The organism is Nocardia camponoti, from assembly GCF_014646135.1.
Classification (GTDB): Bacteria; Actinomycetota; Actinomycetes; order Mycobacteriales; family Mycobacteriaceae; genus Nocardia; species Nocardia camponoti.
Genome location: NZ_BMMW01000004.1, coordinates 458,206 through 515,876 on the forward strand (window position 1 = coordinate 458,206; position 57,671 = coordinate 515,876).

Genomic DNA, 57,671 nt, shown 5'->3' on the forward strand with positions numbered 1-57,671 from the left:
TGATCGCGTTGATGTCCCAGAGGTTGATGGCCTGCGGGTTACCGGTCGACTCGCGCATCACGTTGCGGTAGATGCCGTCGTAGGAGCCGGGGATGCCCTTTTCCTTCATGATGTCGAGGGCCTGACGGATCCAGCCATCGAGGTTGTCGGCGTAGGCGGGGGCAGGGGCGGCTTCCGGAGCCGGTGCGGGCGCGGCTTCGGGGGCGGGCGCCGGCGCGGCCTCAGCCTTGGGTGCGGCCTGGACGGCGGCGGGGATGTTCTGGGCCTGCTCGACGACGGGGGCGGCGGCCTGAACGGCGGGCACGTTGTCGTCGGCAAAGGAGATAGCGGAGGAGGCGGCCACGGCAACCAGGCCGACAGCGGCTACGGCGACGGTGAAAGCTTCACGGCGCGAGCGGCGGCCGACAACGGAGTTGAGCTTGTTCTTGTTCAGCATTGCTTTTCTGTTCCTTCATCTCTGTCTGGGATCCGCGTGGCGGACTCGCTCAGCGCGCACGAGGGCGACACCGGTCAGGCGATGTGTTGTTTCTGTCTGTGTTTGGAGGTGCGACAATGGTTGAATGAGGACGCTGCATGTTTGCTGGCTGTCTCTCTTGTCGCACGGTGCTCCACAGCTGGCTGCGGGGAGACCACGCGCTGTCTGGTTCCGTGCGTCGAAGTTGGATTCCTTCGCGCTAACCAAACCGCAGGTCCGTTTGTGACCTGATGACAGAATGGTCACGCTAGGTTAACGCAGGGTGAACGAAACCTGAATGAAAAATGATAGCGATCTTGGTTTCCTGGCAATCAGGTTGCAGAATCGTTACGTACGCAGGGAGTTTGCTGGCTCGCGCGAAGTGGTCGCCGTCACAGAAAAAGTTTGGATATTTTCTGCTTGGGTAGGGCGTGAGCAGCGCTTTTGTGGCCGATGTGACGGCTGAGGTCGCGTCGGCGCGCTCTGATAACAGGCTTGTCACCGAACGGAAGGCGAGTACATGACATCAACCGTGACCGTAACGACGGCCCAAGAGCTGGCTAAGGCGCTCAGCGACGGCGCGCGTGACATCGAAGTGAGCGGCACGATCGCCGGATCGCCCGAGATCACGCTGGCGCCCGGAGTCTCGTTGCACGGCGGCACGCTGCGCTTCGGCGCGAAAGGCGTGCGCCTCACCACCGACAACACGCTTTCCGATATCACCATCGAAACCAACGACGTCGAACCGGCTGTTCTCAACGACACGACCGTCGACGACCTGGGCACGTTGACCTTGCGCGACGTCACTACGCGCGGCCAGATCGCCATCCTCGCCGAAGACAACGTGCGTGCCGGGCATGTGCATGCCGAGCGGGTGCACGTTAAGGCGGCGGATGTGCGCGGGCGTTTCCATCGACCGCACGGCTTTGGTGTCGACGCGTTGCAGGGTGGGTTCACGCTGTGGAACCGCCAGGCCGACCCCGCTGTCGTCCTTACTGCCGAACTGCTCGACATCTCGGCAGGGAGTAAGGACGAGCCGGTGCGCGGAAGTGGCGTGTTCGTCGGCGGCCACGGCGACTGGGCTGGCTTGGAAGATGGCGGCACGATTCGCGTCACCGAACTGCGCACCGGCGAAATCCACACCGACGGCGGCATCCCGACCGCGACCCCCGACCTCATCTCCGGCGCGGTCTTCGTGATTACCGGCGCGCACGTGGACCGCGTCGTGAACGTTGGGCCCGTGACGACGTACGGGCAAAACGACATGGTCCTCGACAACTGGGGCAAGGTCACGACGTGGACTGCCCAGGCAGCGGTCACCTCGCACGGGCCGAGCGGCATTGGTTTCGTCAACTTCGGCGACATCGACCTGCTCGACGTCACGGCACCGATCGTGACGACGGGCAAGGGCGCGCGCGGCTTCAACCTCTATGACGGTTCGTTGCGCGAGTCGAAGTTCAAGAGCATCGCGACCAGCGGCGACGGTTCGATCGGCATCCAGATCAGCAAGCCGCTCGGAGTCCTTTCGGTCGAGGGCGACGTCACGACCAGCGGCGGCGAGGGCTTGAGCTTGGTGCGCGGCGTGCAGTTGGTGTTGAAGGCCATCGCGTTCAGCGTGAAGGCGGGCGGGGTGGTCGACTCGGTGACGATCGGCGGCAAGCTCGCGACGAGCGGCGCTGACGTGACGACGCTGGAGGTGGCGGGCCGCATCGGTCACCTCGCTGTCGCGGGTGGGATCGAGGCGACGGGCGCTGGTTCGACCGCGGTCACCATTGATGGTGGTGAGGTCGACCTGACGGGCGTCGCCGTCAAGGAATAGCCGGGCGGCTGTCGCCGTACCGGTGGAGCCCGTTGGTCGGTGCCCTAGCGGAAGAGGGCACCCGCGCCAAAGCCGCTCATGCGGTGTGGACCGACACCACCCGGTAGAAGCGGGGATCGCGACCAGTGGCGAACTTACCGAGCTCGACTATCTCCCGTGCGACCTCCGGGTCCGCCAAGGCGGCCTGCAGATCAGCTTGGCTGCGCCATTGCGCGTAGTTCATGACGCGTTCGCCATCGACGCTGGCGTGGAGGTTGGCCGAGATGAATCCGGGACGGTGCCGCATCGTCTTCTCGGTGTGCTCGACCCAGGCTCGAACGAACTCGTCCTGCCGTTCCGGGTCGACGCTGAACGTGTTAACCAGGGTCGCAACCTCCTGGCCAACGCGAATCTCAGTGGTGCCGTTAGCTTTTGGGGTTTCGGACATACCTCAAAGTGTAGACGCGGTTGTTCGTAGATCTCAGCGATTACGCAGGTATTCCGGGTCAAACCGCCGAACCGGGGATTGATAAATGGCCTCGCCACCGCGAGCGCAGCGATGATGATGATGGGAGTACCGACGCGTAGTCCCATCAAAACGAAGAAGGCTCCTGACCGGAATGACCTGGTCAGGAGCCCTCTTGAGGTGCGCCATCAGGGACTTGAACCCCGAACCCGCTGATTAAGAGTCAGCTGCTCTGCCAATTGAGCTAATGGCGCATTCGCACTCGCTGTGTGCGTGGAAAACTTTAGCAGAGGTCCGTACGAAACAAGGAATCGTGTGGTAGGGGCCATTTTTTCTGCAAGCCGTAACGGCCGAACACGGTACATCGCATCCGCTACTAGGCGACCACGGGCTTGATTGCGTCAATGAAGTGCAGGTCGCGAACGAGCTGCGGCTTACGGCCCTGTGATTGCCGGGCTACGGCTGCATCGTGAACGCGACCGCGAATTTGACCTCGCCGGGGCCCTGCGCGGTACCAAACGCGCACATCGCGCGCCAGGTGTAGGGCGTGTTGAGGGCGAGATCCTTGACGGTCGAGTGCCATTTGTAGTCACCCGGAATGGACTGATGGTGGTCGTGATAGACGGGCAGCCCGTCGACTGATGCTGTACACGCCATCGTGTTGCCGGTCATGAGCACCTGGACGCTGGGGTCGATCGTGAGCGTCCAAAACATCCGGTTGCTGAATCCCGCGTCGGTCGCATAGACGACGTCGGCTTTGAAACTGCCGTGGTTGTTCTTGTAAGCGTAGCTCTGGCTGGCGGGCGTGAAAGTGGCGACGACCGGCACTTGCGCGGCCGACGGTCCGGTGAGCACCAGAGCGGCAGCTAGCGCGGCAAATGCTGTGAGAAGGGACGAACGTGTTCTGCGCGACATGAGAATGAGTCCTGAGGGGTTTCGTCGATCACGACGTCCACACGCAGGCCCTTGTGAATGTCGGCGTAGCGCAGGCCGTCAAGGTCTGTGACGTGAAACCACACATCACGACCCTCGTCAGTCCTGAGCACGCCAGTGCCCTTGGCCGGCTTCCAACGTGCAACGGTGGCGGCTTCCATGGCAACTCCCAATGATCGGTGTGGTCGGTCAATGATCGCGCGGATAAGCGAGATCGGCTAGCAACTATCCATAGGAGCGCGCGTCACCTCCCCGAGAGCTGCGCGACCCTGGTCGCTTCCGGTCCATCGCAGCGCCGCCTCGGTCACGCCCCACAAGCGCGGCGTCTCGTCCTCGCTACGCACGAGGCCCAACGCCGCGAGGTGTCGCAAGTCCGATGCGATGGAGGCGCGTTGGCGCTCAAGATCCTCGGCGAGCTGAGCGACAGTCAGATCGGCATCACGCAGTGCGCCGATGATCTGGGCGTGTGATCGGTCCATAGCGAACCCCTTGCGTGCGCTGATGATTTGGTTCGCCCCGCCGTCGAGGATGAAGGGCCGACTCGACGACGCGGCGTGAGAGAAGAGTGCGCGTCGCAGCGGGGCACAGCAGGTAGTCACGTCCCACCGCGCACGTCGGGGGAATCTCCCCACACTGGCGGTTCTCATATCCCCACGGGCGCAACGGATCTATGCTAGGAAGACCTCTTCGCGGAGGGCTTAACCCCCGGCCGACGGGCCGGGGTATCCGCGACGAAGGCAGGCCCCGCGACGAAGGCAGGCAGATATGCCGACCCCAGACGAGCTCGCCGCCAAGGCAATTGGCGAGCGCATCCAAACTATTCGCGAGCGCACCGGCAAGTCACGCGACGTCATCGCCGGTCTTGTTGGCAGGTCACCCGATTGGCTACGCGACGTCGAGCGCGGTCGCCTCAAAAACCCGCCGCCGCTCGACCTGCTGTTGCGCATCGGGCAAGCTCTCGGCGTGCGCGACCTGACCGAAATCACCGGCGATCACGAGCTGCTCGTCGGCGTCTCCCGTCATGCCGGACATCCTGTCGTCCCCGCGATCCGCGAGGCGATCGAGTCGGTGCACCTGACGCCGTCGCCGTCACCGATCGACCCTGCTGAGCTGCGCGCGCGAGTCGAGCGCGCCTGGCGATTGTGGCACACCTCGACTACCCCGCGCGCCGACGCCGGGGCGATGCTGCCCGCACTCATCCGCGACGGCCGCCGCGCGGTGCGAACCTTGGAAGGGAGCGAACGCCGCGCTGCCGCAGCCGCATTGAGCGGTGCCTATGCACTGAGCGAGCAGGTGCTCGCGTGGGTGGCTGACGCGCCGTTGCTGTGGCTCGCCGCCGACCGCTGCATGTCGGCGGCCGAGGACGCCGACGATCCGGTCACGCTCGCCGCCGCGAGCTGGGTCCTCGGCAATGTCTGGCGTGCGACAGGCCGCGAGGACGACGCCTACCAGCTCGCCGCCGACGCGGTCGCGCTGCTTAAGCCACGCCTCGACGGAGACCAAGACGCGCAAGCACTTTGGGGTGCGTGCCAGTTGCACGGCGCGATCACCGCCGCCAAGCTTGGCCGCGAGGGCGACGCGCTGCGCGGGATTGATCATGCGATGGGCATGGCTCGCGCGCTGCCCGCAGGATCGGCGCACCCGTGGACGCTGTTCGGGATCGCGAATACCGAAATCAGTGCGGTGTCGGTGCAGGTCGAGCTACGCAAGAGCGGTGGTGCGCTCGACGCGGCGAGCATCGTCGACCCGGACGCAGTGCCGAGCGTCGACCGGCGCGCGCGGCTGTGGCTCGAACTGGCGCGGGCGTACTCACAGCAGCGCGACTGGTTCGGCACGCTCGGCGCGCTGCGCACGGGCGCGTCCGTGTCCGAGGAGTCCATGCGGTGCCACCCGCTGGCGCGATCGCTCGCGGGCGAGCTCGTAACGCGCGGCGGCAAGATCATCTCAAGGGACTCGCGGGCGCTCGCCACGCAGCTCGGCGTCACTGCCTAGCCCGGATCGCCTTGTGGACGCCGTCCACAAACGCGGCTAATCGCGGCCCATATCACCCCAGCCAATCCCGAACTACCCCAAGGATTCCCAAGTTCGCGGGTCGTGAACAGGGTGCACGAGGCGGTTCAAGTACCCCTCGTGACACGGAAACCAGCAGCTTAGGGCGTAATCATTCGATTGCGCCCTACTTGCGTCCACATTGCGGTCCACAAACCAAGGAATCTGAGCGGATTCGCTTGGGTAGAGCGGGCCACGCCAGGCCCTGCCCCGCCTCAATGAAGTGCAGCTCGTGAACGAGCTGCGGCAAGCGCTCAACCGCGCGGTGTTCGAACGGTCCGGTCAGTTGCCTCAATGAAGTGCAGCTCGCGAACGAGCTGCGGCGTGACGAGCTGCGCCTCATGGATCGGGGTGTACTGCCGGGTACCTCAATGAAGTGCAGCTCGCGAACGAGCTGCGGCTCGAAACCGGTCCATTCCCGCCCTCTGACCATTGTCAGCCTCAATGAAGTACAGCTCGCGAACGAGCTGCGGCCGAGCGGCAACCTCGCCACCGCTGGTGGCGACATCCTGCCTCAATGAAGTGCAGCTCGCGAACGAGCTGCGGCGACGCGGGCGACCACACAGCCAACGTTGTTTTGGTGCCTCAATGAAGTGCAGCTCGCGAACGAGCTGCGGCCGCCGGTCACGGCCGCCAGCTTGGCCGAGCTCGGGCCTCAACGAAGTGCAGCTCGCGAACGAGCTGCGGCTCGGGATGGTGGGCAGGCAACGCCGTGCACATCCGAGCCTCAATGAAGTGCAGCTCGCGAACGAGCTGCGGCAGCACAGCGAAAACACAAGCCCGGCCCCTTCACCGACAGCCTCAATGAAGTGCAGCTCGCGAACGAGCTGCGGCCTCGAGGTGCAGGTCGTCGACGTGTCGGCGTCGCTGGCGCCTCAATGAAGTGCAGCTCGTGAACGAGCTGCGGCAGATCGTCGCCTTGCGTGCGACGTGGGTGTCGTCGTCGCCTCAATGAAGTGCAGCTCGCGAACGAGCTGCGGCGCCATCATCACCAACGCCGACGGGCACGCCGCCCTGGCCTCAATGAAGTGCAGCTCGCGAACGAGCTGCGGCCCGGGTCGAGCCACCCCTGCGGATGGAACTCGCCGTCGCCTCAATGAAGTGCAGCTCGCGAACGAGCTGCGGCCGTACCCGCCGCGTCACCGTGCCCGTGGTCGTCGAGCGCCTCAATGAAGTGCAGCTCGCGAACGAGCTGCGGCGTTGCCCCTGGTCAGGCGCAAAGGTGGTGGGGTTGGGGTGCCTCAATGAAGTGCAGCTCGTGAACGAGCTGCGGCGCTGATGCAACCCGACCTCCGGAACAACATGCCCGCCTCAATGAAGTGCAGCTCGTGAACGAGCTGCGGCCGGCGTCGAGCCAGGATGGCAGCGTGATGTTGGCGCCTCAATGAAGTGCAGCTCGTGAACGAGGTGCGGCTGCACGTCCCCCCCGAGGAGGCTGGCAATGACGAGTGGCCTCAATGAAGTGCAGCTCGTGAACGAGCTGCGGCGGTTGCCGACTGGCTCGCCGACGGCGGCCCGCGCTGGCTAGGCCTCAATGAAGTGCAGCTCGTGAACGAGCTGCGGCCGGACCGTCCCGGACCGGCAAGGAGGCCACCGATGAGCCTCAATGAAGTGCAGCTCGTGAACGAGCTGCGGCAGGTTCGACGTCGCCCGACTACTCCGGCGGGGTCGTGCCTCAATGAAGTGCAGCTCGTGAACGAGCTGCGGCCACGGTGACCAGCAGCAGCACCGACCGCAGAAAACCGCCTCAATGAAGTGCAGCTCGTGAACGAGCTGCGGCCGGGGCCGAGGACCAGCGAACCGGGGCCGAGCTTGCCTCAATGAAGTGCAGCTCGTGAACGAGCTGCGGCGCGAATCACGCATCATCGACGCCGACCGGCATCGCCTGCCTCAATGAAGTGCAGCTCGTGAACGAGCTGCGGCCCGACGCGGTGGTCGCTGCGGCGGCGGCCGCTGGGCCTCAATGAAGTGCAGCTCGTGAACGAGCTGCGGCGCAGGTCCCCGTCGTGGTGGGTCACCGCGTACGGGCCGCCTCAATGAAGTGCAGCTCGTGAACGAGCTGCGGCCGCAGCAGCCGAGTCGCGTTGCGTGCCGCCCGCCGGAAGCCTCAATGAAGTGCAGCTCGTGAACGAGCTGCGGCCTGAGCGCCTCGGCCAGCACGGCGGCGAGCTTGTCGGCCTCAATGAAGTGCAGCTCGTGAACGAGCTGCGGCGACTTCGATGGTCACGCCCTTGTTGGTGGTGTAGCTGGCCTCAATGAAGTGCAGCTCGTGAACGAGCTGCGGCAGGTTGTCTGCATTGCCCCGACGCGGCGGGTTTGCGGGGCGCCTCAATGAAGTGCAGCTCGTGAACGAGCTGCGGCCGACCCGTGACCTCACCCTGTTGAAGCATGTGAGTGCCTCAATGAAGTGCAGCTCGTGAACGAGCTGCGGCCGGATTCCTCTCGGGTGGTCGCAGGCCCTGAGGACGGGCCTCAATGAAGTGCAGCTCGTGAACGAGCTGCGGCCGAGACGGCCCTCGCGCGCGGCGAGATGGCGCTCGCCTCAATGAAGTGCAGCTCGTGAACGAGCTGCGGCGGCGACTCGGGCGGCTGGCTGCAACCGGGTGAAATGGGCCTCAATGAAGTGCAGCTCGTGAACGAGCTGCGGCCGCCGAACCTGCCCCCGGACCCGTGGGTGCGGCTGCTGCCTCAATGAAGTGCAGCTCGTGAACGAGCTGCGGCGCGATCCGCGCGCTCCAACACAACCCCGACTCACCGGTCCTGCCTCAATGAAGTGCAGCTCGTGAACGAGCTGCGGCCCCGCAGCTCAGGTAGCGTCAGCTACACCCGTAGGAGGCCTCAATGAAGTGCAGCTCGTGAACGAGCTGCGGCGGCGAGCACCAGCACGTCGGCAGCATCGAGATTGGCGCCTCAATGAAGTGCAGCTCGTGAACGAGCTGCGGCCACCGTTATCGCAGTCCCGCCGCCTGTCCGCGCGAAGCCTCAATGAAGTGCAGCTCGTGAACGAGCTGCGGCGCCAAAGTCACTCCGCCGCCAGGGTGACGATCGAGGCCTCAATGAAGTGCAGCTCGTGAACGAGCTGCGGCCGCGAGCTGGCCGACGTGCGCGAGTGCGCGCAAGGTGGGCCTCAATGAAGTGCAGCTCGTGAACGAGCTGCGGCAGGGGGATGATTTGTGCGCGAAAGGTTTGCATACCGGCCTCAATGAAGTGCAGCTCGTGAACGAGCTGCGGCAAAAGGCGTAATTAATTCCCCATTTTCGGGAATTAAGCCTCAATGAAGTGCAGCTCGTGAACGAGCTGCGGCTTAGATCGTGTTGCATGTGAAACACGTGTTCACCTCAGCCTCAATGAAGTGCAGCTCGTGAACGAGCTGCGGCGACATCGCGAACTATCAGGTGCCGGGGTCGTGGCCTCGGCCTCAATGAAGTGCAGCTCGTGAACGAGCTGCGGCGGTACTGCAGCGGGTGCCGTCGACTCGACTGCAGCCTCAATGAAGTGCAGCTCGTGAACGAGCTGCGGCGGAATCGTCAGGCTCACCGAATCACCGCCCGGTCACGCACGCCTCAATGAAGTGCAGCTCGTGAACGAGCTGCGGCGTCAGCAGGGCGGCGGGCAACTCATGCACGACAGTGAGTGCCTCAATGAAGTGCAGCTCGTGAACGAGCTGCGGCCTCGGCCGCGTACGCCCTGCTCAAGGGGCTCGACATGCCTCAATGAAGTGCAGCTCGTGAACGAGCTGCGGCCGGTGGCCGGCGCCTCGTGGTGGCGAGCCCGGCGGCCTCAATGAAGTGCAGCTCGTGAACGAGCTGCGGCGCGTAGATGAGTTGGTAATTGGGCGTTTGTCCGGCCATGGGCCTCAATGAAGTGCAGCTCGTGAACGAGCTGCGGCTTTCGTAGGCGTAGCTTTCGGCCATCGCGGCGAAGCCTCAATGAAGTGCAGCTCGTGAACGAGCTGCGGCCGCCGGGGATCGGTCGGAAGTGCACCGTCACGCCGCCTCAATGAAGTGCAGCTCGTGAACGAGCTGCGGCAGGGTCGATCATATGCACCCGCTGACCAGCGTCAGTGCGAGCCCTCGCGAGAGGTCCGACAGACACGCGCGACGAAACCCCAGTTTCTAGCGGGCTTGACGGCTAAGCATGCTGCTTAACCTGCGCAAACAGGACGCGAAGGCTCGCCGGAGAATCCGTGTTGATTGAGCCCTCGCGCCGCCAATTACCCCGACTACTCAAATAATGATCGGGCCAGAACCCGTCACATGACGCGAACGCCCTACAACGCGGTAGCGCGCTACATCGACCGAGCGCGCGACGCCAAGGTCGCAGTAAATCACCGAATCTTCCACTGCCACAATCAGACCCGCTATCTCATGCTGCAATCGAAGCATTCGTGCCGCGCTCACGTCGACGACGAAAACGCTGTACTGCACCCTATCTCCGTGTCGCAGAAGACATTTCGCTAGCCGATCCCGTCGGCGATCGTCCGCAACGTCGTAAGCGATGAGAAACCTATGCGCGTCGTCTCTACTCACCGGGTCACGATCCCCGCGTACTCCGACTGGGTTCCGTCGAGAAATCCCAGAATCATGCGTGCCTGCACTTCAATCGCGCGACGCCACGTGATTTTGTAGCCGAAGGTGGGGTGCGTGAATTCGGTCGAAATCCGCCTTTCGTAGGCCGCGATCAGCGCCTTGCGCCCGGAATCGCGCAACCTCGCCGAGCCAAGCGCAAGGCTGAAATCCGCTTTCTTGAGTTCCCCGTTGTTGATCGCGGCTACCACAACCGCATCCGCTAATGGCGCGCGAAATTCTTCCATGAGATCGAGCGCGAGGGCGGGCTTGTTTCTGTTGGAGCTGTGGATAAAGCCAGCATGTGGGTCAAGTCCGCACGCGGCGATGGCCCGGATCGTTTCGGCGACCAGGATGCCGTAGGTGTAGTTGAGCGCGACATTGAGGGGATCCGTCGCGTGCCGCCCCGAACGACCGCTCCATTGCGATGTGAACCATTCAGCACGCTCAGCTCGCAGCATTTTCGGAAACACCGCGAAATAGCGAGCTGCAGCCTCCCCTTCGACCCCGAAAATCATTTCGAGCGACGGTGCGACGACGGCTTCACACTGCAACACACGCAGGTACCGCGCGACATCGGGGTCGGCCCCGTTCCGGCGCAGCAACGTGGCCTGATTCGCGATTTTGCCCGCGATGAACTCCCGCGCCAGCGCGAGTCTGCCCTGTGCGGATGCTTCGTGTTGGCGCACCCGAGCCAAACCATTCGGGGTCTGCGCCGTACTGCTCCACCCCACGACGCGCCCCGTCCCCGAACACCACACGATCGCGAGTTTCCGCCAGAGAAGTTCACGAATCAGCGCACCGGACAGATCAATATTTCCGTGAACGACGAGGCCCTGCACTCGCTCAAGGGGCACGGACGCGATTTCTTCCCCACGATGCTGGACCCGCATTCGTCCACGCGTGACCGACGCACGACTGCCAGGAGTTGCGAGGTGGACGATATTCGCGTCGGGGTCGGCGACTTTGATACGTCTGACGACGGTTTGCTGTGCACGTTCATCGGGAAGGCAGACCCCTGCGTGCGAGCAGCGCATGCACTTCGGATCGTCTTCGAGCGGCTCCGGCGCGGAAGCACTCCCCACTGTTGCGCGAGTGGCCGCCAAGTATTCGCGCGCTCGACGAAGATCCTCGTCTCGCATTTCGACCGAAACGAACTTCTCGTGACTCGTGAAGTACACGCCACATTCGGAGATGTCGTGCCCCATGTCGGTGAGGCATTCGGACTGCAAGGCGAGTTGCACACGCATTGCTTCGGTAACCTCCGGCACTTTTCGCACCGGCGTGGCCTTGTATTCGACCAGCCGCAAGCCGCGGTCGCCGTCGTCAATGACATCAATCCGCCCAACCAATCCCAGCTCGCGATGGGCGACATCGAGCGCACGCTTCGCACCGAGTCGCGCGGTGGCAGGATTATCAACACCTTTGTGCGCGGCAACGCCGACAGCCATTTGGTATGTGTCGGTAGTTTCGCCAGCTGCTTCCAGCCACGCGCGGCGCGGACAAAACACCTGATGCGCAACGAGACTGATCGGAATCGCTTCCATTTCGACCTTCATCCTGTTCTTTCGACAACCTGCCCCGAACGTAGATGAAGGCACCGACAGAAATGTGAGCGCGATCACTTCACAGTGAAACCCTCATTCCGAGGGTTTCTGGGCGAGACACAGCGAACAGTGGCCCGATATGCAAGATCGGCAGCACACGGCGCGCCCCGGCAATGGCCTGTACTTCAGCGCAAGAACTTGTCAGTGCCTTGGTGCACAGTAGATCCCATGCGTAAGGGTGGCTCGACGGAAGCGCATAGCGCGCGAGGTGAGGGCGTGGTCAGACGTTCCTCAATGAAGGCCGCCGAGCCATCGTGAGGCTAGCAGCCGATGCCTTTTCGCCGTTCTGCATACACGTCAGACCAAGTGGGGATACCGTATGCACGGCACGATCACAACAAAAGAAAGAAGCAGGGGAAATGGTCCAAGCTCTCAAGCTCACAGACCTGATCGAAGCTGTCTCGGCGGGTGGAGCCAGCTGCCTCACATCAACGACGGAGCTGCGCCCAGCCGCAGGTGAGCACGCGTCGGTGGCACCCGCGAAGTACGCGGGTGCCACCAAACGCGGCACGTACGCGTACGAAGTCCGCTACGAGGATGGCGAGCCACGCGACGTTGTCCTTATTGACGCTAAGCAATCCCAACTCAATCGCATTGAGTCCGTTCTGCGTTCGGCGATGCGCGACGGGCACGAGACCCTGTCGCGGCTCCCTCACCTCACCGTCACTTATCAACAGGGAGACACCACGGTCGAGTTGACCGACTTGGAACTGCCGCACCGAGCATTCGACGGCCATTTCCGGGCGGGCACTATCGACGGCGAGCCTGCCACCAAGAATCAGCAGTATGTGAGCGTGCGAGATGCCCAGCCTGGGAACGCGCGCGCGTTGTTGGACGCGAGCCCAGTCAGCCTGATATTCGGCGCATGGGACTCCTCCCGGGCCGCTCGTCAGGGTCGGTGGCGCAGCATCCTGGTTGGCGAGATCATCGGTTTCTGCGCGGCACCTGGCGACAAGGAAATCCTCAAAGGCGGCGCGCGAATCGATCCACTCGGAGCGAAGATCGAACTGACAAGCCCTCAACTCAAAGCGCTTGCCGAGCGGCAAAAATCAGAACTCAGTGCCGCGACGTTCACGAATATCGCGAATGGCAAGCAAGCGTCAAGGGCTGGGCTGGGGGCGATTCCGCCCACGCTTGAGGCGCTTGCTGGTGTCGCCTGCCGACGAATCGTTCGCTCGCACGTTTTGAGCTTCGCCGCGCTGCGACAGATCCGGTTCGCCGCAGGCGCTGAGGGTGATGCGGCGTGCGGCGCACTCCTCGCCGCACTCGCGCTGAACGGACTTGCGAGGTCCGACGCCGAACTGACGCTGCGCGCGAACTGCGATCTGGCCGAGGCCGGCCCCACTACCGTGAGCATTCAGGGGCGTGGCGGCACGGTATCCGAGTACCAGTCATTGTCCATCGACGCAGCGGATCAATTGTTGGCCGAGGCACTCGCGCACGCAGAGAAGGTCGCGGACGTCAAATGGAGTGGCGAAGTGCTGCGCATCGTTGGCGACCCAGCGATCGCAAGTGTCGCCGGCGAGGACAGCGGGGCGGAATGACGTTCTCCATCGTCGCGAGCTACCCGCTCAGCACCTTTCGTGGCAGCCGTCCCGATGGCACGGTAGATCGGGTGCCGTCCGTCGCGCGATTGCATTCAGCGTTGCTCGCCGCCGCAGGCTTTGGTCCGCGCGCTATGGAGACCGAATTAGGTTGGGGCCCAAGCGAAGCCGACGAGGTAGCGCTTCGCTGGTTGGAAGACAATCCCCCGAACGCGGTCACCATTCCCCCGCTGCAGGTGACCATTGGCGACGCAATCGCCTATCGAGACGACGGAACGATCGGAAAGACTGGTAAAGCGAAAACAATTCGCAAACTCGGCAAGCAAGAGAGCGTCGTCGCGGTCGACGGCGAATTCGTGTGGACTTGGCGTCAGACGCCGCCACCTCAGGTGGCGGAATCACTGCGCGAACTCTGCCCTGATGTCCCGCACCTGGGCACTGCCGAGTCGCCCGTGATCATCCGGGTTGTCGACACTGACGTGCCGTCAACCCACGAATTTGACCCGACGGCCGACCTTTTCCACCAAGATCCGGGCTACGACTTGGATTTGCCCCTGCCGGGCAGGGCGGATGAGCTGATGTCAGCGCATACCGCGGAACGGACAGGCAAAGTAGGCAGCGACCGCGCGGGCACCGATGAGAGGTCGACCAGCCGGGCATTGCCTCGGGCCCACATTCGGTCGGGGCGATACCGCGCCATTCGTGCTCCGCAGCCCGATGTTCCGTGGCCTGAGGTGCTCGTTGTTCCGCTTGATTCCGCTGTCGCGGAAAAGGACCGCGTTCGCGTCGCGGTCGCCGCTCACCGGACGCTGATCAAAATTCTTGATCGTCTGTCCCCACCAATCTTGACCGGCGATTACGCGGACCCGGCGCTGCGTCCGGCCAACCGCGTCGCCATCCAGGTCATCGACCGCAGGCAACCCACGACCTTCTCAATGCGAACGCCGTCGAGTCTCGCGATCATGATCCCCCCAGCTGACCGAAGCGAGATCGCCGCGGTCCTTCGCGCTGTGCACCAGATGAAAACCCTTCGCCCCATTGGTGGTTCGCGCGTTGATGTGGCTGGGCAAGTTGAGGTGGTCGCGGGTGACCAGGTATGGCGGGAGCCCGAACCCGGGAAAATCCGACTGTGGAAGACCAGTCCACCCGCAGTACCCGACACGCGCGGGTACCGCGACTGGACCTTCACGCACGCGGTCCTGCTGTCGCTCGGCTACATCTGGCAGGGAACGCAGCTCATCCCTCCCGCGATTGGGACGGGGGCAGAACGTGCGAATAGCCTCGTCGACGCCGTCAATGCCGCGAACGCTGTCGTGCTCGAAACCGATCCTGTGCGCGACAGTTCGGTGCACCATTACGTCCACAAGGTGAACAAAAACGCGATTGTTCGCCCGTATCGCGCCAGGCTGACCTTGGGTGATCTGTGCGGAGCGTCCACCTTGGTCGCTATCGGGCAGGCCCGGCATCTCGGCGGCGGCCTACTCGTCCCTGATGACCGTCCAGAAGGATCACTGTTCATTCCGGGGGAAAAATGAATCAACGCTTGACTATTGGGGATTTCTCAACGTTTTTCGGTGATCTTCATCCAAGCACCGACGGAGAACAACCCAAAACGCCTTTTCCGTGGCAGCAGCGTCTGTTAGCCGAGGTAGCAACGGGTCGTTGGCCGGAACTGCTGTCGGCGCCCACCGGGTCGGGCAAGACCTCGGTGATCGACGTCCACGTCTTCGCGTTAGCGCTCGCGGTCGCACAAGGGTCACCGTTACCGCCGCGTCGGTTGTCGATGGTCGTCGATCGGCGCGTTCTCGTGGACGACCAATACGAACATGCCCGGCATGTCGCGCGCATGCTGGCCAATCCGCAGACTCCCGTGATGTCGACAGTCGCTGAACTGCTCTGGGAGTTGCACGGAGTTGACCGCGACGCTTCGGACGAGCGTTCTCCCCTACACGTGACGCGCCTGCGCGGTGGTGTGCCGAGTTCGCGAGGCTGGGTCGACTACCCAGCCGCCCCCTCCGTTATCTGCGCGACGCCCGACATGTGGGGCAGTCGCCTGCTCTTCCGCGGGTACGGCACCGCACGCCTGGCGTGGCCGCGGGCAGCCGGGCTGCTCGCTGTTGATTCGGTCGTCGTGATCGATGAGGCGCACCTCAGCCGCCAACTGACCCGTACCGCGCGTCGCGTCGCGGCGTTGGTGACAGTGGCGGAACGTGGTTGGACCGGCCCGACTCCTCTCCAAGTTGTTGAGACAACAGCGACTCCTGACCAGCAGGTCACGAGCCACATTGGCGTAGATGAGGCCGATGTGGCAAAGAACCCCGTCCTCGCCGACCGGCTCCAGCGGCCCAAACCTGTTGCGCTGGTTCCGGTTTCAGGCTGGAGTTCGCGAGCAGCCGCCAAGCGAACAGCGGACGCGCTGGCGACGCAGGCAGTCAATCTCCTTGGCGACGAAACGATCGGGGTGTTCGCCAATACGATTCAGACGGCGATCGCGGTCGCGACGACGCTTCGCAAGAAAACCGTTGACGGTCGCGCGCTCAACGTCGTCCTGATTTGCGGGCAAGTTCGTGCGGTCGATCTTGAATTGCTGTCGGACGCGTATCCGGGGATCTTCACAACCGAAGGCAATCCCGACGTCGACGTCATCGTCTCCACTCAGTCTCTTGAGGTCGGCGTTGACCTTGACTTCGCGGCTATTGTCACCGAATTGGCGAGCGGCTCGGCGCTTGCTCAGCGAGCAGGGCGCGTCAACCGCCGTGGGCGGCGCGATTCGGGACCCGTCGTGGTCGTTGTCCCAGATGAGGAACCACGTTCGGACAGCAAGTCGCCGCCTTATGAGGGCGACGAACTCGTCGCGGCATATCAATGGCTTACGCGCCGCGCGGACTCCGCCGAGGGACTTGCACCGTGGGCGCTGCGCGGCGACCCTCCCCCCGTTGCTCGCGACCGTCGGAAGCTGCTGCAACGGCCAGAAATCGCCCAGGCGTGGCACTGGGCCCGAACTAGCGACGACCTTGCCGCAGACCCCACCCTTGATCTGTGGCTCAGCGATAGTCTTGAGCCCGATTTCACCGTGGGAATTGTCGTTCGCGAGCTTCCCGAGGACGATGCCGACGCGCTCGACCTTGTCCGCTCCCTTCGTCCGCGTCCACACGAGACCTTCCCTGTCCGGCTATCGACAGCACGCACGTGCATGACCGAGCTGTATGCGGCGACGCCTGACGTCGCGCAGCGCGCGATTTTGGTGCGCGGCACCGACGTCGAACCGGTCACCTGGACGGGTACTGACAAGCGTCCTCAGCTGCGGCCCGGCGACGTGGTGGTCGTAGGTACCGACGCCGAGCTTTTCACCGAGACAGGCGACAAAGCGTGGCCGCCGGTCGTCGCACCGGAAGGTCCTAGGCATACCGCCGACGACGTTCTTGAGTCAGTCGCCAAGCTCAACCGCGAACTCCGACCAGGTGAAGTGGTCCATCGGATCGACCTCGCCGGTCACCCGCAACTGGCTAACCTGCTCAAACGCGACCAGACCGCGTTGGACATCAGCCAATCTGTCGCGAGTTGGCTAGATAGCCAGGTCGACAGCCCGATGGCGGCTGCGGCGGCGAAATTGCTTCGCGACGCGCCGCTGCAGACGGACGTCCAACTTCAGTACGACGAGGACCCCGAGGACGGCAAGGACGACGACGAGGACGCGAAGCCCACACGGGTGGTGATCATCGACGGACGTCGAGCGACTGCGGATGAGGACCTGCGACAAGAACGCACGGAGAATCCTGTTCCCGTGCTGCTGGATTCGCATCAACGTGCCGTTGCCGACCGGGTCGAGCAGCTCGCGGTTCGACTCCGAATTCCCGCCGACTTAGTGCGAGCTCTGCGCGAGGCCGCGCTGCATCACGACGACGGCAAAACCGACCCCCGTTTCCAAATTCGGCTTGGCGCGCGGCCGGGCGTTCTTTTGGCGAAGAGCCGCCTCAATCGCACCCCCGACGCGGCTCGCCGTCAGCGTGACAACAGCGGCCTCCCACCTGGTTGGCGTCACGAGCAACGGTCCGTAGTCGACGCATGGGACGACCTGGAAGCCGATCGACCGCTGACCGCCCGGCTGATCGGCACAACGCACGGACACGGTCGAAGCGGATTCCCTCATACTTCGGCCGAGCTGCTTGGACCAACCGGGAGCGAGGCGGCAGCCACCGTAGCGGCGATGCTCTTCGACGAAGGCGGCTGGGACGAACTTATGGAGCAAACCGACCGCGAATACGGGGTTTGGATTTGCGCCTACCTTGAGGCGATTCTTCGTGCTGCCGACGGCCGCGTCTCGGCGGAAGGAAACTGATGTCAGCAGAATCAACCAGGTCCGGCGAGTTCGTGTTGGCCGGAACTGACCAACGAGTGCTTGCCCACCATATGGCCTTTTACGGACTCGGCGACATTCTCGATGCGTTTAACGACGACACGATCACTTTGCGTTGGACCAACGGGAAACCGTCCATCGTCGGTGCCACGATCTCGGCAGAATCAGTGGAAAGTGCTGTGCGCCAGCATCTTTCACAGAGCGAGCGCTGGACCACTCACGCAAGCGGCAGTGAGCAGCGAGGAACAATGAGTCCCCGGCTGAGTGCGTTCAAAACCGATGAAGCGTGGGTGCTTCACCAACACAATCGCGAGGAAGTGCTCGACGACCTCACCGACGCTTCGGCGTGGGACGACCTGCGATACCTCGCCGCACTGGGCGAACCCAGCTACTGGCGCTTCACCCCTAAACGCGAACTGCTGCAAGACGCTGGTGCCAGCAAATTCGAGATGCAGCCTCGTAATCGTGGTTCGGAGTTTGTCGGTAATCGACTGCGGCGTCTGAACGAAAGGCTGCCAGCCCGGAAACAAGGACAAATCGCGGCCGGAATCGCAGGACAGCTCGTGATCGACGAGCTGGATGGAAAGCCCAACGGTGTCACCGCTACCGGTCTCACAACGCCAGGCGTATTCGACAATGCCCTCGCCTGGTGCGCGCTGTGGGGGATCGGTCAGTTCCCACTGGCACTGCATGCGGGCAAAAATGCCGTGACGAGCGGACATCTCGCGGGCCAACAGCGCAAAGAGTGGTTCTACGTCCCGGTTTGGGAAGGGCCATGGCGAATGGCACGGCTGCGGTCGGTGCTGGCCTCGGCCCAACTGCACGACGCGGCAGTGGCTGGGATTCCCGAACTCGACATAGACGACCTCGGCCGGTCCACCGCGAGATCGTGGCTACGAGCACGCGGCATCGTCGGCATCGTTCGATTCCCCATTGCCCGATTCGGGAGTGAGAACGCGCCCGAACGCCGCGCCTTGTACGGCGACCCGATCGCGCTTTAGCCCGCCGCTACACAGTTCAGCGATCCGCTATCGCTCCAACAATCCGTTCCGACAACGACTCGATCGCTGCCGCCTCCCGCTCGCTCATCCCATCAATAAACAACTCGCGCACCAACGCGACGTGCTCGGGTGCGACCTGCTCAACCAATTCGCGACCAGCCGGGGTCAGTGACACCACGATTCCCCGCGCATCGTCGGCGGCGGCACGGCGGTCAATCAAACCCCGTGCCGCCATTCGCGCCAACTGCTTCGATAGCCGCGACTTCTCCCAGCACACTTCCGCCGCCAGGTCCTTGGCGCGCATTCGACCATCCTGAGCGGCGGATAGCGGGACTAACAGTTCGTAGTCGGCCATCGACAAACCCGCGGACGCCAACCCCGCCGACAGCGCCGCGTCGAGGCGCTGGCGCAACGTGATGTAGGCCTGCCAGGTCTTTTGTTCCGATTCCGTCAACCATCGCGCCACGGGAATGATTCTAGGCGGGCATTGGTTGACATGGAAACCAAAACACTTCAGGAGGCGCACGACATGCCCGCTATCACCGTCGACGACATCATGGTGCTGCCCCGGCTGGCGCGGCCCGACGTCACAACGACCCAACGCCCGGTCAAGCAGATCACCGGCTCACACCGCCAGCGCGAAGGTGCGGGCTTCGAGGTAACTCGCCCGTTCCCGAGCGTCGACCTGCGCGCGGCCGACCCCTTCATCCTCCTCGACCAAATGGGCCCCGTCGCCTACGAGCCATACGAGGCCAAGGGCGCGCCGTGGCATCCGCATCGCGGCTTCGAAACCGTCACCTACCTCATCGACGGCACGATGGTGCACCACGACTCCCACGGCGGCGGTGGCGTGATCGGCGAAGGCGACACGCAATGGATGACCGCGGGCTCTGGCCTGCTGCACGACGAACTGCCCGACGAAAAGCTCGTCGTCTCCGGCGGCAGCTTCCACGGCATCCAGCTCTGGGTGAACCTGCCACGCGCGAAGAAATTCGCAACACCCCAGTACCAAGACCTGCGGGCAAGCGAGCTCACCCTCGTCAGCTCCCACGACGGCGGCGCGCTCGTCCGCGTGATCGCGGGCGACCTGGCAGGCTTCGAAGGACCCGGCTCAACCCAAACGCCGATCATCTACGCGCACGCGTCGATCAGCCCCGGCGCGCGACTGGAAACCCCATGGCCCACCGACTACACCGCGATGGCCTACGTGCTTTCCGGTTCCGGCACGGTCGGCACCGAGCAAAGGCCGCTCAGCGCAGGCCAATTGGCGATCTTCGGCAATGGCGACGCGATTACCGTCAGCGCCGACGAACGCCAAGACACCACAACCGGCGATATGGAAGTGCTGCTTCTCGGCGGAATTCCGTTGCGTGAACCGGTCATTCAATACGGCCCGTTCGTGATGAATACCAAAGAGGAAATCATTCAAGCGATGGAGGATTTCCAGGCCGGGCGGATGGGCACAATTCCCGCGCAACACCGCGTTGGGCGTCGACTGGGCGAATAACCAACCACAGGTCGCGGCGAACTACGCCTGCGCGCGGTTGACAACCGGCGGTCCCGTCACCAAGGTGGAGACGGCCGCCGGTCTTTTCTCGCGAAAGTGGCCGGCTACACATCCGAACCCGTGCAGACATAGAGGAATTCATGAACCTTCGCAGGCTCACCGTTAGTCTCGCCGCAGCAGGGCTTACTCTGCTCGCCGCGCCCACCTTCGCTCACGCGCAGACCACCGGGTCGGCGGGCACCGGCTCGTCGAGCTTCGACGCGATCCTGGGTGGTACGGGCTCGGCGAACCTGGTGCAAACCGGCTCGGCCGGTGGCGCTTTCCGTAATTGCGACGACGCGATCGCCGCGCACCGCGCACCGCTGTTCCGTGGCGAGGCCGGTTACTCGCCGCATTTGGATCCCGATGGCGACGGACTTGCTTGCCCCACGGTGTAATTGACACATAAACGCAAAAAACGCCCGGCGTGATCCGCGAGGATTATGCCGGGCGTTTCGCGTTGTCGAACTACTTAAAAACCTTGATCAGCACCAAACCGACAACCAAAACTCCCGCGCCGATCAACGTGTATTTGACCTTCGGTTCGTTCAGCTTGGTGACAACGGCCGATTTGGCATCGTCAGCGATCCGATGCGGATCAGCGCGGACCGCCAGTTCGTCGAGTGTGCTCGCCAACCGGGTACGGGCGAGTTCGATTTCCCGCTCAATCCGGTCGGTGTTGTCCTTGGCCACCGTCACCTCCAGGTATGTGTCAACTGCTCGCCGACGAGTCTAGCCACGCCGCCACGATAACCGGTCAGATACCGTGCGGTGGTGACCGATAACCATCGTCTCGCCCCTGGCGACACCGCTCCCGATTTCACCCTCCCCGACGCTGACGGCAAGGAGATCTCGCTCAGCGATTACCGAGGTCGCAAGGTCGTTGTCTACTTCTACCCGGCAGCGAGCACCCCTGGCTGCACGAAGCAGGCTTGCGATTTCCGCGACAACCTCGCCGACCTGAACGGCGAAGGCATCGACGTGCTCGGCATCTCCCCCGACAAGCCCGCGAAACTCGCGAAGTTCCGCGACACCGAAAACCTGACCTTCCCGCTGCTGTCGGACCCCGACCGCGAAGTGCTCAAGGAATGGGGTGCGTTCGGCGAGAAGACGATGTACGGCAAAACCGTGACCGGCGTGATCCGCTCAACGTTCTTGGTCGACGCCGAAGGCAAGATCGAGGTGGCCCAGTACAACGTGCGCGCCACCGGCCACGTCGCCAAACTGCGCCGCGACCTGAAGGTCTAGAACTCGGCCGATCAAGCCGCAAAACACGCCCCTGATCATTGACTATTTACACATATAGTCTTTTGAGAGACCATATGTGTATGAGCGAGATGACGACCTCGCAAGCGGCCGAGATGCTGGGCGTCTCACCCCGGCAGGTTGCCCGCATGGCATCCACCGGCCGGATCGACGTAGCCAGACGAGTTGGACGCACCCTGCTGATCGACGCCGGCTCGGTGCACCGACTCGTTCGGCAGCGCAGAAATCCTGGGCGGACATGGAGTCGGCGCGTCGCGTGGGGCGCGCTGACATTACTTTCCGGCTCCGATCCCGGGTGGATGTCTGCTGCCGAGCGCACCCGACTCACGCATCGGCTCCGCAGAATGGACGCGGACGAGCTCGCACATCTGAGCTCCAACAGGGCTGACGTGCAGCACTTCCGCGGCGACTCCGATGCGGTGCGCAACCTGCCGAACTACATCGTGGTGACCGGATCATCCGCGACACAACATCCTCTCTGGGAGCGGTTCGATCTGACTTCCGAGGCAAGAGGGGTCGAGGGATATATCCCAACCTCGGAGCTGGAAACTCTGGTCGACCATTTCCACCTCACCCCCGACCCGGCGGGTGAGATAGTCCTTCGCGCTACAGCATTCGAGGACGCATTCTTCGGCGGTGACACCCCCTGGGCAGCAATCGCCGTAGATTTGACCGAATCTCTCGATACCCGCGAGAGTCGGGCTGGCCATAACGAACTCAGCGAACTGCTTGAGAGGGTGCGTCACCATGAGCGATAGCTCCGGCCGCGCCCGCTGGCGCATACCTGTCCCGGTAGGTGGTTGGGGCCCACCACACACCGCCAACCTGCCGATCCACAGAGCAACCATCGATATCGACATGGTTCTGCATATCGAGACCGGTGCGACAACATTCGGGCAGGCCCGGCGCGCCCTGGAATCAGTGGGCTATGAGCTTCGTCTCCCGGCCAACCGGAACGCACCTGTACACCGATTCGAACGCGGTTCTCAGCAAATCGATGTCATGATCGCTGATCATCTGGCTCCGCGCCATCGCCCAACCGTCGCTGGACGCGAAGTATTCCGTATCCCGGCTGGAACCTCGGCACTCCGCAAAACCGTGAACTGTGACATCGAAATGTCCGAGGGCAACACCATCACCGTGAGTGTGCCCAACGTTCTCGGCGCACTGATACTCAGAGGTGCTGCCTACCTGGAGGATTCACGCGATCGCGATCGTCATCTCGATGACGCGGCGTTGCTGGCGTACGCGATCTCCGATCCACGCGCGTCTGCCCTTGAGATGTCGGGCAACGATTCCAAGCGAGTCCAAATCCTCGCGGATCAGTTACAAGATCCCCCTGCACAGATCGTGGTTGGCCGTGCCCGCCGAATTTCGCCAGCGGGCCCGTGACGCCCTTATCTCAACGGTCCGGGTCCCGAACACGCAGCCACCCGTGCGGCGGCTCGGCGAGAAGTGAATGCAGACCTTGGCCACCGGCCACGTCGCTAAACTGCGCCGCGACCTGAAGGTCTAATCCTGATGCGAGGCGATGAAGACCTCGTAGCCGTCAAGTAGGCGAGCAAGGCCGAACTCGAAATCGGCCTTCTCCCAATCTGTCTCATCGTCATCGAACGCCGCGCTACCCAGCGCCGCTGACACTTTCGGAAATCGTTGTGGGTCAACAACTTTCGCCATGAGTGACGTGAAGTCGCCGGTGTATTCTTGAAAGTCGCGCAGGAAGCGCCGCTTTCCGATAACGAACATCGTCAGATTCATCACCAGCTGAAGCTTCACTGGTTCGGGCACCGCCGCCGGGTCAAGCACGCGCAACGCTGTCTCCAACCACGCCATATTGTTCGGCCCCATCGGCGGTCGGTTCAGTGGAATGTCCAGCCACCACGGGTGCTTGCCGAGTCGGTCGAACTCCGCGTGCGCCCACTCTTCCAGCCCGGCCCGCCACGGCGTGCCAGGCGCGATCTCGGGCGGCGGGCCAACAACGCGGTCCATGAGTAGGTCGACCAGCGTGTTCTTGCTGTCGACGTACCGGTAAAGCGACATGGCGGTGAAGCCGAGCTGCTTGGCGACCCGGCTCATCGACAGTGCGGCGTAGCCCTCCGCATCGGCAATCTCGGTGGCCGCGTCGAGGATCTGTTCGAGCGTGAGCGCCCGTTTGGGTCCGCGCCCTCCGGGCTGCGCGAGCCCCCACATCAGCTCAACCGCCCTCGGGATTTCCGGGTCGCCGGACGTCGTCATGTGCCTCCTCTACTCGCTCCGACTGTAGCTGGGCCACCCTTGCGCGCAAGAACTGTATAGCCTATAAACAGTGTGTACGAGATAAACAGTTTCCGATCGGAGCGAGTTCATGTCACTTGAACGACCACCCGCCCTCTCAATTCGGCACCTACACCGCGCTTTTGGCACACACGTCGTGCTCGACGACCTGACCATCGACATCGCCGCGGGCACCGTCTTCGCCCTGCTCGGCCCCAACGGCGCTGGCAAGTCCACCCTGGTCCGCATCCTGTCGACGCTCACTCGCCCCGGTCGCGGCGTCGTCACAGTCTTCGGCCATGACCTGGCGAAGGAACCGGAAGCCGTCCGGCAGCTCATCGGCGTGACCGGCCAAAACACGGCCGTCGACGGCGTGCTGACCGCGACGGAAAACCTGCGGCTCACCGGCCGACTCCTGCACCTAGGCAGAGCTGAGACGCAGCGCCGCAGCACCGAACTGCTCCGTCGCTTTGACCTCGTAACGGCTGCGGATAAGCCAGTCGCGTCGTACTCGGGCGGCATGCGCCGCAGGCTCGACCTCGCGATGAGCCTGATGGGCAAGCCACGCATCGTCTTCCTCGACGAGCCAACCACCGGCCTCGATCCGCGCAGCCGACGCGACTTGTGGGCGGCGATCAAGGAGTTGGCCGCCGATGGGACGACGATCTTCCTCACCACGCAGTACCTGGAAGAGGCCGACCAACTAGCCGACCGGATCGCGGTGCTCAACGGCGGCCGTATCGTCGCCGACGGGACCGCCGCCGAACTCAAGCGCCTCGTCCCCGGCGGACACGTTCAGCTCCGATTCGCTACTGCCGAACTGCTCAACACCGCCGCGACCGCGCTAGACCGAAAACACCACCCCGATCCCGACCAACTGACTCTGCAAGTGCCGTCGGACGGCAGCGTGAGCGAGCTAAAAGATCTGCTTGACCGGTTCACCCAACTCGACATCGCGATCGACCAACTGACCGTGCACACGCCCGACCTCGACGATGTCTTCTTCGCACTGACCGCCCGAAAGGAGGCGGCAGCATGAATTCCGTTGTCGCTGTGCAAGATTCGCTCACCATGCTGGACCGCAACATCCGCCGCACGCTGCGCAGTCCAGACACCATGATCATGACGGTCGTGCTGCCGGTGGTGATCCTGCTGATGTTCGTTTTCGTCTTTGGCGGCGCGATGGACGTTGGTCCCGGCGCTTACATCGACTATGTGGTGCCGGGAATCATCCTGCTGTGCGCGGGTTTCGGTGCGTCGACCACGGCAATCGCGGTATCGACCGACTCGGCCGAAGGCATCATTGACAGGTTTCGCGCGATGTCGATCGCGCGGTCGGCGGTGCTCACCGGACATGTCGCCGAAAGCGTGCTGCGCAATCTGATCACGTCGGCGATCGTGGTCGCTGTCGCGGTTGCGCTCGGGTTCCGCCCGACAGCTGATCCGCTGCGTTGGCTTGGCGTGTTCGGGGTGCTCGCGATGTTCGTTTTCGCGCTGTCTTGGTTGGCTGCGGCACTCGGTCTGCTCGCGCGAAACCCGGAGGCGGCCAACGGGTTCACCTTCATCTTCATGTTTTTGCCGTATGTGAGTTCTGCGTTCGTGCCAACGGAATCGATGCCGACCTGGTTGCACTGGTTCGCCGAAAATCAGCCGGTAACCCCGGTGATCGAAACGCTGCGCGGGCTACTGATGGGCACGCCCATTGGGAATAGTTGGCTGCTCGCTGTGCTGTGGTGCACCGGGATCGGGCTCGTTGGTTACCTCGCGGCGGGCGCGTTGTTCCGGCGAGAGATGAGGTAAAGCTGGCGAGCGGGTCAGTTCGCCGACCCGCTCACCGGCCCCGGTAGTTGCTGCACAGTGACCGGAACGCCCGGGCTCGACGGTTCCTCTTCAACCAGTGGCGAACTGACGTCGGGCTCAACTGGCGGCTCGAAAAGCTGGGTGGACGTGCCAAACGCACCACCTTCGGAACCCGCCGACTCATCGACGCTCGGCACCTCCGACTCCTCCGCTTCCCTCCCCGCCGACACAATCGGCGCGACCGGCCCAACCGGCGACGGCGGAACTGCGGGCTGCGCGCCCGGTTCCGACGACACCGCCGTGTTCCCCACCGCCGGATTGCCCCCGTTCATCAACGCGTACGTGCCAACCGCGACCAAAAACGCGACGAGCACGCTCGCGGCGGCGGCGACAAGTGCGGTTGTGCGACGCGAAGCTGGCGGCGCGATGACCGGGACTTCGCCCGTTTCACCAAGCGCGACAAGCGCGGCCCCGGCTGCGGGTGCGAACGCCGCCAACCGACAGGGCAGCACCGGCACCCCGAACCCGCCGATGGCCTCACGCACGGCAGGAGCGTCGGCGGAAGCGCCGATCACGACCACCGCGCCCGGCTTCACCGACGCTTCTTCGAATTGGTCCCACGCCGCCGAAACGCCCGCGCGCAACGCTTCGGGCGTGGGCGCGCCGGACTGTGCGTACGCGGCGAGCACCCGGTGCCGTGCCGGGTCGAGCAACGTCATCGCCTGATATCCCGGCACCGCTTCGCAGACGAGCAGGTTGTCGAATTCGTCGAGCCACGTCATCGCCCCCGCGACGAACAAATGCGCCGACTTCGCCGAAACAAGCGACGCCGTGTGCCAGCGCGTTGGCGCGAGCTTGGTGACTATCGCGCGCCGCTCGGCCGAGTCGCGATAACTGACCGCCGCCCCTGCGATCTCGAAATCGGTGTCGAGTTCGTCGGCAAGCGCGTCGAGCGCGGTGAGCGCCGCCGCGGCTACCTCGTCTTTGCTGTCCCCCGCCGCGCGAACAGTGCGCCGCAGCACCATCCGGTCGGTAAGTGTGTCGCCAATCCGCGCGAAGGCGACGGCGTGAACGGCTCTCCGCTCGGTGCTGACGCCGAGGGTTACCACAGATCCTGTTGCCACAGTCATCCTCTCCCCTGAACCGGTGCACGCGCGCTCATCTAATGATTCGTCACCGGTCCGACGGCGGATGGGTGCGATTTGTTGACGCGCTGTGCGGGGCGACCCGCTAGCCTGGACAGGTGGAAGTACAGTCCCGAATCCCCCAGCCGCGTCGGGACCCCGCATTGGAATTGCAGGACGACCCGCAGGAACTCATGCCGCGCAAGCGGCCAACGCAGGAGCGAAGTAAGCGCAAATTCGACGCGCTGCTCGCCGCTTCCCGCGATTTGCTCACCGAGGTTGGGTTCGAATCGTTCACGTGTGAGGAAGTCGCCGCGCGCGCTGAGGTGCCCATCGGCACGCTCTACCAATTCTTCGCCAACAAGTACGTGATTGTCTGCGAACTCAACCGGCAGGATTTGGTCGCGGTCTCGCGCGAATTGGCCGACTTCCACGGCGAGGTCCCCTCGCTCGACTGGCTGCGCCACATGAACGCCTTCGTCGACCATTTGGCGAAGCTGTGGACATCGGATCCGTCGCGTCGGGAGGTGTGGTTGGCGATGCAGTCCACCCCGTCCACTCGGGCCACGGGGGCGCTGCACGAGAAAGAATTCGCCGAGGTGGTCGCGCAAATGCTGCGCCCACTCACCCCGCGCACCCCGCACGCGCGGCGCACGATGATGGCGGAAGTGCTTGTCCACGTTGTGTATTCGATGCTCAACTTCTCGGTGCAAGATGAGCAGTCGAGCGCCGACGCTGTCGCCGAACTCAAGCGGTTGATGGTCGCGTATTTGCTTGTCGCGGAAAAGGAATCGCGCAGCTAAAGCGTGGTCTCGCGACCTTCGATCAGGTCGGCCAGCTCGCCCGGATCTTCTAAGACAACCATCGCGGCGGCGGTGTCACCGTCGTGGGTCAGCGAAAGATGCACCCGCACGCGCGGGAGGAATTCGGCGGCGAGGCCGTGCAGTTTGATGCTCGGCCTGCCCCACGCATCGTTGACCACCTCGATCAGCGGGTACGGGTTGTCCCCAATTTGCGGACTGCGCGCGAACCGCGAAGAAGCCCATGCCTTGAGCACAGCCTCCTTCGCGGCCCACCGAACCGCGTAACTGCGGGCCGGGTCGGTGCCTTTGCTCTGGCAGTACCGGCGTTCACCAACGGTGAAGCTTTCCCTGAGCATGGTCGTACCCGGCCGTTGCAGTTGTTCGGCGAACTCGGAAACAGTCACCAAGTCCAAGCCGATTCCGAGGATCGTCACGCGGTAAACACTATTTCGCCGAACCCGTTGCCGCGCGGTAATGGCCAGCGACATTGTCGAGCCGCGCGTCTTCGGAAAGCAGCATGTCGGCTTCGAGTTGACGCACCTGCTTGGCAGGCGTGCCGTCGGCACCAAGTCGACGATCCGTCGGCTTGGCGTACAGCGCGTCCCCGCCGCACATCGCTTCGGCGATCCGCTGCCGACCAGCGAGTTGACGCTGCTGCGCCCGCTCCTGGTAGTCGGCCCGCGCCGCCGGGTCGATCGCGGCAATGAACGCCTGCGGGTGCACGATCGCGAGCAGCCCGGACACGTGCCCGAACCCAAGCGACGTGACCAGCCCGGCCTTCAACGCGAACCGGTCGCCGAACCGCAGCGGTTCACGCGCCCACACCAAGTGCGGGTAGGCGGCCATCTTCTCGTCGACACAGTCGAGACTGCGGTTCGGCGGGACGACACCGTTGGCGAGCACCTGGCACAACCCGATCATCTGGAACGCCGCGGCGCCGCCCTTCGCATGCCCGGTGAGGCTCTTCTGCGAAACGACGAACAGCGGGTTGCCCTCGGTGCGACCAAGCGCGCCCGCGAGCCGCTCGTGCAGTTCCGATTCGTTGGGATCGTTTGCCGCCGTTGAGGTGTCGTGCTTGGAGATCACCGCGATGTCGTCGGCTGCGACGCCGAGCTTGCCCAGTTCGGCGGCCAGTCGTGACTCGCGTCCGCCGCGACCGGCACCGAGCGCGCCAAGTCCGGGAGCGGGAATCGAGGTGTGCACACCGTCGGCGAACGACTGCGCGAAGGCGACAACGCCGAGAACAGGCAAGCCCATCTCCACCGCGACATCACCGCGAGCGAGCAAAACCGTTCCGCCGCCTTGTGATTCGACAAACCCGCCGCGCCGGCGATCGTTGGCCCGCGAGAAGTAGCGGTCGCTGATGCCCTTAGCGCGCATCGTCGCCGAATCTGCGGTGGCCGACATGTCACCGAAGCCGACGATGCCTTCGATGCCGAGGTCGTCGTAGCCGCCAGCGACAACAACTTCAGCCTTGCCGAGGCGAATCTTGTCGACACCTTCTTCGACCGAAACCGCCGCCGTCGCGCAGGCCGCGACCGGATGCACCATCGCGCCGTAACTGCCGACGTATGACTGCACAACGTGCGCGAGCGCGACGTTCGGCAGTGCCTCTTGCAGGATGTCGTTCGGGCGCGGTTCGCCCAGCAGGTTGTCGACGTACAGCGACCGCATCGACGACATGCCGCCCATGCCGGTCCCTTGGGTGTTGGCGACGAGGCTCGGATGCACCCAGCTCATCAGCTCGTCGGGGTCGAAGCCCGCGCTGACGAACGCGTCGACCGTGCACACGATGTTCCACAGCGCGACCCGGTCGATCGAGGCGGCCATGTCGGCCGAGATGCCCCAGATCGTTGGATCCCAGCCGGTCGGAATCTGGCCGCCGACCACTCGCGACAGCTTCGCCTTGCGCGGCACGCGAATTTCGGTGCCCGCCTTGCGCGTCACCGTCCAGTCGGATGCGTCGGCGACCGGCGCGATCACCGTGTGCTCCGGATCGGCAAGCGAAAATGCCCGTGCCTCAGCCTCATTCGCGACGGTGAAGGTCAGATCCTTGTCGAGGAACACCGACGTGAGCAGTGGCGCGGCGTTGTCGATCATGGCCGCGTCGTCTTCGTAGCGACGCACACCGCAGCGTTCGATGACGGTGTCGTGGTAGCGGTCGGCCACCTCCGACTCGGGCACGAGTTCACCCGATTCGACGTCGTACCAGCCCGGTTTGGGATCGTTTTCCCACCGGATGAGACCGGTGGTCCACGCCAGTTCGAGCACGCCCGCAGCCGAAAGTCGGTCTTCGACTTCCATTTCGAAACGCGTGCGCGACGAGCCCCACGGCCCGAGTTCGCCCGCGCCGACGATGACGACCATGTCGCGCGGGTCGGCGGTGACGTCACCCCATTCGGGGGTCGGCAGCGCGGACGTCATCGTCGGCGGAGCGGGCAGCGCGTCGATGGTGTTCGCGTCATCCGAAGCGGGAGTTTCGATGTCGGCCTGTGCCTGCTTCGCCAACGCGGGAAGGTCGAGCTTGGCGCGCGCGAGTCCGCCGGTGAGATCGATTTGCTGCGGCCCGCTCGCGGTGACAGCGCGGGCACGCGACGTGCACCACTTCAGCAGCTCAGCGGCCATTTCCGTGGTCGACCACGTCTGCACGCCCGCCTTTTCGACCGCCGCGACCATCGGGTCGTTGTGGCCCATCAGCCCGGTGCCGCGCACCCAGCCAATCAGCGCGTGTACCAACGTAACTCGCGCCGACCACGACTTCTCCGCACGCCACCGCGCGACAACCGCGTCGAGTGCCGCCTTCGATTCGCCGTAGGCACCGTCGCCACCGAACATGCCACGATTGGGCGAACCAGGAAGCACCACATGGAGTTTCGCGTCGACGTCGTGATCAGCGCCGATCGCCGAAAGCCCACCGATGAGCCGTTCGACCGACCACAGCAGCACGCGCATTTCCATTTCCGCGCGCGCACCGGCGTCGGACAGGTCGCCCGCGACGCGGGGTGCCGCGAACGGCAGCAGCAGCGTGGGCGTGAGCGCGTCCTTGACCTTGATCTTCGCGCCGCCAGCGGTGTCGATGGTCGGGGTGCCGATCCACTCGATGAGCGCGTCGATGTCGGAGTACGACGCCATGTTGCCGGGCACGACCCACAGGGCAGCGCCGTTGCGAGCGTGCGTGCGATAAAGCTTGCGGTAGAAGCGAAGTCGCTCGTCGTCGAGACGGGACGTGGTCACGATGACCGTGGCACCACCGCCCAACAGCTCGCCGGTGACCGCTGCCGCGATGGACCCCTTGCTCGCGCCCGTGATCACCGCGATGTCGGCCGACCACAGCCCCGGATCGGAGGTGTCGAGCGCGGCTTCGGCGATTTGCGCGTAGGTGTTGGCGAGCACCGAACGGGCCTCGCCCATCGCGCGCTGACGCCACCAATTTGCTTGTGCCGCAACAGCTTCGCCCGCACCTCGATAACCGGTGATCGAAGCTTCGGCCGTCGTCGCGTCGTCGCCGAGCCACATCGTCGCGAGGTCTTCGCGCGCCGTCGCCCAGCGGTCGTCGATGAGCACGGCCTTGCGTGCGTCGAAGGCGGGCGCGACCAAACGTGGCCAGTCCGAACCTAATTCGGCCGAAACCAGGTCGACGAGCGTGTCCGGCGTGGTTTCCGGTGCGCTCACCTGCTCGCTCAAGCCGAGCTGGTCGAGGATCACGCGGGCCGCGGTGGCGAGCACGCCGTCGCGGCCGGTGACGGCTTCAGTGAATTCGCCGAGCGCGGCGGCGTCGACCGTCCCGCCTGCGGCTCCGCCACTCGACGGCAGCGAAACCGCGACCCCGCGACGGGCCGCGACCGCTTGCACGGCAGCGTCGATCGCGGCGTCGACCGAGGCCGCGTCCGACAGCGTCGCCGACACCAATCCGCCCAGGTCACCGCCGCGAACGCTCGCGCCTTCGCGGGTGCCAAGCGACACCTCAGCGGTGACGTGGCTGACCCAACCTTCGCCGAGTTCCCACACCTTGCGCACCCGGTCGCCGATCGCGGCGGGCCGCTTGCCGGACGGGCCGAACACCTTGCGGAGGTGGTCGCCGATGGCGTCGGTGAGGACGCTGCCGAACGGCTTGTACGTGCGGGCGAGACGTTCGACGGTGCTCGCGAGCGCGCCCATATCGGCGTCGGCGGCACCGTCGATCGCGCCGAGCGACAGCTCAGCTCCGAGGTCGACGAGCAGCTGGTTGCGGCGCGAGGAAACGCCGTCGCAGAGCCCTTCGATGGTGTCGACCGGGCCGATCTGGTCGAGCCGCAGCTTCGTCCACAGCGCGATGAGCACGCGGGTGGCGTCAGCGGCGGAGAAGGCGATGTCGTCGGGGCGCGGACCGCCCGTCGCTACGGGTGCGGCGACGGCAACCGGCGCGGATTCCGTTGCTGCAACCGGGGTTTCGTCGACTTCTTCGACCGGAGCCGGGTCGGTATCACGCGAGTAGACCACCGCCGCGTCACGCTCGACGTTCACCACCTCAACCGTCGCGGCACCGAACGCGGGCAGCTTCAACGTCTGGGCGGCGAGGTTCGCCACCGTCGGTGTCGCGCCAAGCCCAACTTCAACGAACCGCTCAATCCCGACGCCACCCTGCGCCGGGTCGCCGAACAGCAGGTCCTGGGTCTCGATCCAGCGCACCGGGCTCGCGAACTGCCACGCGAGCAGCTCGATGAGCACAAGGCGGCACAGCGCCGACGGACGCTCAGCCCAGCTGTCGAAATCGGCGAGCACGGCCGAAAGTGGTTCGGATGGAACGAGTTCGGCGATTTCGGTCAGGAATTCCCGCGTAAGCGAGAACGGGCGCGGAACGAGGTTCGGGATGTAGCGGCCAACGAGCACGGCTGGGTCGATTTCGGTGGGCAGCAACTGTTCGAGCTTCTGTCGGAACTCGGGAACGCCGTCGCGCAACACCGACGAGTGGAACGGGACGTCGATGCCGGGCACGAGGATGAACGCGCGCTTGCCACCGAATTCCGCACGGCGACGGTCGATTTCGGCTTCAAGCGCTTCAAGGCCAGCGACGGTGCCCGCGATCGCGTACTGCGACCCACGCAGGTTGAGGTTGACCACCTCAAGGAACTCGCCGGTTTCGGTGCCGATGCCGGTGACGAAGTCGATCACGTCAGCGTCAGGCAGCCCGATTTGCGACGGGCGGATCGCGGCCATGCGGTAGTCGCTGCGGCCGTGCGCGTCGCGCGGGACGAGTTCATGCATCGCCGAACCGCGCTGGAACACCACCTCAAGCACGGCTTCGAGCGGCAGCACGCCAGCGACGGCGGCGAGGGCGTTGTATTCGCCGACCGAGTGGCCAGCGAGCATCGCGCCTTCGACGAACGCGCCAGCTTCGCGCAGCTCAGCGACCTGGGCCACACCGAGCGTCGCCATCGCGACCTGGGTGAACTGGGTCAGGTGCAGCACGCCGTCGGGGTGCACATGCTCGACGCCACGCGCCTTGAGGTAAGTCGGGTTGTCGCGGACCACGGCGAGGATCGAGAAGCCGAGTGCTTCGCGGGTGTGCGCGTCGGCGCGCTCCCATATCTGCTTGGCGGCCTTCGATCGGGTGAGCGCGTCGAGGCCCATGCCCTTGCGCTGGATGCCCTGGCCGGGGAACGCGTAGACGGTTTTCGGTGCCGCGGTGCGGCCGGTCGCGGTCATCACGAGGTCGCCGTCGACGCGGCAGGACACCTCGACGATCTCCGCGCCCGCGTCGACCGCGATGCGCTCAACCCGGACGTCGACGGCAGCGCCGGGACGAACCATGCCGAGGAAGCGTGCGGTCCACGCGGTGAGAGTGCGTGGGGCAGAACCACTTTCGGGGTCGATCGCGACAACCGCGTGCTGCGCGGCCGCCGACAACCACATGCCGTGGACGATCGGCGCGCCGAGTCCGGCAAGTTTCGCGGCGGCGGTGCTGGTGTGGATGGGGTTGTGGTCGCCCGAGACGGTGGCGAAGGCGTGCATGGCGCGCGGGGCGGTCATGGTGACGTCGCGACGTCGCCTGCGCGGGGTGTCGACCGACTTCGCCGACTCGCTGCCACCCGCACGCGGCGGATCGGTGAGCTCGCCAGCGCCGTTGCGACCGCGAATGGCGAAGCGCTCGGTGAGGCGCGCGAGCGGGGTTGGCTCAAGGCCCTGGTCGAGGATCAGTCCAACGGTGACGCCGACCTCGACAACGCGACCAAGATCGGTATCGGTGACCGCACCCGCTTCCGCACGGACAACGAGAATGCTTGTCTCGCTTGGCAATTCGTTGAGCAGCTCGATCTGGTGATCGAGGTGAACGAGGTCGAGCATGCCTTCGATGACCGAAGCGCCCTTGGGCGTGCGCGAAGCGCCAAGCACCGCGAAAACGGCGGGCCAGCACGCGCCGACAAGCACGTCGGGAGCGGTGCGACCGAGGGTGCTGAGGCGAGCGGGCAGGCCAGCGCCGGTGACGCCTGCGTGGTCGGCGATCTGGTCGGGGGTCCACGCGACGCTCAAGTGCGCGGCGCCAGCCTTAACCTCCGGAAGTGCCTGTCCGGCAGCAACTCCCAGCAGCTCTGACATCGCCTTATCCGCGTCTTCGGCCGTAATAACCGGCGCGCCACCGGAATACACGCTCGTCGGGACAGTGATGCGGATCTTGACGACAGCTTCGCCAGCGAGCGGAACGGTGAGTTCGACGTTGCCGCCCGCGATTTCGGTGAGCGTCGCGCCCGTCGCGGGGTGGGTCGCCTGGTTCGGCTCAACGATCCACTCGCTTGTCGCGCCGAGGCGATGCACCGGGTTGATCGTGGTGCGGCCAGCCCACTGGACGTCGGGGGCGGCGAGGACGGTGTCGATGGCACCGGCGAGGTCGCCTGCGGCCCGACGTGCTTGCACCGCAACGGGTTTCACCCCGGCCTTCACCAACGCGTACGCGGTGTCGGCCTCGAATCGGTCGAGCAATTCGCCGACGGGCTCGTCAACGCGCGTGATGCCCGCGACCGCGACGGTCCCCGGAATCACGCACACCTGGTCAGCGGTGTAGCGCGGATCGTGCGCCTGCCACAGCGAATCCGAACGCCACCAACGCCGCACGTCGGCGTCGATGACGGGGACGAAGTTCACCGGCTTTCCCGGCGTCTTGCACAGCGCGACGAAGAACGGCACGTCAGCGGGGTGCAGGACGGTGTCGGCGACGGCCGGGTACGCCTTTTTCAGCGAGCACAGCGCTTCGACGGGATGCTCGAAGGCGTCGTCGGTGGCGAACAGTGTCGCGATCGGGCCGCTGTCGGCGGGGTTGAGTCGCGCTTCGGTGCGTCGCATCATCTCGGCGAACCGGTCGCGCCAGGAGATGTCGAGCCAGTCCGAACGGGTCGCGTCGGTGATCGCTTCGCCGATGTCGCTGCCGCAGTCGAACGAGATCGGAACATCGGTCGAAACCGCAAGGGACACATAGCGTTCCAGCCACTGCTGGTAGGTCATCGTCGCGACGTCACCGAAGTACGGCTTGGCTGTCGCGTCGAGGGCGGCGATGATCTCGTCGCGGCGCTTCGCAACGGCCTTCGCGTCACCGGCGACCTCGTCGAGAAGACGGCCGGTGCGCGACGCGGCGTTGTCGATTTCGTGGATATCGGCACCCAATTGGCTTCGGCCGGAAGCCATTCCGCCGTTCGCGGTGCCAGCGCCGACCCAGTCGGGGGTGCCTGGCGTGTCGACCAGCAGTTGCTTGACCGCCGGGGCGGTCGTCGCCTCAAGCGTCGCCATCGCCGCGGTGCCGACGAGGACACCGTCGAGCGGCATCGTCGGGTAGCCGTGCTGGGTCGACCACGCGCCGGTCAGGTACTCGGTCGCGCGCTCGGGCGTGCCGATGCCGCCGCCGACACACACCACCACATTCGTGCGACCGCGCAGCTCGGCGTAGGTGGCGAGCAGCAGGTCATCGAGGTCTTCCCACGAATGGTGCCCGCCCGCCTTGCCTCCTTCGATGTGCATGATCACCGGGTAATCCGGCACGGAGTCGGCGATGCGCAGGACAGCGCGAATCTGCGCGACCGTGCCCGGCTTGAACGCGACGTGGCTAATCCCGACCTCGGTGAGCTCAGCAATGAGCGCCACCGCTTCCTCCAGCTCGGGAATGCCCGCCGTCACGACGACACCGTCGATCGGCGCGCCCGCCGCGCGCGCCTTCTGCACCAGCCGCTTGCCGCCAAGCTGCAACTTCCACAGATACGGGTCGAGGAAAAGCGAGTTGAACTGAACAGCGCGACCCGGCTGCAACAGCTGACGCAGCTCGGTCATCCGGTCGGCGAAGATCTGCTCGGTCACCTGGCCGCCACCGGCGAGTTCGGCCCAGTGACCCGCATTGGCCGCTGCCGCAACGATTTTCGCGTCGACGGTGGTTGGCGTCATACCCGCGAGCAGGATCGGCGAGCGACCGGTGAGCTTGGTGAACGCCGTCTCAACGACAACGCGACCATCGGGCAGGCACACCGGCTTGGGCGCGAACGCCGACCACGCGAGAGCCGGTTCGGGCGCGGCACCCGGGGTGAGCAGGGCGCGTTGACCGGGGCGGGTCGCGGCGGCGATCACGCCGACGCCGGTGCCCTTGAGCGTGCCGCTCGTGACGCGGGAGAGGAGGTCGCCGGGACCGAGATCGAGGATCCATTCCGCGCCCTTGTCGACGACGGATTCGACGGTCGCGACCCAGTCGATCGGATCGACGAGCACTTCCTTAACGAGGGCGGCGGCGAAGTCGGCGTCGATGCCGCACTGGCGGGCCCAACCCGCGACCATGTCGACGGTTTCGGCGAGGGCGGGGTGATGGAACGCGACGTCGACGGCGATGTCTTCGAACACCGGCGCGAAGACCGCACCGCCGCGCTGCTTGGCTTCGCGTTCGCGGGTCTGTTCGTCGTGGATCTGGGCGCAGCGGGTGCGGACGCGGTCGATCTGGGCGGGCGCGCCGGACAGCACTACGCGACGTCGACCGTTGCGGATCGAGACCACGGCGGCGATCGCGGGGTCGACACCTTCGGCGACGTCGGCGACGATCGCGCGGAGTTCATCGGGGTCGACGTTGGACACCGCGACCATCGGGGAGCGCTCCCCCACCGGCATCAGCCCGCGCCGTCGCGCGACGAGTCCTGCTGCGGCACCGGCCAATTGGGCAACGGCGAGGAGTTCGGCGTCGCGGTTGCCGTCCTTGATGGCCGCCGCGCCGAAGAGGCCCTGCGAGTGGCCGACCACCGCGACGGGCGCGTACTCGGCGGGGTCGAGCCCTTGCAGGCGCAGCGCGCGGATCGCGGCGAGCTGGGTGAGCAGGACGCCGGGCATGGAGACCGGTGCCGAGCGCAGGACTTCGGGAGCCGGGGCCGACGACGGTTCGTCCGGTTCATCCAGTTCCGCTTCCAGCATCCAGCCCATCGGGTCGAAACCGCCCGGGCGGACAACCAGCAACTGGGCCGCAACCGGCGTCAGCAGCGCGGCGGCCTCGTTGACCAGCGTGGCGAGTTCCGATTCGACGGCGGCGTCGTGCGCGATCTCGGTGAGCTCGGCGAGCCACTGCGCACCCTGTCCACCGAAGGCCATCGCGTAGCCGACGCCGGCGCGCAGCTGCTCAAGTAATGGCGCGCCGACGGCTGCGATCCGCCCGCGACCACCGACTTTCCCCTTCGCCTCAGTGCCCATCTCGGTGCTCTCGTTGATCGTCAAGACGCTCGACTTCCTTCTCCCGGCGCCCGTCGACCGACGGCACGCACACGTATCCGGCAGCCCCACGGGCCTGTATGAGAGCCACGATCGCACAAAATCATGAGGAAAGCCTCACGTTTCGAATTGGCATGCCAGCTACCGCGCGGTATTTCAGTACGGTCGTACAACTTTATTCTGAAACATGACGGTGCCTCATGTTTGTCGCCGCAGGTGGGACCGTTGCTTGCTCGCGTTAAACATGAGTGCCCCTCATATTGGGCGTGACCTAATTGTTATAATCCCAGGTCGGGTTACCCACGAGTACGACTCGCCGCCCCGACGCTTGGGAGACGCGTCATTACCCGGTAGAGTTTGGACGGTCGTACACATCCAGCGCGAGTGGCGAAATTGGCAGACGCGCCAGATTTAGGTTCTGGTGTCCACGGACGTGGGGGTTCAAGTCCCCCCTCGCGCACTTAGGGTTTAGGGGCGGTTTCCGCCCTTGATCTTCATCCTCGGCCGCAGGCTAACCTCTGCTTGAGCACTCGAAACGATCGGGATTCGCGGCAGGCGAGCGGCAGCTGCGAGGATGGCGAGATGCCCGATCTGCTGTGGAACGAAGTCAAGAATTTCTTCGATCCCCAAATCATGGGTGCGCTGCCGGATCTGTGGGTGCCCGACACCACGGCCGAAGACTGGCAAACGGTGCTCGACCTAATTCAGTCCAGCGGGTGGCGATGGGACTACCGGGAAGACGACACCGTTCTCCCACTACCGCGCGCTGCCGATGTACTGCCGCGCCCCGCGGATGCGGAACAGAGTGCCGAGCTATACGTTCGGCCCGCTCGCGACGTGCTGATGATCTTTCGTTTGATGACAGCAACCGAGATCGATTTCGACGTGGACCTTCGCGAGCTGCAGGGTCAGGTGGGCGTCGACACCCTGATTGACTTCATGTGCGCTATCGGCCGCCAGCTTGGCAAGCCCGTGTTGATGGCAGGTGAGGGCCAATACGGTCACCCGGTGCTCGGCTTTGACCCGGCAAGCAACCGCGTCGTACTGCTCGCGGATCCACGCGACCCAGAGGATTGAAGGCTGATACGCCTTGACGGCTCCAACGGCCAGCGCGATCGCCATCCCCGCCTACACCTTCGCAAGCCAAAGTAATTGGGATCGGTGTGAAGCGAAATCCGCGACCATCCGATAACCCCAGTTCAACCCGTTTTCCCAAGCAAATCGCCGCGCAATAGCGAGATCTACGCCACTTAAATCGACCTTACGATTCCCGCCATGCCATCGTCGATTCGGACTTTGCGGGCACTGACGCCGCGCGCCGCGATAGCCGTGGGGGTCGCCGTCGTGATCACGCTGCTCGCGGTCGGCGCGCCGGTGGTCACGGCCGCGATCGGGGTTGACCCCTATACCTATCACCCCGAAACGCTCGGGCCCGACAGCGCTCCGGCGGGTGCTTTTGGCGGCATCAGCGCCGACCATTGGTTCGGGGTCGAGCCGCTGAGCGGGCGCGACCTGTTCGCGATCGTGGTGTACGGCGCGCGCACCTCGCTGCTAGTCGGCGTTGCCAGCGCGGTGCTGACGATGGTCGCCGTGCTCGTCATCGGACTCACCGCGGGCTACTTCGGCGGGTGGATCGATCGCCTCGTTTCGGCGATTATCAACGTGCTCTTCGGCTTTCCGGCGTTGCTGTTCATGATCGCGCTGGGTGCGGTGGTTCCGCCGGACGCGTCGAGGCTCGCGCTGGTGATCGCGGTGATGACGGTTTTCGGGTGGGCTGGTGGCGCTCGGGTGATCCGCTCGCAAACCATGACACTGCGCGAACGTGACTTCGTGCGCTACGCGCGGGCGACCGGGGCGTCGACCTGGCACATCCTGACCCGCGAAGTGCTGCCGAACCTACGCGGAACCGCCATTGTCTTTCTCACGCTTTATGTTCCGGCGTTCATCGGCACCGAAGCGGCGCTGTCGTTTCTCGGCGTCGGAGTGCCCGCGCCGACACCGTCGTGGGGTCGCAGCATCGGCGACTCGATCAACTGGGTGCAGACCGACCCGTGGTACCTACTGTTCCCGGGCGCCGCCCTTGTCTTAATCACGTTGGCTATCAACGAAATTGGCGAGACGCTGCGCCAGCGCCTGTCCACCCCGACGCTGAGGTCGGTCGCATGAACCGCGCGCTCGCGTTCGCGCGGCACGCAGCAACGGCGGTTGGCGTGCTGGTCGCGGTTTCGCTGCTCACGTACCTCGTCTTCTACTTCCTCCCAGCCGATCCAGCGCAACTGGCCTGCGGAAAGCCGTGCACCCCAGGCAATTTGCTGCGCGCCCAGGAATTCATGGGCTTGGACCAGTCCTGGTATGAGCAGTGCTGGCACTTCCTCGCCGGATTGATCGTTGGCCGCTCGTTCGGCGCCGGCGGCGACCAAATTCACTGCGCAGCACCTTGTTTGGGCTACTCCTTCCAGGAGAATCAGACCGTCCTCGCGTTGATCGGCGAACGGCTCCCGGTCACTCTTTCCGTCACGCTCGGTGCGGCGGTATTGCTGCTGGCGTCCGGCGTTGGCCTTGGACTGCTCGCCGCCGTCCGCGAAGGGTCGCGCCTGGACAGGTTCGTCACCAACACCACCGCGATCGGCCTGTCCATGCCGACCTACCTGGTCGGCCTGCTCGCCATCTACGTCTTCGGCTTCCAGCTCGACATGATCCCGGTTGGCGGCTACGTCCCGTTCACCACGGACCCGGTCGACTGGGCATGGCACCTCGTTGCCCCGTGGTTCGTGCTGGCCTGGACCGGCGCGGGCGTGTACGTGCGCTTGACCAGGTCGAACCTGATCGACGCGCTGGGCCAGGACTACATCCGCACCGCGCGCGCCAACGGCCTGCCCGAACGTCGGATTCTGCTGCATCACGGTTTGCGCAACGGTTCGGTGCCTGTCCTGACCTACTTCGGCGTCGAGGTGAGTTTGCTGCTCGGCGGGGCCGTGATCACCGAAACCGTGTTCGGGATGCCCGGTTTGGGGCGCCTGATGCTTGACGGCGTGAGTCAGGTCGATCTTCCGACAGTTGTCGGCATGACGGTGTTCTCGGCCTTCTTGGTCGTCGCCGGAAATCTGTTGGTGGACATAGTTGTTCGAGTTCTGGATCCAAGGATGGTAGCTAGATGAGAATCAGATCCGTAGCGATCGCCGCGACGTTGGTGACGGTGTTATCGGCGTGCGGTGCCAATCAGCAGGAGCCGGGTGCCGCCGGGTCGACGGAGTTCAAAAAGGGTGGGACGCTGACGATTCCGGTCGAATCCGCCAGCCTGGATCTGGATCCGGCGAAGTCGTCGAACCTGGCGATCACCACTCAGTCGCTGTTCAACCGCAGGCTCACCACGTGGCGCACCGAACCAGGCAAACCCGTTGTGCCCGTTCCTGATTTGGCCACCGACACCGGATCGACCACCGATGGCGGCAAGACCTGGAAGTACACGCTAAAGCCGGGCCTGAAGTTCGAAGACGGCACTCCCGTCACCGCGGGCGACGTCAAGTACGGCCTGGAGCGGTCGTTCGCGCCGCTGCTGTCGGGTGGCTTCAACTACCACAAGCAGTTCCTCATCGGCGGTGACAGCTACGCCGGGCCATACGACGGCAAACACTTGGATTCCGTTGAGGCACCGGATGATTCGACGCTGATTTTTAAGCTGAACCAGGCTTTCGGTGACTGGCCGTGGATCGTGTCGCAGCCCGCGTTCGCGCCGGTGCCGAAGGCAAAGGACAACCCGCAGACCTACGGGAAAACGCCGGTCGCGACGGGCCCCTACCGGGTCGCCGATCGCGCGGACGGCCAGGTGGTACTCGAACGGAACCCGCACTGGGATCCGAAAACCGACTCAAACCGCACGGCGGGGCCGGACAAGGTGATCTTCAAGCTCGGCGTTTCCAAGGAGACGTCCGTGCAGTCGGTGATCCACGGATCTGGCGACGGCAAGTTCTCCTTCGCCGGGCCGGTGCCCGCATCGCAGTTGGCCGCCCTGACCGCGAACCCGAACGCGAAGTCCCGCACGCTGGAAGCGGGTGGCGGCTCGATCGACCAGGTCGCGATCAACACCTCCAAGCCGACACTGGCCGACCTGCGCGTGCGTCAGGCGATCAACCTCGCCACCGACAAGGCCTCATACCTGGTCGCCAGCGGTGGGCGTAACCGTGGCTCGATCGCGACAACGAACATCCCGCCCGCCCTGGAAGGCTACGAGAAGTTCGACGTGCTGCCCGCGCCCGAGACTGGCGACGTGGCGAAAGCCAAGACGTTGCTAGCCGAGGCCGGGCACGCGAACGGACTGGATCTTGTTCTGGTGCACCAGAATTCAGCCGAGGTCACCGCGCAGGCACAGGCGTTGCAAGCTGGTTGGCAGCGCGCGGGCATTCGGGTGACACTGCGCTCGGTCGACCGCCCCACCTACACCGACATCACCATGCATCAGGACGGTTCCGGTTACGACCTTGCCCTGTCGAGGTGGCAGGCCGACTTCCCGTCACCGTATTCGATGCTGCAGCCCAGCTTTTCGTCGAAGGAAATCGGTAAGGGCGGATACAATGCGTCCCGACTGGCTGACCCGACGGTGGACGCGGCGATCGACAATGCGACGCGACAGGTCGACCCGGCCGCGGCCAAGGCTGCTTGGGCCAACGCTGACCGGCTCATCACCGCGCTCGCTCCGAACGTGCCGCTGATCAACTCGGTGAACACCTGGATCTACGGGGCCGGCCTCGCGAACTTCATCGTGCCGCCGTTCCCCGCCTACCCCAACTACTTCCGGATTTCGCTGCTGCCATGAGTTCCATCGCCGACCAACCGCTGCTCTCCGTGCGCAACCTGACCGTGCGCGGTCCCCACGGCACCCTCGTACGTGATGTGTCGTTCGAGGTGCCGCGCGGGGAGGTGCTCGCGCTGGTCGGCGAATCAGGGGCGGGCAAATCGATGACGACCTTGGCCGTGCTCGGGCTCCTTGCGCCCGGGCTATCGGCGACGGGAAACATCGACTTCCATCCCGCCGACGGACCACCGATTGACCTGCTGACACTCACACCGCAAGAGCTGCGCCGCTTTCGGCTTGAGTCGGTTGGCGTCGTTTTCCAGAACCCGTCGTCGGCGTTCGATCCGGTGCACACCGTTGGTGCCCAGATCGGCGAAGTGCTCGCGGCTCGTGGGTTGCCGCGAACGCAGCGCATGGGCCGCGTCACTGAGCTGCTTGCACGGGTGCGGCTGGCCGATCCGGAGCGGGTTGCACGGTCCTATCCGCATCAGGTTTCCGGCGGGCAGCTGCAACGCGCGATGATCGCGATGGCGTTGGCGCATGAACCGGTGTTGATCATCGCTGACGAGCCGACGACCGCCCTGGACGCGCTCGTGCAACGCGAGATTCTCGATCTGTTGCGTGAGCTACGGGCCGAAACCGGGTCAAGCACACTGTTGATCACGCACGACATGGGCGTTGTCGCGGATTCGGCTGATCGGGTCGCGGTGATGCTCGATGGTCAGATTGTGGAACAGGGTGACGTGAAAGCTGTTCTGGGACAGCCTAAGTCGGACTATACCCGCACTCTAGTCGATGCGGTTGCTCGTCTCGACGGCACGACAGTTGCCGGTCGGCGCGAGTTCGGCGAAGCGATCGTCACCGTGAACGCGGCCAACGTGACCTATCGCGGTAGGCCTAATGTTGTTGCGTTGCACGATGTTTCGCTGACGGTGCCCGCTGGCCAAATGGTTGCTTTCGTCGGTGAGTCCGGCGCGGGCAAGTCGACACTCGGTCGGGTGATCGCCGGGCTCGAGCCGCTGACCAGCGGTAGCGCGAGCGTGGCCGGTGTCGATTTGCCGGTGCGCCGCGCCGCTGGGCGACGAGCGCTCGGCGCCAAGGTTGGCATCGTCTTCCAGAACCCGGCGTTGTCGCTGAACCCCGAACACACTGTTCGGCGGTCAGTGGAACTGCCCCTGCGCATCCACACCGACCTCTCCCCCGCCGCCCGCGTCGAGCGGGTGAACGAATTGCTGGCCGAAGTTGGCCTCGGTCCGGAGTTCGCGCTACGCCGCCCGCGCGAACTGTCGGGCGGGCAACAACAACGAGTAGCGATCGCACGCGCGCTGGCACTCGACCCCGACGTGCTGATCGCCGACGAGCCAACGAGTTCCCTAGACGCCCGCACCCAACGCGATGTCCTCGCCCTGCTGTCGCGGATCAGACAGCACCGCGGGCTGTCGGGAATCATCATCACCCACGACTTCTCGGTAGCTGAAGCGGTCGCCGACCGAATCGTGGTCTTGCGAAACGGTGAAGTGGTTGAAGACGGCCCGACCGCCACGGTCCTACGCGCACCCGCGCACGACTACACGCGCGCACTGATCGCGGCTGTTCCTTTGGTGCAGGTTGAGGGCCGAATCGGCGTGGCGTGAGCTACGTCGGGTAGGCGCTCGGGAGTCCCTGAGCGCCGCGCGGGCCGGGTTGGTCCGACAGGTAACGTTGACCGCGCGACTAACACTCTGTGGCAGGACAGGGAATTGGGACGATTCGCATGAATGGTTTTGTGGGGCAACCTAGTCCGCCGCACCCTGCTGCATCGCGTGGACCGACAGTCGGCCGAGTCATCGACATCATCATCACGTCGTTGCTCTACGTCCTAGTGCCAGGAACCCTGTTTCTACTCACGGCATTTTCCGCGGGTTGGGTTTTGGCCGCCGCAGACACCTGCCAGGCTAACCCGCCGTGCTCAGCGAATCCCGAACTCGGCATGTGGATAGTCGGCGGCGGCTGGATCGGCTCGGTCGTAGCCGCGTCCCTGATCACGTACGCGTCCATCAGGCACCGAATTCCGTTGTGGATAGGGGCGGTGCTGTGCTGCGCGGGGCTCGTAGTGTCCTGGCTAGCCGGGGTTCGGATGATCCTCGGCTGGTGATCCCGGGCGGCGACCAACTTCGCGTGAGTACCCTGGACGGGGCATTCTCGCCCGATGTCCAAGTCGCGTTGACTGGCTCAATTGAGCTGGCACTGGAACTAGGCGTCGACGCGGCGGAGGTCCTGGACACGGACGAAAAGACCCTCGCGTTTTTCTTAGACAAGCCCGACCGGCGTGTCGCCCACCCTCGACGTGGCATTTTCGTGCACGCCGCCGCGCCGAGGGCGGAAATCGGGTCTCTAGGGCGCGAACGTGCACGAAATTGCTATGCGACACGCCGGGTGTGCAACGTGGCCGCCGACTCCGGCTCTCGCTGCACGGGGGTCTCTGGTTCAATCCTCAGTGGATTCGCCTGCTGGGCACGCACATTCACCTTGTTCCTCAAGGGGCCGACCACACACTGGCAGCGGAGAGATCGATGACAACCAGGCAAGCATCGCGCACCCGATGGCGGTTCCCGATCGCGGTCGCGGCTGGTGCGCTGGTCGCCGCAGCGGGCCTGCTCTGGCTGTGGTGCATGTACATCGCGCTGCGCTCAAGGCTGTCGACCGATCCGCTAACCGACCCTCATGGCTACGAACTGATCGCGGGAACGGTGCCCGCCCTCCCCGCCGCCGCAGTAGTCGCGCTAGCCGTACCCTTCATCGTCGCACCCGGCCCGGGCCGAGCCCGACTGGCGAAAACGGTGGCGACACCACTCGTAGCGCTAACGGCACTTTCCCTGATCGCACTGTTCGCGACCTGATCACGACGCTCATCCCACGGCAAGCGACAACGTCGCGCACCGAACAGTGCCGTGCGAGGCACGAACTCATCAGGTGCCGACCGGTCAGGCTAGCTGTCGGGAAGCTCCGGAGTTGGGCCTTGCCACCTGTCGCGCTCAGTCAATTCGGCGGTGATGAAGCCGTATCCTTCCCTGGACCCCCATCCGTCGACGTGCAGGACAGGGATAGGCGCATCGAGCAACGGGCGTGATTCCGACTGGATGCGGTACCGCGCCTCCGTTACCTCTGGGAGGTCGTACACGTCGGCGATCTGGCCCTCTTCTTCACGGAACGCCGAGTATGCCTCCAGGCTCACGAGGCCGAGCCGGACCACCGACCAATGGAAGAACACCAGTTCGGAACTGAATGGACGGGCGTGTTCTCTCTCCCCGGAGCCGTCGGGCCAGAAGGTGATCCACTCATCGTCCATCGACGAGTAGTGCCCCACCTCAAGTCCCCACCTCCCGATAAGGTCGCTCCCGCTCATGACCGCGACCAATCGCCTTTACGGCCACTCATTCGTGCTTCCCTCTCATCAAAAGGCTTGCTGTTCAATGCATTTGAACCTGGCCGCGACCACTCTAAGTCACGTAGCAGCCATCCGGTGTCGCGAGCCGGTCCGCAACGCCCGACGCCCAATCGCACTCAGTCAGATTCAAGGGGGCAACGGGCTGTATCAGTTGGTGAACGACAATGGCCCCGTCGACCTGATGCGCGGCGGCGTTGCGGTTCAGCAGAAGTTTGTCGCTGCGGGCGGGCGGTTCTCGCTCGGCGCGATTACGCAGCATCTTGAGAAGTACCCCGATTATGTGAGCAACGGCGGGAAATATCAGATTCCGCGCGACCACTACGAAGTGGTCGCTCACCTACGCGGCATGTCGTATGAGGAAGCGAGTGAGTCGCTGACCCGCAGCGGAGACGGGCCGTCGCTGCGCGATTGGCAGCGGATCCACCACTTCTTCCGCGACGGTTCCGTCGACATGGACGCGCTCGAAGCTTCGACCCTCAAATATGACGAGGTGCAGCGCGACGTCTACCAGTCGACCATGTCGGCCGAGAAAGACTCCCTCCGCGCCACCGACCGGTCCGCGCGTACCGACGCGTTGCGAGAAAGTCGGCCGAGCGTGCGTGAGGGCGCTCGGGCCACGGTCATGGCTGCAGTGGTCGAAGGCGGGACCACCTTCGTCATGTCGGTGATCGCTAAGCGGCGTGAAGGGAAGCCGCTCAAGGATTTTGACGCACAGGACTGGCGCGATGTCGCGGGCGATGCGAGTTTTAGCCTCGGCAAAGGCGGCGTTCGCGGACTGAGCATCTACACGCTCACGAACTTCACCGCGACTCCATCGGCTGTCGCCAGCTCGATCGTGACCGCGTCGCTTAGCATCGCTGAGCAGGCGAATAAGTTGCGGCGCAGCGAGATTGATGAACTCGAGTTCATCGCCAACTCCGAGCTGATCGCGTTGGAAGCCGCTGTGAGCGCGCTGTCGTCGTGCATCGGGCAGGCGGCGATTCCCATTCCGCTTCTCGGTGCCGTGATTGGCAACACCGTTGGCACGGTGATGTACAAGGCGGTCGCGTCGTCGCTGTCGAAGCGTGAGGCCGCACTGATCGAGCGGTATCTCGAAGAACAGCGCGTGCTTGACGCGCATTTGGCGGAAGAGCATCAGGAACTACTTGCGCAGCTGGCACGCAGCATGTCCGACTACTTGGGCCTGCTGGACCGGGCATTCTCGCCCGACGTCCAGGTCGCGCTGACTGGCTCAATTGAGCTGGCACTGGAACTAGGCGTCGACGCGGCGGAGGTCCTGGACACGGACGAAAAGACTCTCGCGTTCTTCTTGGACTAGCCCGCCCGGCGTGTCGCGGGCCCTCGGCGTGGCATTTTCGTGCACGTTGCCGCGCCAAATGCGGAAATCGGGCCTCTAGGGCGCGAACGTGCACGATACTGCTATGCGACACGCCGGGTGTGCAGCACACCACACCACCGGAAAGAGACCCGATGACAACAGAGCGATCGTCGGACCGCGCAACCGCTCAAACTCGAACTCGCGACTACCGTCTCCCCGTGGCAAACGAGACTCCTGACGACGCCGCCCTAGCGTTCCGGTGCGCCAACAACCCGAGCGCACAGGTGAGATTTGACAGTCGAATCTTCACGAGCATCGAGTACTTCGGAACCGACGAGGTGCACGTCGACGTAGCCCTCACCGGCGACGGCCTCAACGCAACGTGCGGTGCCCTCCTCTTCTCCCCTTGGGAACGCGCCGAGATCTGCGACTACTTCGACAGACTCGTCGCCGACTTCGCCGGTTGGTCAGGTCAACGAGATTGGGGGAACAGCAATTTGCGGGTCACTGCGACCTTCACCCCGGGCGGCCACGTCCGGCTCGACTGGACCGTCATCGCCACCCTCACCCGTCCCACGTGGCAGGCAAGGCTAAGCACCTGGGTCGAAGCCGGAGAAAAGATGTCGCACATGGCAGCCGACATCCGGTCCTTCCTTAGCCCCACTCCGCACCTGTGAGCGCACAGACGCCAGCCTCGCCAGCTCTGCGTGCGAATAGCATTGGTGTGCTCGTCTTGCAGTAAGAACAGCGCCGCACGTGTGCGTCGATACACCAGCGTTTCCGCCACGATTCGCGCGATATTTTCTCGAATCGCACGGTAGGTCGCTTGGTAGTGATGTGGTCCGTGAGAACGAGCGCCGTTTTCGCTTGAATCATTCCCCCACCCGTTGCTACTTTCTACGTAGAGGCGAGGGCTTGACACCTCGCGAACACATTGGAGGCAACCCCTGAGGCGCAAGTCGCCTCAGGGGCCCTTTCTTTCAAGCCAGCTCGCGGCCGGTCAGAAGCGCCAAACGAGTGCCGTTCCGCCCAGAACATACTGTTGCCCAACTAAACTCGTTCGGTGACGAATGTGCTGCGCGTTGCCGCCTATGCCGTTTGCATTCGAGGGGCGGGAGAAAACGAGGAGATCCTGCTCGCCCGGTGGGTGTCGCCCGAAGGGAACAAGCACTGGACGCTTCCGGGGGGCGGGATGGAGCATGGCGAGGATCCCGTCGCGACCACGAAGCGCGAGGTGGATGAGGAGACCGGGTACGCCGTCGAGCTAACGGCATTGCTCGGAATAGACACCGATACTAGTCGGTTCCCACGCCCGCACGGCGAGTTCGCCGAGATTCACAGCGTCCGAATAATCTACGCGGGCACCATTATTGGTGGCACACTCCGCAGTGAAACCGACGGTTCCAGCGACCTCGCCGCATGGCACCCGATCAGCGAAGTCGCGCACCTGGTCCACGTTCGACTCATCGACGCCGCTATCGAATTGTGGCGCACGCGGCCAGCGCTGGGAAGGGTCGACAGCTAGTCAGCGAACCGCGGCGCAAACAACCATTCGTCATCCAACCGCAAACCAACCGACCGGCCCATCTCAATATCGCATCGCCACCCTGGGTTACCCGGGTGCAGAACCGTTCCGGGGCGGATGACGATGGGATCCAAACGTGCGGTGGAAAAAGTCGAAGGCGCGCAAGCGGATTCGTTTTGGGGCGGCGTTGGCGGCGGTTACCCTCGTGGCCGTCACCGGGTGCGGGCTCGGGACCGACCAGCAAGCGTCGGTCACCTATGCCGAAGCCAAGCAGACCGGCAAGATCAAAATTGGGTTCGCCAATGAAGCGCCGTGGGCCTACCTGGACGACCAAGGCCAGCTCACCGGATACGCGCCGACCGTCGCGAAGGCGGTGCTGAAGAAACTCGGGATCAACGAAATCGACGGTGTCGTCACCGATTTCGACGGCCTCATCGACGGTGTTCGCGCCAAAAACTATGGGTTCGTCGCGGCCGGGATGTTCATTAATCCCAAGCGCTGCGAAAGTTCGGCGTTCGCGATTCCCGATTACCAGGTCGGCTCGTCTTTCATGGTGCCCCAAGGTAATCCGCGCAATATCACCAAATTCACCGACATCACCCGCGAGCAAACCCGTATCGCAACACTCGGCGGCGCGGTGGAAAACGGTTACGCCGAAGAAGCGAGCGTCCCGAAACAGCTCATCGAGCCGATGGCCAAACAGGACGATATTGTGCGCGCGGTCACCGGCGGTGACGTCTACGGCGCGGCCCTGCTTGACGTGACAAGCACATGGCTGGTCAAAAACAACAAGGACGCCAAACTCGAAACGACGCCGTCCTTCCAGTTCGGCACCAAGCCTGCCGTGGGCACCTTCAATTTCCGCCTCGACGACAACGAGTTCCGCGAAGACTTCAATCGCGAACTCAAAGCCCTGCATGAAAGTGGCGAGTGGCTCAAGCTCGTCGAACCATTCGGGTTGACCGCAGCGAACGAGCCGGACCCGAAGGCGACCACCGAGCAATACTGCGCGTCGTAGCACTGTGTCAGATCATCTAGGGATTTACCTCGACCGCGTTCTGGACGGCCTGCCGTTCACATTGTGGGCGACGATTGGCGGAATCGCGCTCACCATTGTGTTGTCGTTCGTCGCGGGCATCGCATTGTTGTCGCGACGGCGCGGCGTTCGGGCGGTGGCGCGCGTGTATGTCGAAGGGTTGCGCGGCAGTTCCGAAGTTGTGCAGTTGTTCTTCTTCGCCGTCGCGATTCCGATCTTCCTGGGCGTCACGCTGGGCTCAACTCCGCAGGGTCTCTTGGTAATTGGCGTTCTCGTCCTCGGACTCAATCATGGCGCGTATGGCGCGGAGATTGTGCGAGGGGCGGTGCGGTCGGTGCCGCGCGGACAGGTTGAAGCGGCGATCGCGGTGAATCTTTCGCCGCGCCAACGGTTATGGCGAATTGAACTGCCGCAGTCGCTTGTCGAAATGCTGCCATCGTTCAACAACCTGTTCATCCAGTTGTTGAAAGGAACCGCGTTGCTGAGTTTTATCGCGGTGCCCGAAATCTTCAAGAAGGCCGATGAGCTCAGGGCCGTCCCCGCGTTCTCCCGCGAACTCGGTGTCATTTATGCGATCGAACTGGTGGTGTATCTGCTTATCGCTCTGGCGATTACCGCGATCATGCGGGCTCTTGAACGAATCGCCGCGCGCGTGGCTGGCCGCCCGGCGACCGGTCGCGCGCTTAGGCCGGTGATCTGATGGAAAAGTGGCGCTGGGACAGGTTCTTCGACGCGTTCCCGTTCATCGCGGACGGCCTCGTCGTAACGATTCAGTACACGATCCTCGGCTCGATCGTCGCGTATCTGCTTGGGCTCGCTTTCGCGGTGATTATTCGCGCGCGAGTGCCAATCGTCAGTCTCGGACTGCGTGGATTCGTCGAATTCGTGCGTAGCACACCATTATTGGTGCAGATTTTCTTCCTCTATTGGGTCGTGCGGCCGGAACTACTCAGCGGGTTCAGCACCGATACCCAACGGTTAATTGTCGGCGTCACCGCGCTCGGCGTGCATTACGCCTGCTACACCGCCGAGGTTTTCCGCGCGGGCATTGACGCAGTGCCGAAGTCACAGTGGGAGGCGACCGTCGCGCTCAATTTGCCGGTGTGGCGCAGCTGGACCGACGTGATCATTCCCCAAGCTGTCCCCCGCGTGCTGCCCGCGCTCGGCAATTACACCATCGCGATGTTCAAGGAAGTGCCGCTGCTATCGGCGATCGTCATCCTGGACATGGTTTACCAGGTCAAAACGGTGTACGCCGCTGACCGAGGGGGTGCTGGCCCCGAGGCATGGCTCGCGGTTGGTCTGACGTTCCTCGCACTGAGTTACCCCTGTTCAGTGCTGATTCGAAAGCTGGAGCAACGTGTCGCACAGTGAGCCAATGATTCGGTTTACCGATGTCGAGAAGAACTACGGCAAAACGGTTTGCCTCGATCATCTCGACTTCTCCGTCGCGCCAGGCGAATTCGTCACGCTGATTGGCCCGTCGGGTTCGGGCAAAACGACAATTCTGCGCATGTTGATGACGTTGGAGCGCGTCGACAGCGGAACAATCGAGGTAGGCGGCGAGTATTTGAGTCACGAGCGTCGCAAGGACAAGCTCGTGCCCGCGAGCGAAGCGCATTTCCGGCGGATGCGCAGTCAGATCGGCATGGTTTTCCAGCAGTTCAATCTCTTTCCGAACATGTCAGTGCTTGGCAATATCACGATGGGGCCGATTAGGTCGCTTGGCACGGACCAGGAAAAGGCCAAAGAACGCGGGATGGAATTACTCGAATTGGTCGGGCTCACCGATAAGGCGAAAGCGCGCCCGACCGAATTGTCCGGCGGTCAGCAGCAGCGTGTCGCGATCGCGCGGGCGCTCGCGATGGAGCCGAAGGTGCTGCTCCTTGACGAGGTCACCTCCGCGCTCGACCCCGAACTCGTGACCGGCGTGCTGAAACTCCTCGCCGACATCGCCGCGAGCACCGACATCACCTTCCTCTGCGTGACGCACGAAATGCGGTTCGCGCGAACGGTTTCCGACCGCGTGCTGATGTTTGACCAGGGTCGAGTTGTCGAATCAGGGCCGCCCGAACAGCTTTTCACCGAACCAGCGAACCAACGGACAAGACAGTTCATCGACGCGGTACTCGCCGCCGACTGAACCCGACGAAAGGAACGCAACCCGATGCCCACCTCGCCGACTGTTCAGCTCGTTGATCGTTATCCGACCAGGTCAGCCGGGTCGGGTTCGATGCGCCGCACCGATCCGACGGTGTGGGGCGCACCGGAAACGCCCGCGCTTGCCACCTTCGCTCACGATGGTTACGCCGTTTTCGACGCGTTGCTCAGCGAGGCCGAGGTCGCGACGTTGTCGGCCGAGGTGACGCGGCTGACCGAAGAACCGGAGTTGCGTCTCGACGACCGGGTAATTATCGAGCAGTCGTCGAATCAGGTGCGGTCGATTTTCGAGGTGCACAAACTGAGCCCGTTGATCGCGGAATTGACTCGCGAGAATCGGATCGCTGGCTTGGCGCGGGAAGTGCTTGGGTCGGAAGTGTATTTGCATCAGACTCGGGTGAATTATCTGCCCGGTTTTGGTGCCGCCGGTTTTTATTGGCATTCCGATTTTGAGACGTGGCATGCCGAAGACGGGATGCCCGCGCCGCGTGCGGTGAGTTTGTCGATCGCGCTCACCGACAATTTCCCGTACAACGGGAGTTTGATGGTGATGCCCGGTTCGCATCGCACATTCGTTGGGTGCGCGGGTGCGACGCCGACTGACCATTATCGGGAATCGTTGCGAGAGCAGCGCATTGGTGTGCCGACCGAACGCGAGCTCACCCGGTTGGCGCGCGAGCACGGAATCGCCCAGTTCACCGGGCCCGCCGGTTCGGCGCTGTTATTCGATTCGAACATCATGCATGGGTCATCGAACAACATCACGCCATTCCCGCGCTCGAACATTTTCTTGGTTTTCAACAGCGTTGAGAACGAGTTGGTCGCGCCGTTCGCGGGCCCCGCCCCGCGCCCGACCTACATCGCCTCGCGCGATTTCACGCCGTTGCGCTGAGTGAGACGCGTGCGAAGCGAAGGCTCCCTACCCAACTCAGGTAGGGGGCCTTCGGCGCGTTAGTGGGAAGTGACGCGTCAACGGTCAGCGCTGTTCGCGAATCGCCAGCCAAGGCGGCACGCTGTCGCGTACCGTATCGGCATTCGCGGCAGGTTTTGGGGGACGTTTCGCAAGTGCCGCATCCTCACGTGTTCGACGAATCGCCCGGTCCAGCGGCCCAAGAAGGTGACGTTATGACGACATGGTTCCGGCGGGCACCCGATGTCGCCTTCGAAGAGGAACAGCTGTTGCGGGCGGCGACCGAGATGGTGCATGGTGCGCTTGAGCGGAACGGGATGAGTCAGCGGCAGTTGGCTGACCTGCTCGAAGTGACGCAAACCGAGGTGAGCCAGCGGTTGAGCGGGCGGCGCAACCTCACGTTGCGGAGCGTAGCGCGGATGATGCACCTGCTTGGGTGTCGGGTTCGGTTGGAGGCGAGCCCGTTTGATGATGGGGATAGCGTTGTTGTTGTCGCGCGCGAAGAGGTGTGGTCGGTGTGCTTTCGGGCGGCGATCAGCCCCGACAGCTCGGCGCAGTTCGCCGCACTTCGGTCGAATTTGCAGTCGCGCCAGCACATTTCGTCGGCGCGCGTTGAGCACCGCGACAACCAGATCATGATCGAACTACACGTGACGGCGGCCGACCCCTTGACTGCGACCACCCGCGCAACGGCCGCCCTACACCCCGCGACGCAACGCGCACGAGTGAAGATCCAGCGATTGCGTTTGGACGTCGGCCGCCCGCACCCTGCCCGACCTGGGGAAAACGGTGCAGCCGGTAAAACGAGGCAGGCGACCAGGAACTCGGGGTGAGTCCGTATTTCAGTCAAGGAACTTCACACAACAGGTAATCTGTTGGTAAAGCACGCAACGCGATTCAAGTGGTGCGTCAGTGGAGGTTCCGGGGGCTCCAATGAGACGGGTCGGCACATCAACGCACCAACACCCGGTCGCGCGGATTCTGAAAGTGCTCGCGCCGCTCGTACTGCTCATTGAAGCCGTGCTGCTGGTCTTCAACGTGATCGACCTCAACGACGCCGTTCTTCTCGAGCTCGCAATGGAATTCGTGTTTGCCCTGGTCGCGCTGGTAATGGCGACCGCCGCCCGCGTCCAGTACCGGAAGCTGCGACGTTCGGGCATGGCCCGCGGTGACGCCTTCTTCGCCGCACTGACCGTGGTGCTGCCGAGCCCGGTTGTCGCGGTGTTGCGTCACGAAATTGGCGTCCTCGGTGCGCTCTGGCGGTGGGCGCGCCGACGTCCCGATGTCCGACCAGGCGGAACGGCCGTGCAATACGGACAGGAAGTGCGCACCTTTGTTGCGGTCTCGATCTTCCTATCCGCGCTGGAAATCGCTGTCGCAGAACTGCTTATCCCCTGGCAGTGGCTCCGCATCGTTCTCTGTGTGATCGGCATCTACGGTGCAGTCTGGTTGCTCGGATTTCTCGCGGCAACCCGCACGCGTCCGCACGTGGTCGGACCCGACCACCTGACGTTGCGGTTCGCGTACCTCGCGCGGATCGACGTACCCCTCGCGGCGGTCACCCGCGCGCACACGGTGACGCACGGGCAGTACACAAAGACCGTTCACATCGACGATGGCGTCGCGGCACTCGCGGTGATGGGGACAACCACCGTGGCAGTGCGACTTTCCGGCCCGACGACTGTGCGGGTCAACGGCGAGGACGTTGCCGCGATTCGTGAAGTGCGCTGCACGTGCGATGAGGCCGCGGCGCTCATCGCGTTACTACCAAGGCGCACGGGCTAACCGCCAGCCTTAGCGCTTGCGGCGATGTTGCGGTAATCGACAACGAACAGAGTCGGATAAGACGCCCAGCCTGATCGAGGTTGGCCACAGCCTATCGTTGCTATCGTACCGTTAACGTGCAATTTAGTGACCCACATCACAAATTTCGACCGCTAACGTCATGGTCGCAACGATAAGCCTGCGGAGGCAATCCTGCGGTAAACGACGATGCACAAGGTGAGCCAGGTCGCGCCGATTGCCCAGCCCGCAAGCACGTCCGTTGGCCAGTGGACGCCCAGGTATACGCGGGAAAGTCCTACCGCGAGCGCGAAAAGTACTGCTAGGGCGGTGATCGGGGCGCGCAAACGGGGGAAGTTGGCGATCGCTACGTAAGCCAGTAAGCCGGCAACCACTGTTGCGCCTAGCGCGTGGCCGCTCGGGAATGACTGGTTCGTTTCGACGACCAAATGGTCGACCGCAGGCGGACGCGAACGGCCTGCGAGGTGTTTGCCGACAACAACAAGCACGGCCGCGCCCGCAGCGCCAAGGGCGACCAATAACGCGGTCGACCAGCGGCGCAACCACATCATGACCCCGATGACAACGGCCGCGGCAAGAGCCATCACCGTCGGGCTGCCAAGGAAACTCACTGCCTCAGCCGCCCAGGTCGCGGTGCCGTTGCGGTGGGCGATGACGTCGGCGAGCAGGTGCGGGTCGAAGACGGTGAGGCCGTCGTCGTCGACAACGTTGTCGGCCAACGCCGCCGACAACGCGCCTAGCGCAACCACAGCTACCAAGCCCAACGGAACCCGAGTCAACCATCGGGCGCCTGCGGTGATCGAGGTCGATTCCATCGCTCCAGGCTGCCTCATGAAGCTGTGAGAGTGCTGTCAGCGCAGGTCAGGGCCGGTAAACATGGACGTGACGCCGGCGCCTATGGGCAGATAGGCACCGGCGTCACTGGGGGGCGGTGTCACGTCAGCGTGCGAGGAGTGGCTACTGCCGCGACACATTCGGGTGGTCTCACGAGGGTTGGGGTACCCAGTCGTTAACGGGCCGAAAACCGTGTGCTGGACGTCCGCGTGCTCGTCGCGGTCATCGGTGGGTCAGGTCGTAGAGGGTCACGCCGTCGACCTCGGTCGGCTGGTAGTTCTCCTTCACCCACGCGGTGATTTTGCTGGCTTCGGAGTCGGTTCCGGCGCGACCCGGGCGTGCTTGGTTGGCCGCGATGAAGTAGTGGATGTCGCCGTTGCTCACGTACTGCTTGAACTGGTCGAGCGTCGGGGACGGGTCGCCGCCGCTGAAGCCGCCGATCGCCATCACTTCGCCGTCGCTGCCGAGTTGGTAGGGACCTTGGGCCATCGAGCTGACTGTTGCTGCGGCCCAACGATATTGGGCGTGGTTTTGGTCGAGCATCGCGACGACCTTGTCGCTCATCTTCTCGTTGCCCATTCCGGGCATGCCGTGCGACGCGGTCGGGGGTTCGGTTCCATTGGGCGCACCAGCGTTGCCGTCGCGGTTTCGGCCCGATCCTCCCCCGAATCCACCGAACTCACTGTTGCCACTGCGCGGGCCTGCTAGCGGAATCGAGCCCGTGTGGGCGGTGTTGAGCGTGTCGATGCTGTACGCGACCGGGCCAGCCACGCCGACGAACAGGCTCGCGAGCACGGCGACCACCGCCAGTTTCGCGCGATCACTCACTGCCAGCGCGCCGATCGCGCCTATCGCGACAACGACGATCACCCAGCGCAACCACGGAACGAAGTCGGGCGTGCGGTTGAGCAGGACCCATGCGGTCGCCGCAGTTGCCGCGACGGCCAACGCGAACGTCGCTCGAACCCACACTTTCGTTCGCGACGGCCACAACAGCCCAACGCCAGCCGCGACAGTGCCAGCGAGCGCGGGCGCGAGTGCGACGGTGTAGTACTGGTGAAAAGTGCCGCTCATCAGGCTGAACACGATGGCGGAGACAGCAGCCCAGATGCCGAAAAGGGCGAGTACGGCACGCCGCGGGTCGGTTCGGGGGGCGCGGCGGGTCGCGATCAGACCAGCAATGAAGAGGATCGCCGCAGCCGGAATCAACCAGGCGATCTGGCCGCCGACGGATTCGCTGAACATGCGGGTAATGCCAGCTTGGCCGAATGGGGAACGTCCGCCCGGCATGCCCATCCCGGACATGTCGGGGGCCGCGCCTGCGGGATTTCCGCCGCCGCTGGGCAGCGACGCACCGCCGGGCATGCCCGGTGCGCCCGTCATGTCAGGGTTCGCGCCAGCGGGGCCGCCGAATCCGCCGTGCTCCCGACTTCCACCGCTGAGTCGGTCGAGACCGTTGTAACCCAGAGTCAGTTCGATGATCGAATTATGTTGCGACCCACCGAAATACGGGCGCGAACCAGCGGGCCACAGTTGCGCGATGAGCACCCACCACCCGGCACCCGCGACCATCGCGACCCCGGCGACAAGCAGTTGCGCGACGCGCTTGCCCAGCTTCGGTGGCCCGAAAAGCAGGTAGGCGACGGCAAGCACGGGCAGCACGAGCAGTACCTGCAACTGCTTGGCGAGGAAGCCGAGTCCGACGAACATCCCGCACAACGCGAGCCAGCGCCAACGGCCGTCGAGCAGCGCGCGACTCATTGCCCAGACTGCGGCGAGCATCAGCAGCACGAGCATGGCGTCGGGATTGTTGAACCGGAACATCAGCGTCGCGACGGGCGTCACCGCGAGCAAAAGCCCGGCGAGCAGACCCGCGTTCGCGCCGTAATGCCGTCGCACGATCGCCCACAGCAGCGCGACCGACGCGACACCGAGCAACACCTGCGGAACCAGCATCGACCAGGAGTTCATCCCGAAGATGCGCGCCGAGATTTCCATCGGCCAGAACGAGAGCGGCGTTTTGTCGACGGTGATGGCGTTGGACGCGTCGAGCGAACCGAAGAAGAACGCCTTCCACGAGTGCGACCCCGCCTCGACCGCCGCCGCATAGAACGTGTTCGCCCAGCCGTTGGCCGAGAGGTTCCACAGGTAGGCACCGGCTGTCCCGACCAGCAGTGCGGCGAGCCCAAGCCACTGGAGTCGGCTGTCGCGCGTGGGTGGGGATTCGGGTGGACTGGCAGTGGAATCGGTCATGGTGCCAGCTTGGGTCGCGTCGCTGCACCGTAGCTGGGTGCTAGCTGGGAACCGGCTGTGAGCGGCGCGCGATTGCTAGGGTGGAAATCGCGTCGTCAGAACTGTCCGACCAGTGCAGTTGGGGGCCTCTTGTCACGATCGTCAGGTGTTCGGCACATCGCGAGCGCGCTGTTGCTGATCCTCGTCGGGCTGCTCGGGACCGCGTCGCTGCTCGCGGTTTACTGCCACTACGTGCTGCTCGACACCGACCGCTACACCGCGACCGTCACGCCACTCGCCGACAATCCGGTGCTGCAAGCCGCCGTCGCCGACCAGGCGACCACCGCGATCATCAACCAAGCCAACCTG

The 57,671-nt window shown here is 64.3% G+C and carries 47 protein-coding genes, 2 tRNA genes and 1 CRISPR repeat array (2 of these 50 only partly in view); of the genes, 32 read left to right on the forward strand and 17 right to left on the reverse strand.

The annotated features are described in order from the left end of the window. Nucleotides 1-436: the 5' portion of a transglycosylase SLT domain-containing protein gene (locus IEX78_RS20700; protein ID WP_188830669.1), read on the reverse strand. It extends 170 nt beyond the left edge of the window; 436 of the gene's 606 nt are visible here — the first part of the coding sequence; its start codon is at nt 434-436; its stop codon lies off the left edge, out of view. A gap of 538 nt (nt 437-974) precedes the next feature. Between IEX78_RS20700 and IEX78_RS20705 the strand changes: the two genes are divergently transcribed. After that, nucleotides 975-2,273 (forward strand): hypothetical protein, encoded by a 1,299-nt coding sequence (locus IEX78_RS20705; RefSeq protein WP_188830670.1) that lies wholly within the window; start codon nt 975-977, stop codon nt 2,271-2,273. Between the two features lie 76 nt (nt 2,274-2,349). Here IEX78_RS20705 and IEX78_RS20710 read toward each other — a convergent pair whose 3' ends face one another. The 5 genes from IEX78_RS20710 to IEX78_RS20730 form a co-directional block, all read right to left on the reverse strand. After that, nucleotides 2,350-2,700: an antibiotic biosynthesis monooxygenase family protein gene (locus IEX78_RS20710; RefSeq protein WP_188830671.1), complete on the reverse strand. Its 351-nt coding sequence runs from the start codon at nt 2,698-2,700 to the stop codon at nt 2,350-2,352. A 199-nt stretch (nt 2,701-2,899) separates the two neighbouring features. Further along, nucleotides 2,900-2,972: transfer RNA gene (locus IEX78_RS20715), tRNA-Lys, on the reverse strand. Nucleotides 2,973-3,174: 202 nt separating this feature from the next. Next, a complete protein-coding gene (locus tag IEX78_RS20720) occupies nt 3,175-3,573 on the reverse strand; it encodes a hypothetical protein (RefSeq protein ID WP_188830672.1) in 399 nt (132 codons plus the stop codon). Nucleotides 3,574-3,584: 11 nt separating this feature from the next. Beyond that, on the reverse strand, nt 3,585-3,812 hold the full coding sequence (locus tag IEX78_RS20725; protein WP_188830673.1) for a hypothetical protein: 228 nt from the start codon (nt 3,810-3,812) through the stop codon (nt 3,585-3,587). Nucleotides 3,813-3,869: 57 nt separating this feature from the next. Further along, nucleotides 3,870-4,130 carry a helix-turn-helix domain-containing protein gene (locus tag IEX78_RS20730; protein WP_188830674.1) on the reverse strand — a complete coding sequence of 87 codons (261 nt, stop codon included), beginning with the start codon at nt 4,128-4,130 and terminating at the stop codon, nt 3,870-3,872. A 286-nt stretch (nt 4,131-4,416) separates the two neighbouring features. Between IEX78_RS20730 and IEX78_RS20735 the strand changes: the two genes are divergently transcribed. Next, nucleotides 4,417-5,643 (forward strand): helix-turn-helix domain-containing protein, encoded by a 1,227-nt coding sequence (locus IEX78_RS20735; protein WP_188830675.1) that lies wholly within the window; start codon nt 4,417-4,419, stop codon nt 5,641-5,643. 269 nt (nt 5,644-5,912) lie between these two features. After that, nucleotides 5,913-9,729: direct repeats of the CRISPR family, unit length 36 nt; unit sequence GCCTCAATGAAGTGCAGCTCGTGAACGAGCTGCGGC. Nucleotides 9,730-9,926: 197 nt separating this feature from the next. On the opposite strand, the gene cas2 is transcribed toward IEX78_RS20735, so the two are convergent. Together cas2 and cas1 are read right to left on the reverse strand one after the other, a co-directional pair. Further along, nucleotides 9,927-10,229, reverse strand: coding sequence for a CRISPR-associated endonuclease Cas2 (gene cas2, locus IEX78_RS20740; RefSeq protein ID WP_188830676.1), 303 nt, complete (start codon nt 10,227-10,229; stop codon nt 9,927-9,929). Next, nucleotides 10,226-11,824, reverse strand: a complete 1,599-nt coding sequence (gene cas1, locus IEX78_RS20745) for a CRISPR-associated endonuclease Cas1 (RefSeq protein ID WP_188830677.1) — start codon at nt 11,822-11,824, stop codon at nt 10,226-10,228. The genes cas2 and cas1 overlap by 4 nt, the downstream gene beginning before the upstream one ends. Before the next feature lie 407 nt (nt 11,825-12,231). Between cas1 and cas7g the strand changes: the two genes are divergently transcribed. The 4 genes from cas7g to IEX78_RS20765 are packed head-to-tail and all read left to right on the forward strand — an operon-like array spanning nt 12,232 to nt 18,774. Beyond that, nucleotides 12,232-13,416 carry a type I-G CRISPR-associated RAMP protein Csb1/Cas7g gene (gene cas7g / locus IEX78_RS20750; RefSeq protein WP_188830678.1) on the forward strand — a complete coding sequence of 395 codons (1,185 nt, stop codon included), beginning with the start codon at nt 12,232-12,234 and terminating at the stop codon, nt 13,414-13,416. Beyond that, entirely contained in the window at nt 13,413-14,951 is a 1,539-nt protein-coding gene (gene csb2, locus IEX78_RS20755; protein ID WP_188830679.1) for a type I-G CRISPR-associated protein Csb2, read from the forward strand. Before cas7g ends, csb2 begins: the two co-directional genes overlap by 4 nt. A gap of 8 nt (nt 14,952-14,959) precedes the next feature. Next, nucleotides 14,960-17,755 (forward strand): type I-G CRISPR-associated helicase/endonuclease Cas3g, encoded by a 2,796-nt coding sequence (gene cas3g / locus IEX78_RS20760; RefSeq protein ID WP_229684158.1) that lies wholly within the window; start codon nt 14,960-14,962, stop codon nt 17,753-17,755. Beyond that, a complete protein-coding gene (locus tag IEX78_RS20765; protein WP_188830681.1) occupies nt 17,755-18,774 on the forward strand; it encodes a hypothetical protein in 1,020 nt (339 codons plus the stop codon). Before cas3g ends, IEX78_RS20765 begins: the two co-directional genes overlap by 1 nt. A gap of 16 nt (nt 18,775-18,790) precedes the next feature. On the opposite strand, the gene IEX78_RS20770 is transcribed toward IEX78_RS20765, so the two are convergent. Beyond that, nucleotides 18,791-19,240, reverse strand: coding sequence for a MarR family winged helix-turn-helix transcriptional regulator (locus IEX78_RS20770; protein ID WP_188830682.1), 450 nt, complete (start codon nt 19,238-19,240; stop codon nt 18,791-18,793). Between the two features lie 63 nt (nt 19,241-19,303). On the opposite strand from IEX78_RS20770, the gene IEX78_RS20775 reads away from it, so the two are divergent. Together IEX78_RS20775 and IEX78_RS20780 are read left to right on the forward strand one after the other, a co-directional pair. Continuing rightward, nucleotides 19,304-20,281: a pirin family protein gene (locus IEX78_RS20775; RefSeq protein ID WP_188830683.1), complete on the forward strand. Its 978-nt coding sequence runs from the start codon at nt 19,304-19,306 to the stop codon at nt 20,279-20,281. Nucleotides 20,282-20,421: 140 nt separating this feature from the next. Next, entirely contained in the window at nt 20,422-20,718 is a 297-nt protein-coding gene (locus tag IEX78_RS20780) for an excalibur calcium-binding domain-containing protein (protein WP_188830684.1), read from the forward strand. Between the two features lie 70 nt (nt 20,719-20,788). On the opposite strand, the gene IEX78_RS20785 is transcribed toward IEX78_RS20780, so the two are convergent. Beyond that, nucleotides 20,789-21,013 (reverse strand): DUF3618 domain-containing protein, encoded by a 225-nt coding sequence (locus tag IEX78_RS20785; RefSeq protein WP_188830685.1) that lies wholly within the window; start codon nt 21,011-21,013, stop codon nt 20,789-20,791. 81 nt (nt 21,014-21,094) lie between these two features. On the opposite strand from IEX78_RS20785, the gene bcp reads away from it, so the two are divergent. From bcp to IEX78_RS20800, 3 genes are all read left to right on the forward strand, one after another. After that, entirely contained in the window at nt 21,095-21,568 is a 474-nt protein-coding gene (gene bcp / locus IEX78_RS20790) for a thioredoxin-dependent thiol peroxidase (protein ID WP_188830686.1), read from the forward strand. Nucleotides 21,569-21,648: 80 nt separating this feature from the next. Further along, nucleotides 21,649-22,344, forward strand: coding sequence for a helix-turn-helix domain-containing protein (locus IEX78_RS20795; protein WP_188830687.1), 696 nt, complete (start codon nt 21,649-21,651; stop codon nt 22,342-22,344). Between the two features lie 244 nt (nt 22,345-22,588). Then, nucleotides 22,589-22,978 (forward strand): hypothetical protein, encoded by a 390-nt coding sequence (locus tag IEX78_RS20800; protein WP_188830688.1) that lies wholly within the window; start codon nt 22,589-22,591, stop codon nt 22,976-22,978. A 120-nt stretch (nt 22,979-23,098) separates the two neighbouring features. Here IEX78_RS20800 and IEX78_RS20805 read toward each other — a convergent pair whose 3' ends face one another. Then, nucleotides 23,099-23,821, reverse strand: coding sequence for a TetR/AcrR family transcriptional regulator (locus tag IEX78_RS20805; protein ID WP_188830689.1), 723 nt, complete (start codon nt 23,819-23,821; stop codon nt 23,099-23,101). Between the two features lie 109 nt (nt 23,822-23,930). Here IEX78_RS20805 and IEX78_RS20810 point away from each other — a divergent pair, with 109 nt between their 5' ends. Next, a complete protein-coding gene (locus IEX78_RS20810; RefSeq protein WP_188830690.1) occupies nt 23,931-24,878 on the forward strand; it encodes an ABC transporter ATP-binding protein in 948 nt (315 codons plus the stop codon). Further along, entirely contained in the window at nt 24,875-25,639 is a 765-nt protein-coding gene (locus IEX78_RS20815; RefSeq protein WP_188830691.1) for an ABC transporter permease, read from the forward strand. Before IEX78_RS20810 ends, IEX78_RS20815 begins: the two co-directional genes overlap by 4 nt. A gap of 14 nt (nt 25,640-25,653) precedes the next feature. Here IEX78_RS20815 and IEX78_RS20820 read toward each other — a convergent pair whose 3' ends face one another. Next, nucleotides 25,654-26,763 carry a DUF7159 family protein gene (locus IEX78_RS20820; RefSeq protein WP_188830692.1) on the reverse strand — a complete coding sequence of 370 codons (1,110 nt, stop codon included), beginning with the start codon at nt 26,761-26,763 and terminating at the stop codon, nt 25,654-25,656. Nucleotides 26,764-26,957: 194 nt separating this feature from the next. Here IEX78_RS20820 and IEX78_RS20825 point away from each other — a divergent pair, with 194 nt between their 5' ends. Beyond that, entirely contained in the window at nt 26,958-27,566 is a 609-nt protein-coding gene (locus IEX78_RS20825; RefSeq protein ID WP_229684183.1) for a TetR/AcrR family transcriptional regulator, read from the forward strand. On the opposite strand, the gene acpS is transcribed toward IEX78_RS20825, so the two are convergent. Further along, nucleotides 27,563-28,000: a holo-ACP synthase AcpS gene (gene acpS, locus IEX78_RS20830; RefSeq protein WP_188830693.1), complete on the reverse strand. Its 438-nt coding sequence runs from the start codon at nt 27,998-28,000 to the stop codon at nt 27,563-27,565. The two genes, IEX78_RS20825 and acpS, sit on opposite strands and share 4 nt — an antisense overlap. Nucleotides 28,001-28,010: 10 nt before the next feature. Then, nucleotides 28,011-37,271 carry a polyketide synthase gene (locus IEX78_RS20835; protein WP_308426574.1) on the reverse strand — a complete coding sequence of 3,087 codons (9,261 nt, stop codon included), beginning with the start codon at nt 37,269-37,271 and terminating at the stop codon, nt 28,011-28,013. Between the two features lie 372 nt (nt 37,272-37,643). Here IEX78_RS20835 and IEX78_RS20840 point away from each other — a divergent pair. The 7 genes from IEX78_RS20840 to IEX78_RS20870 all read left to right on the forward strand — a co-directional run bounded on the left by IEX78_RS20840 (nt 37,644) and on the right by IEX78_RS20870 (nt 44,936). Then, a tRNA-Leu gene (locus IEX78_RS20840) sits at nt 37,644-37,725 on the forward strand. Between the two features lie 122 nt (nt 37,726-37,847). Next, the gene (locus tag IEX78_RS20845; protein WP_188830694.1) at nt 37,848-38,342 is read left to right on the forward strand and encodes a hypothetical protein; all 495 of its coding nucleotides are present in this window, start codon (nt 37,848-37,850) and stop codon (nt 38,340-38,342) included. Between the two features lie 198 nt (nt 38,343-38,540). Continuing rightward, complete coding sequence (locus tag IEX78_RS20850) at nt 38,541-39,431, forward strand: ABC transporter permease (protein WP_188830695.1); 891 nt, start codon at nt 38,541-38,543, stop codon at nt 39,429-39,431. After that, nucleotides 39,428-40,423 (forward strand): ABC transporter permease, encoded by a 996-nt coding sequence (locus IEX78_RS20855; protein ID WP_188830696.1) that lies wholly within the window; start codon nt 39,428-39,430, stop codon nt 40,421-40,423. The genes IEX78_RS20850 and IEX78_RS20855 overlap by 4 nt, the downstream gene beginning before the upstream one ends. Further along, nucleotides 40,420-42,078, forward strand: coding sequence for an ABC transporter substrate-binding protein (locus tag IEX78_RS20860; protein WP_188830697.1), 1,659 nt, complete (start codon nt 40,420-40,422; stop codon nt 42,076-42,078). Before IEX78_RS20855 ends, IEX78_RS20860 begins: the two co-directional genes overlap by 4 nt. Then, nucleotides 42,075-43,691: a nickel ABC transporter ATP-binding protein NikE gene (nikE, locus tag IEX78_RS20865; RefSeq protein ID WP_188830698.1), complete on the forward strand. Its 1,617-nt coding sequence runs from the start codon at nt 42,075-42,077 to the stop codon at nt 43,689-43,691. The genes IEX78_RS20860 and nikE overlap by 4 nt, the downstream gene beginning before the upstream one ends. A 918-nt stretch (nt 43,692-44,609) precedes the next feature. Next, complete coding sequence (locus IEX78_RS20870) at nt 44,610-44,936, forward strand: hypothetical protein (RefSeq protein WP_188830699.1); 327 nt, start codon at nt 44,610-44,612, stop codon at nt 44,934-44,936. 89 nt (nt 44,937-45,025) lie between these two features. Here IEX78_RS20870 and IEX78_RS20875 read toward each other — a convergent pair whose 3' ends face one another. Continuing rightward, on the reverse strand, nt 45,026-45,442 hold the full coding sequence (locus IEX78_RS20875; RefSeq protein ID WP_188830700.1) for a hypothetical protein: 417 nt from the start codon (nt 45,440-45,442) through the stop codon (nt 45,026-45,028). Nucleotides 45,443-45,638: 196 nt separating this feature from the next. Here IEX78_RS20875 and IEX78_RS20880 point away from each other — a divergent pair, with 196 nt between their 5' ends. The 10 genes from IEX78_RS20880 (at nt 45,639) to IEX78_RS20925 (ending at nt 54,218) form a co-directional block, all read left to right on the forward strand. Next, entirely contained in the window at nt 45,639-46,802 is a 1,164-nt protein-coding gene (locus IEX78_RS20880; RefSeq protein ID WP_188830701.1) for a hypothetical protein, read from the forward strand. Nucleotides 46,803-47,020: 218 nt separating this feature from the next. After that, nucleotides 47,021-47,479 carry a DUF6228 family protein gene (locus IEX78_RS20885; RefSeq protein ID WP_188830702.1) on the forward strand — a complete coding sequence of 153 codons (459 nt, stop codon included), beginning with the start codon at nt 47,021-47,023 and terminating at the stop codon, nt 47,477-47,479. A 386-nt stretch (nt 47,480-47,865) separates the two neighbouring features. Further along, nucleotides 47,866-48,327 (forward strand): NUDIX hydrolase, encoded by a 462-nt coding sequence (locus IEX78_RS20890; protein WP_188830703.1) that lies wholly within the window; start codon nt 47,866-47,868, stop codon nt 48,325-48,327. 136 nt (nt 48,328-48,463) lie between these two features. After that, the gene (gene ehuB, locus IEX78_RS20895; RefSeq protein WP_229684160.1) at nt 48,464-49,345 is read left to right on the forward strand and encodes an ectoine/hydroxyectoine ABC transporter substrate-binding protein EhuB; all 882 of its coding nucleotides are present in this window, start codon (nt 48,464-48,466) and stop codon (nt 49,343-49,345) included. A gap of 4 nt (nt 49,346-49,349) precedes the next feature. Further along, nucleotides 49,350-50,063 (forward strand): amino acid ABC transporter permease, encoded by a 714-nt coding sequence (locus IEX78_RS20900; protein WP_188830704.1) that lies wholly within the window; start codon nt 49,350-49,352, stop codon nt 50,061-50,063. Continuing rightward, nucleotides 50,063-50,737 (forward strand): ectoine/hydroxyectoine ABC transporter permease subunit EhuD, encoded by a 675-nt coding sequence (gene ehuD / locus IEX78_RS20905; RefSeq protein WP_188830705.1) that lies wholly within the window; start codon nt 50,063-50,065, stop codon nt 50,735-50,737. The genes IEX78_RS20900 and ehuD overlap by 1 nt, the downstream gene beginning before the upstream one ends. 4 nt (nt 50,738-50,741) lie before the next feature. Beyond that, on the forward strand, nt 50,742-51,506 hold the full coding sequence (gene ehuA, locus IEX78_RS20910) for an ectoine/hydroxyectoine ABC transporter ATP-binding protein EhuA (RefSeq protein ID WP_188830706.1): 765 nt from the start codon (nt 50,742-50,744) through the stop codon (nt 51,504-51,506). A gap of 24 nt (nt 51,507-51,530) precedes the next feature. After that, nucleotides 51,531-52,415, forward strand: a complete 885-nt coding sequence (thpD, locus tag IEX78_RS20915; RefSeq protein WP_188830707.1) for an ectoine hydroxylase — start codon at nt 51,531-51,533, stop codon at nt 52,413-52,415. Between the two features lie 233 nt (nt 52,416-52,648). Next, on the forward strand, nt 52,649-53,266 hold the full coding sequence (locus tag IEX78_RS20920) for a helix-turn-helix domain-containing protein (RefSeq protein ID WP_188830708.1): 618 nt from the start codon (nt 52,649-52,651) through the stop codon (nt 53,264-53,266). Between the two features lie 100 nt (nt 53,267-53,366). Next, nucleotides 53,367-54,218 carry a hypothetical protein gene (locus IEX78_RS20925; RefSeq protein WP_188830709.1) on the forward strand — a complete coding sequence of 284 codons (852 nt, stop codon included), beginning with the start codon at nt 53,367-53,369 and terminating at the stop codon, nt 54,216-54,218. 158 nt (nt 54,219-54,376) lie between these two features. Here the strand turns inward: IEX78_RS20925 and IEX78_RS20930 are convergent, their stop codons facing one another. Together IEX78_RS20930 and IEX78_RS20935 are read right to left on the reverse strand one after the other, a co-directional pair. Continuing rightward, nucleotides 54,377-55,051 carry a phosphatase PAP2 family protein gene (locus IEX78_RS20930; RefSeq protein WP_188830710.1) on the reverse strand — a complete coding sequence of 225 codons (675 nt, stop codon included), beginning with the start codon at nt 55,049-55,051 and terminating at the stop codon, nt 54,377-54,379. A gap of 241 nt (nt 55,052-55,292) precedes the next feature. Then, nucleotides 55,293-57,323, reverse strand: a complete 2,031-nt coding sequence (locus IEX78_RS20935; protein ID WP_188830711.1) for an ArnT family glycosyltransferase — start codon at nt 57,321-57,323, stop codon at nt 55,293-55,295. 129 nt (nt 57,324-57,452) lie between these two features. Between IEX78_RS20935 and IEX78_RS20940 the strand changes: the two genes are divergently transcribed. Next, a protein-coding gene (locus IEX78_RS20940; RefSeq protein WP_188830712.1) for a hypothetical protein crosses the window boundary here: on the forward strand, nt 57,453-57,671 show its 5' portion. Its footprint extends 675 nt past the window's final position; only the first 219 of its 894 coding nucleotides appear in the window; its start codon is at nt 57,453-57,455; its stop codon lies off the right edge, out of view.

What these genes read in the sequence shown, in the direction of transcription:
- IEX78_RS20705 (WP_188830670.1), top strand. Translation starts at nt 975, where the DNA reads ATGACATCAACCGTGACCGTAACGACGGCCCAAGAGCTGGCTAAGGCG.
- IEX78_RS20710 (WP_188830671.1), bottom strand. Translation starts at nt 2,700, where the DNA reads ATGTCCGAAACCCCAAAAGCTAACGGCACCACTGAGATTCGCGTTGGC.
- IEX78_RS20725 (WP_188830673.1), bottom strand. Translation starts at nt 3,812, where the DNA reads ATGGAAGCCGCCACCGTTGCACGTTGGAAGCCGGCCAAGGGCACTGGC.
- IEX78_RS20730 (WP_188830674.1), bottom strand. Translation starts at nt 4,130, where the DNA reads ATGGACCGATCACACGCCCAGATCATCGGCGCACTGCGTGATGCCGAT.
- IEX78_RS20735 (WP_188830675.1), top strand. Translation starts at nt 4,417, where the DNA reads ATGCCGACCCCAGACGAGCTCGCCGCCAAGGCAATTGGCGAGCGCATC.
- cas1 (WP_188830677.1), bottom strand. Translation starts at nt 11,824, where the DNA reads ATGAAGGTCGAAATGGAAGCGATTCCGATCAGTCTCGTTGCGCATCAG.
- cas7g (WP_188830678.1), top strand. Translation starts at nt 12,232, where the DNA reads ATGGTCCAAGCTCTCAAGCTCACAGACCTGATCGAAGCTGTCTCGGCG.
- csb2 (WP_188830679.1), top strand. Translation starts at nt 13,413, where the DNA reads ATGACGTTCTCCATCGTCGCGAGCTACCCGCTCAGCACCTTTCGTGGC.
- IEX78_RS20765 (WP_188830681.1), top strand. Translation starts at nt 17,755, where the DNA reads ATGTCAGCAGAATCAACCAGGTCCGGCGAGTTCGTGTTGGCCGGAACT.
- IEX78_RS20775 (WP_188830683.1), top strand. Translation starts at nt 19,304, where the DNA reads ATGCCCGCTATCACCGTCGACGACATCATGGTGCTGCCCCGGCTGGCG.
- IEX78_RS20780 (WP_188830684.1), top strand. Translation starts at nt 20,422, where the DNA reads ATGAACCTTCGCAGGCTCACCGTTAGTCTCGCCGCAGCAGGGCTTACT.
- IEX78_RS20795 (WP_188830687.1), top strand. Translation starts at nt 21,649, where the DNA reads ATGAGCGAGATGACGACCTCGCAAGCGGCCGAGATGCTGGGCGTCTCA.
- IEX78_RS20800 (WP_188830688.1), top strand. Translation starts at nt 22,589, where the DNA reads ATGATCGCTGATCATCTGGCTCCGCGCCATCGCCCAACCGTCGCTGGA.
- IEX78_RS20805 (WP_188830689.1), bottom strand. Translation starts at nt 23,821, where the DNA reads ATGACGACGTCCGGCGACCCGGAAATCCCGAGGGCGGTTGAGCTGATG.
- IEX78_RS20810 (WP_188830690.1), top strand. Translation starts at nt 23,931, where the DNA reads ATGTCACTTGAACGACCACCCGCCCTCTCAATTCGGCACCTACACCGC.
- IEX78_RS20815 (WP_188830691.1), top strand. Translation starts at nt 24,875, where the DNA reads ATGAATTCCGTTGTCGCTGTGCAAGATTCGCTCACCATGCTGGACCGC.
- IEX78_RS20825 (WP_229684183.1), top strand. Translation starts at nt 26,958, where the DNA reads ATGCCGCGCAAGCGGCCAACGCAGGAGCGAAGTAAGCGCAAATTCGAC.
- IEX78_RS20845 (WP_188830694.1), top strand. Translation starts at nt 37,848, where the DNA reads ATGCCCGATCTGCTGTGGAACGAAGTCAAGAATTTCTTCGATCCCCAA.
- IEX78_RS20850 (WP_188830695.1), top strand. Translation starts at nt 38,541, where the DNA reads ATGCCATCGTCGATTCGGACTTTGCGGGCACTGACGCCGCGCGCCGCG.
- IEX78_RS20855 (WP_188830696.1), top strand. Translation starts at nt 39,428, where the DNA reads ATGAACCGCGCGCTCGCGTTCGCGCGGCACGCAGCAACGGCGGTTGGC.
- IEX78_RS20860 (WP_188830697.1), top strand. Translation starts at nt 40,420, where the DNA reads ATGAGAATCAGATCCGTAGCGATCGCCGCGACGTTGGTGACGGTGTTA.
- nikE (WP_188830698.1), top strand. Translation starts at nt 42,075, where the DNA reads ATGAGTTCCATCGCCGACCAACCGCTGCTCTCCGTGCGCAACCTGACC.
- IEX78_RS20870 (WP_188830699.1), top strand. Translation starts at nt 44,610, where the DNA reads ATGACAACCAGGCAAGCATCGCGCACCCGATGGCGGTTCCCGATCGCG.
- IEX78_RS20875 (WP_188830700.1), bottom strand. Translation starts at nt 45,442, where the DNA reads ATGAGCGGGAGCGACCTTATCGGGAGGTGGGGACTTGAGGTGGGGCAC.
- ehuD (WP_188830705.1), top strand. Translation starts at nt 50,063, where the DNA reads ATGGAAAAGTGGCGCTGGGACAGGTTCTTCGACGCGTTCCCGTTCATC.
- ehuA (WP_188830706.1), top strand. Translation starts at nt 50,742, where the DNA reads ATGATTCGGTTTACCGATGTCGAGAAGAACTACGGCAAAACGGTTTGC.
- thpD (WP_188830707.1), top strand. Translation starts at nt 51,531, where the DNA reads ATGCCCACCTCGCCGACTGTTCAGCTCGTTGATCGTTATCCGACCAGG.
- IEX78_RS20920 (WP_188830708.1), top strand. Translation starts at nt 52,649, where the DNA reads ATGACGACATGGTTCCGGCGGGCACCCGATGTCGCCTTCGAAGAGGAA.
- IEX78_RS20925 (WP_188830709.1), top strand. Translation starts at nt 53,367, where the DNA reads ATGAGACGGGTCGGCACATCAACGCACCAACACCCGGTCGCGCGGATT.
- IEX78_RS20930 (WP_188830710.1), bottom strand. Translation starts at nt 55,051, where the DNA reads ATGGAATCGACCTCGATCACCGCAGGCGCCCGATGGTTGACTCGGGTT.
- IEX78_RS20935 (WP_188830711.1), bottom strand. Translation starts at nt 57,323, where the DNA reads ATGACCGATTCCACTGCCAGTCCACCCGAATCCCCACCCACGCGCGAC.